This window comes from Pseudomonas sp. BP01, assembly GCF_022760795.1.
Lineage (GTDB): Bacteria > Pseudomonadota > Gammaproteobacteria > Pseudomonadales > Pseudomonadaceae > Aquipseudomonas > Aquipseudomonas putida_Q.
In genome coordinates this window covers 1-57,671 of the sequence record NZ_JAFBKA010000008.1, presented here as the reverse complement: position 1 = coordinate 57,671, position 57,671 = coordinate 1, and the positions used below count along the sequence as shown (strand labels likewise).

The following is a 57,671-nucleotide window of genomic DNA, read 5'->3' as shown; positions in this document are numbered from 1 at the left end:
GGTGAGGCGTTCGATGATCTCGCGCTGGACCTTTTCGTCCTCGATGCGGGTAACCACTTCGAGATTGTCCCAGACACCATCGACCGCGAGCTCAGGATCGAGGTCCTTGAGCACGTTGCGGATGTTCTTGGCGAGCTGGCGGATGAAGCGCTTGCGCACCGGCCGGCTCTTGATGGTGATTTCTGGGAAGACTTTGACGATAAGTTTCATTGGTTAACAGCGCGCGCAGGGCCTGCCGAAAATGTGGGGCGCGAATTATAGCGGAAACTGCTCAGGATTTGACCAACTTTTGATCAGAAGCTTTGAGATAAATGCAAGGCTGCGTTTTTGTGGCGCCTGTTCCGGCCCTTTCGCGGGTAAACCCGCTCCTACAGGGGTTTGCACAGTCCTCGAAATCCGTGCGGTCCCTGTGGGAGCGGGTTTACCCGCGAAGAGGCCCTCGAAAAAGGCACAAGACTCACCAGGCGCACCATAATAGTGCGCACCCACCAAAAACCGCATCGTAAGGGTGCACTTTTCCCCGCCAACCCCCGGCTAAATGCCCGCAAACGCCTGCTTTTATCCCACCCTCGCCATTTTCGGGCACTGGCATGCAATTTGCTCCCTTGTGAGGCAGGTAAGCTTGGCCGACTATCCGCGCCCGGCAACACCCTTTTTCCAGGGCAGCGGCCCACCGCGCTCTAGACCATCCGGAGGACAACATGTCGAAGTCGGTTCAACTCATCAAAGATCATGACGTCAAGTGGATTGATCTGCGTTTCACGGACACCAAAGGCATTCAACACCACGTGACCATGCCGTCGCGTGATGCGCTGGACGAAGACTTCTTCGAAGTGGGCAAGATGTTCGACGGCTCCTCCATCGCTGGCTGGAAAGGCATCGAAGCTTCCGACATGATCCTGATGCCGGTTGACGATACTGCCGTGCTGGACCCTTTCACCGAAGAACCTACCCTGATCATCACCTGCGACATCGTCGACCCGTCGAGCATGCAGGGCTACGATCGCGACCCACGTGCGATCGCCAAACGCGCCGAAGAGTACCTGAAGAGCACCGGCATCGGTGACACCGTATTCGCAGGCCCGGAGCCAGAGTTCTTCATCTTCGACGAAGTGAAGTTCCACTCGGACATCTCCGGTTCGATGTTCAAGATCTTCTCCGAGCAAGGCTCGTGGATGACCGGCGCTGACGTGGAAGGCGGCAACAAAGGCCACCGTCCAGGCGTGAAAGGCGGCTACTTCCCGGTTCCGCCGTTCGACCACGACCACGAAATCCGTACTGCCATGTGCAACGCGCTGGAAGAAATGGGCCAGACCGTTGAAGTTCACCACCACGAAGTGGCGACTGCCGGCCAGAACGAAATCGGCGTCAAGTTCAACACCTTGGTGAAAAAGGCTGACGAAGTACAGGCCCTGAAATACGTCGTGCACAACGTTGCCGACGCTTACGGCCGTACCGCCACCTTCATGCCGAAGCCACTGTACGGCGACAACGGCTCGGGCATGCACGTGCACATGTCGATCTGGAAAGACGGCAAGAACACCTTCTCGGGTGAAGGCTATGCCGGCCTGTCCGACACTGCCCTGTACTTCATCGGCGGTATCATCAAGCACGGTAAGGCCCTGAACGGCTTCACCAACCCGTCGACCAACTCCTACAAGCGTCTGGTCCCAGGCTTCGAAGCCCCGGTAATGCTGGCCTACTCGGCTCGCAACCGTTCCGCCTCGATCCGTATTCCTTACGTCGGCAGCCCGAAAGCCCGCCGTATCGAAGCACGCTTCCCGGACCCATCGGCCAACCCGTACCTGGCCTTCGCGGCCCTGCTGATGGCTGGCCTGGACGGCATCCAGAACAAGATCCACCCAGGCGATGCTGCCGACAAGAACCTGTACGACCTGCCACCAGAAGAGGCCAAGGACATTCCGCAAGTGTGCGGCAGCCTGAAAGAAGCCCTGGAAGAGCTGGACAAAGGCCGTGCGTTCCTGACCAAGGGCGGCGTGTTCTCCGACGACTTCATCGATGCCTTCATCGAGCTGAAGAGCGAAGAAGAGATCAAGGTCCGCACCTTCGTGCACCCGCTGGAATACGAGCTGTACTACAGCTGCTGATCTGATCGGCGCCTCGCGCCGGTGAAATGATCAAGACGGCCTCCCTCGGGAGGCCGTTTTCGTTAGCGCCCACGCAGAACCCTCGCCACCCACGCTATGCTCTATCTTGGTGCAAGATTGAGTGCAATGCCCCGATTTGCTCCCCAATCTGGTTCAAATTAAACGTTTCATCAAGACTTTCTGATCCGAATTTGCGCAGATCCAGGCCTTTATCGGCAAATCCCGCTTCTTTTCGGAGCTTTGGTTTGTTTCTTGCATTTTTCTGTGGAGAGACTGGCATCAGCAGATGCACCCCGAGCCCGGCCCTGGCCAAAGAAGTGCCAGGCAAGCGCCAAAAGAGGTCAACGACGCCTTATGACCATCAGCGATGCGCAGCACCGTCTGCTTCTGGACAACCTGACCACCGCCACGTTGCTGCTCAACGCCGAGCTGCGCCTGGAGTACATGAACCCGGCCGCGGAAATGCTACTGGCCGTCAGTGGTCAACGTAGCCATGGGCAGTTCATCAGCGAGCTGTTTACCGAATCGACCGAAGCGCTCAGCTCGTTGCGCCAGGCGGTCGAACAGGCGCACCCGTTCACCAAGCGCGAAGCGCAGCTCACCTCGCTGACCGGGCAGACCATCACCGTCGACTACGCGGTAACGCCCATCCTGAACCAGGGCCAGACCCTGCTGTTGCTGGAGGTGCACCCACGCGACCGGCTGCTGCGCATCACCAAGGAAGAGGCCCAGCTGAGCAAACAGGAAACCACCAAGATGCTGGTGCGCGGCCTGGCCCACGAAATCAAGAACCCCCTCGGCGGCATTCGCGGCGCGGCCCAGCTGCTGGCCCGCGAGTTACCCGAAGAAGGCCTGCGCGATTACACCAACGTGATCATCGAAGAGGCCGACCGCCTGCGTAACCTGGTCGACCGCATGCTCGGTTCGAACAAGCTGCCATCCCTGGCCATGACCAACATCCACGAAGTGCTGGAGCGGGTCTGCAGCCTGGTCGACGCCGAAAGCCAGGGCTGCATCACTTTGGTGCGCGATTACGACCCAAGCCTGCCGGACGTGCTGATCGACCGCGAGCAGATGATCCAGGCCGTGCTCAACATCGTGCGTAACGCCATGCAGGCGATCAGTTCGCAGAACGAGCTGCGCCTGGGCCGCATCACCCTGCGCAGCCGCGCCTTGCGCCAGTTCACCATCGGCCATGTTCGCCATCGCCTGGTCGCGCGGGTGGAGATCATCGATAACGGCCCGGGCATTCCGCCGGAACTGCAAGACACCCTCTTCTATCCCATGGTCAGCGGCCGCCCGGACGGTACCGGGCTGGGCCTGGCCATTACCCAGAACATCATCAGCCAGCACCAGGGCCTGATCGAGTGCGAAAGCCACGCAGGCCACACCGCCTTCTCGATCTACCTGCCCCTGGAACAAGGAGCCACCGCCTCATGAGCCGAAGTGAAACCGTATGGATCGTCGACGATGATCGCTCCATCCGCTGGGTCCTGGAAAAAGCCCTGCAACAAGAAGGCATGACCACCCAGAGCTTCGACAGCGCAGATGGCGTGATGGGCCGCCTGGCACGCCAGCAGCCGGATGTGATCATTTCCGATATCCGCATGCCGGGCGCCAGTGGCCTCGACCTGCTGGCACAGATCCGCGAACACCATCCGCGCCTGCCGGTCATCATCATGACCGCCCATTCCGACCTCGACAGCGCCGTGGCGTCGTACCAGGGCGGTGCCTTCGAGTACCTGCCCAAGCCGTTCGATGTGGACGAAGCCGTCTCGCTGGTAAAGCGCGCCAACCAGCACGCCCAGGAACAGCAAGGCCTGGATGTGCCACAGAACCTGGCGCGCACCCCGGAGATCATTGGTGAAGCCCCGGCGATGCAGGAGGTGTTCCGCGCCATTGGCCGCCTCAGCCATTCCAACATCACCGTACTGATCAACGGCGAGTCCGGCACCGGCAAAGAACTGGTCGCCCACGCCCTGCACCGTCACAGCCCGCGTGCAGCGTCGCCGTTCATTGCCCTGAACATGGCGGCCATCCCGAAGGATTTGATGGAGTCCGAGCTGTTCGGCCATGAGAAAGGTGCTTTCACCGGTGCTGCCAACCTGCGCCGGGGCCGCTTCGAACAGGCAGATGGCGGCACCTTGTTCCTCGACGAAATCGGTGACATGCCCGCCGACACCCAGACCCGCCTGCTGCGGGTACTGGCCGATGGCGAGTTCTACCGCGTTGGTGGCCATGTGCCAGTCAAGGTCGACGTGCGCATCATTGCTGCGACCCACCAGAACCTGGAGTCGCTGGTGCAGGCGGGCAAGTTCCGTGAGGACTTGTTCCACCGCCTGAACGTGATCCGCATCCACATTCCGCGGCTGGCTGACCGCCGCGAGGATATCCCTGCCCTCGCCCGCCACTTCCTCGCCCGCGCCGCGCAAGAGCTGGCAGTCGAGCCGAAGATCCTCAAGCCGGAAACCGAAGAGTTCATCCGCAACCTGCCATGGCCGGGCAACGTGCGGCAGATGGAAAACACCTGCCGCTGGATCACCGTGATGGCTTCCAGCCGCGAGGTGCTGATCGGCGACCTGCCGCCCGAGCTGCTGAACCTGCCACAGGATGCCGCACCGGTAACCAACTGGGAGCAGGCCCTGCGTCAGTGGGCCGACCAGGCGTTGGCGCGTGGGCAGTCGAACCTGCTGGACAGTGCGGTGCCGAGTTTTGAACGGATCATGATCGAGACGGCGCTCAAGCACACCGCCGGACGGCGCCGGGATGCGGCGCTGTTGCTGGGTTGGGGGCGTAACACCCTGACGCGCAAGATTAAGGAACTGGGGATGAATGTGGCGGGTGGGGATGACGAGGAAGGTGACGAGCACTGAGCTCCAAGGTAACCCGTAAGATCTTTGGGGCTGCAGCGCAGCCCATCGCGACGCAAGGCCGCTCCTACAGGAGAACGCGAACCCCTGTAGGAGCGGCCTTGTGTCGCGATGGGCCGCAAAGCGGCCCCAGCTATTTCAGCCCCGATGCACCGATCCTGTGCCCGATGCACCTCTGGAAGGCACAAATCCCCTCAAAACCCGGCCAAATCCCCCTCAAAGCCCAACATTCACGGGCTTTGCAAAATTGGCACGCCCCCTGCAATAGCTAATACATACCCAGTTTCGGGGGCCCTGGTACAGGCAGGCCGGGTGAACCCCTCTTTTATTCGCAGCACCGCCCGTTTTGGGGACCTCGGTACAGGCAGGCCGGGTCATCCCCCCTTTATACGCTGTAACCCCTTTTGGGGACCCTGGTACAGGCAGGCCGGGATATCCCCTCTTTTATTCGTGCAGTTTTACCTGCACCCGCCAACGCCCATCGTCCTCTGCACCGGCCCACTCGCCGTGCAGGGGACGCGCGGCAATCACCGTCAGCAACAACCCCTTATCACTCTTCTGCACCCGCCAACTGACCGGCTTGCCCTGCAGGCTCAATTGCCCTTGCTGGGCCTTGCCCTGGGCCTGGAACAGCAGCGCAACCGTGCCTTCCACATTCTCGCCATGCAGCTTGGGTTCTTCGTTGAACCACAGCGTCAGGCCATCTTGTACCACCTCCACCAGCTGCAGCTCACGCTCGTCGGGCGCGGTCAGGCGGCCGATCATCAGGCCTACCATCAGACCGACAATCGCCAATGACAGCATTACCCGTGGGAAGGCTTTCGAACGCACGTCCGGTTCAGGGGTAGAATGCCCGTCATCTTCACGCTTGGAGCCGTGCATGTTTCACGTCATCCTTTTTCAACCAGAAATTCCGCCGAATACCGGCAACATCATTCGCCTGTGCGCCAACAGCGGCTGCGACCTGCACCTGATCGAACCCATCAGCTTCGAACTGGATGACAAGCGCCTGCGGCGCGCGGGGCTGGATTACCATGAGTATGCCACGCTCAAGCGCCACGAGAGCCTGGCCGGATGCCTGGCAAGCCTGGGTAATCCAAGGCTGTTCGCCTTTACCACCAAGGGCTCGCACCCGTTCCACGAAGTGGCCTATCAGCCGGGCGACGCCTTCCTGTTCGGGCCAGAGAGCCGCGGGTTGCCGGCCGAGGTGCTGGACAGCCTGCCGGCCGAACAACGGCTGCGCCTGCCAATGCAGCCGGGGTGCCGTAGCCTGAACCTGTCCAATACCGTGGCGGTGACGGTGTATGAGGCCTGGCGGCAGAACGGGTTTGCCGGTAGCTGATGCATTGGCCGGAACAGGCAACAAAAAAGCGCCCCGAGAGGCGCTTTCTTGATACCGGCAGTGATTACTGCACAGTCGGCACTTCGCCCGCTTCCTGCATGCGCTGCATTTCTTGCGCATACAGGGCGTCGAAGTTGACCGGCGACAGCATCAGGGCCGGGAACGAACCGCGGGTCACCAGGCTGTCCAGGGTCTCGCGGGCGTACGGGAACAGGATGTTCGGGCAGAACGCACCCAGGGTGTGGCTCATCGAAGCCGCGTCCAGGTTGGCGATCAGGAAGATACCGGCCTGCTGCACTTCAGCAATGAAGGCCACTTCGTCACCGTTCTTTACGGTAACCGACAGGGTCAGCACCACTTCGTGGAAGTCACCTTCCAGGGCTTTCTGCTTGGTGTTCAGGTCCAGGGCTACACTCGGCTCCCAGGTCTGACGGAAGATCTGCGGGCTTTTCGGGGCCTCGAACGACAGGTCGCGCACATAGATGCGCTGCAGGGAGAACTGAGGGCTGTTGTCTTCTGCAGCAGCGCCGTTGGTCTGTTGGTCAGTCATGGCAGGTCCTTATCCTAATGTTTTTGAATGCAGTGCAAATCAGGCCGCCAGCAGCGCGTCGAGCTTGCCGGCGCGCTCCAGGGCATAGAGGTCATCGCATCCACCGACATGGGTGCTGCCGATCCAGATCTGCGGCACCGACGTACGGCCGGCCTTCTGGCTCATCTCGGCGCGAACCTGCGGCTTGCCGTCGACCTTGATTTCTTCGAAGGCCACGCCCTTGCTCTCGAGCAGGTACTTGGCGCGCATGCAGTAGGGGCAGTAGTCGCTGGAATAGACGATGACGGGCTTCATATCACTTCACCAGGGGCAGGTTATCGGCTTTCCAGCTGGAAACGCCACCGCTCAGTTTGGCGGCGGTGTAACCAGCCTTGAGCAGTTCGCGGCAGTGGGTGCCGGACTGCTGGCCCATCGCGTCGACGACGATCAGGGTCTTCTCTTTGTGCTTGTCCAGCTCGCTCATGCGGGCGGCCAGCTTGTCCTGCGGAATGTTGATGGCACCGACGATGTGGCCGGCGGCGTATTCCTTGGCAGTACGGATGTCGATGACCAGACCCTTGTCGGCGTTGACCAGGGCGGTCAGTTGGCCATTGCTCAGGCTCTGGCCGCCACGGCGGATTTCATTGAGCAGCAGCAGGACCAGCAGAACAACGAAGATCGCAACCAGGATGTAGTGATCTGTCGCGAATTGAATCAGGTGAGCAACCATCAGCGGTGTTCCAGGCGATTGAAAATGCCGGCCAGTATACACAGCCCCCCAGTACCACCAAAGCCCGACGGGCCGGCCGCAAAGGTACCTTCATGTTGCCGCATTGGCCGCGCTGGTCAGGGAACAGGACGAATATTCGCCGCAGGTGGCGTATTTGCCCTAAAATGCGTGTCTTTATCATCTTTGAACAACCGTGAGTTTGATTGATGACGAGTACGCCCAAACCCCTGGTCCTGATCATCCTGGATGGCTTCGGCCACAGCGATATCCCCGAACACAACGCCATCTTTGCCGCCAACACACCGGTCTATGATCGCCTGCGCGCCACCCGGCCGCATGGCCTCATTTCCGGCTCGGGCATGGATGTCGGCCTGCCGGACGGGCAGATGGGCAACTCCGAAGTCGGTCACATGAACCTGGGGGCCGGCCGCGTCGTCTACCAGGACTTCACCCGCGTCACCAAAGCGATCCGCGATGGCGAGTTCTTCGAAAACCCGGTGCTCACCGGCGCCGTGGACCAGGCAACCAGTGCCGGCAAGGCCGTGCACATCCTCGGCCTGCTGTCTGATGGTGGCGTGCACAGCCACCAGGACCACCTGGTGGCCATGGCCGAACTGGCTGCGCAGCGCGGCGCAGAAAAAATCTACCTGCACGCCTTCCTCGACGGCCGCGACACCCCGCCACGCAGCGCACAGTCGTCCATCGAACTGCTCGACGGCACTTTCGCCAAGCTGGGCAAGGGCCGCATCGCCACCCTGATCGGCCGCTACTTTGCCATGGACCGCGACAATCGCTGGGACCGCGTCAGCGCCGCCTACAACCTGATCGTCGACAGCGCCGCCGAGTACACCGCTGACACCGCCCAGGCCGGCCTGGAAGCGGCCTACGCCCGTGACGAGAGCGACGAGTTCGTCAAGGCCACGCGCATTGGGGAAGCGGTCAAGGTTGAAGACGGCGATGCCGTGATCTTCATGAACTTCCGCGCCGACCGCGCTCGCGAGCTGTCGCGTGCGTTCGTCGAAACCGAGTTCAACGAGTTCCCGCGTGCCCGCCTGCCAAAACTGGCGGCCTATATCGGCCTGACCCAGTACTCGGCCAAGATCCCGGCCCCGGCGGCCTTTGCACCTTCCAGCCTGAACAATGTGCTGGGCGAGTACCTGGCCAAGAACGGCAAGACCCAGCTGCGCATCGCCGAGACCGAGAAGTACGCCCACGTCACCTTCTTCTTCTCGGGCGGGCGTGAAGAGCCGTTCGAAGGCGAAGAACGCATCCTGATCCCGTCGCCGAAGGTTGCCACCTACGACCTGCAGCCGGAAATGAACGCACCGCAAGTGACCGATCGCATTGTCGAAGCTATCGAACAGCAGCGTTACGACGTGATCGTGGTCAACTACGCCAACGGCGACATGGTTGGCCACACAGGCGTGTTCGAGGCGGCGGTCAAGGCGGTCGAAGCGCTGGATACCTGCATAGGGCGCATTGTCGAAGCGCTGGAAAAGGTAGACGGCGAAGCGCTGATCACCGCCGACCACGGCAACGTCGAGCAGATGGAAGACGAATGCACTGGCCAGGCGCACACCGCGCACACCACCGAGCCGGTGCCGTTCATTTATGTGGGCAAACGCAACGTCAAGGTACGCGAGGGTGGTGTGCTGGCCGACGTGGCGCCGACCATGCTGAAGCTGCTGGGGCTGGAAAAGCCGGTGGAAATGACCGGTACGTCGATCCTGGTCGACGCCTGATTCGGTGTATCGGGGCCGCTTGGCGCCCCTTCGCGGGCACGCCCGCTCCCACAGAACCGGCTGCACTCGTTGCTTTTGTGGGAGCGGGCATGCCCGCGAAGGGCCGCCAAGCGGCCCCGATTGCACATGAATTCCAGACCAACGCCCCCCTGCACCCGCAGCGAGGCGTTTTTTTTGCCTGCCCGGGCGGGCATACTAGGCCAGTCTCCATCCTTGGTACGCCAAACCCCATGCTTCGCGCCCTGATCCTACTCGCCCTGTCTTGCCTGCTCAGCCCGGCCTTCGCCGATGAGCGTGTGCAGACCCAGCAGCAACTGGACGCCACCCGCCAGGATATTGCCGAGCTCAAGAAGACGCTGGGCAAGCTCCAGGAAGAAAAGGCCGGTGTGCAAAAGGACCTCAAAGCCACCGAGACCGACATCGGTAACCTCGAAAAGCAGGTGGAGGCTCTGCAGCAAGAACTAAAAAAGACCGAGGGCGATCTGGAGCGCCTTGATACCGAGAAAAAAAAACTCCAGAGCGCCCGCATTGAACAACAGCGACTGATCGCCATTCAGGCCCGTTCGGCCTACCAGAACAACGGCCGCGAGGAATACCTCAAGCTGCTGCTCAACCAGCAGAACCCCGAGAAGTTCGCGCGCACCCTCACCTACTACGATTACCTGAGCAAGGCGCGCCTGGAGCAATTGCGCACCTTCAACGAGACCTTGCGCCAGCTGGCCAACGTCGAGCAGGAAATAGCCGGCCAGCAGCAACAGCTGCTGGCCCAGCGCGCCGACCTGGACAGCCGCCGCCAGGCGCTGGAAGCCGAGCGCGGCAAGCGCCAGCAGGTGCTGGCCAAGCTCAACGGCGACATGAAAGACCGCGACCAGAAGCTGCAGGCCCGCGAGCAGGACCAGGCCGATCTGTCCAAAGTCCTCAAGACCATTGAGGAAACCCTGGCCCGGCAGGCCCGCGAAGCTGAAGAAGCGCGCAAGAAAGCCTTGCTGGCCCAGCAGGAAGCGGAAAAACGCCGCCAGCAGGAAGCCCTGGCCGCCGCCGCTGCCCGCGAACAGGCCCAAGAACCCGTGGAACCACCGAAAAAGGCCCGCACCACCCTCGGCCCGATGGTTTCCACCGACGGCGCAAGCTACGGCGGCGCATTTTCTTCAGCGCGGGGAAAACTTCCTTGGCCCGTGAATGGTCGATTGCTGGCACGCTTCGGTGATGCCCGCGGCAGCGACGCCCGTGCCAAGTGGGATGGGGTGATGATCAGCGCCAACCCGGGCACCCAGGTACGTGCGGTGCACGGCGGGCGCGTGGTATTCGCCGACTGGTTGCGCGGCGCCGGGCTTCTGGTCATTCTCGACCATGGCAACGGTTACCTGAGTCTGTACGGCCACAACCAGAGCCTGCTCAAGAGCGCCGGTGATATCGTCAAGGCCGGCGAAGCCATTTCCACCGTTGGCGACAGCGGTGGCCAGGACGCAGCAGGCTTGTATTTCGCCATCCGTCAGCAGGGCCGGCCTACCGACCCTTCGCAGTGGTGCCGAGGCTAGTCAAATTTATACGGCGTAGACTGAGTGCTGCGCCGATGCTCCCCAGGGAGCGCTTACAGGATCAGGAGTTCGTTCGACATGCTGCACTCGCCTCGTCTCACCCAGCTGGCCCTGTCCATCGCTCTGGCGGTCGGCGCGCCCCTGGCCACCGCCGCAGAGCCGGCCAAGGCCGCCGCCGTGCCAGCCACCGAGGTGACCGCCAAGGCGCCGCTGCCGCTGGAAGAGCTGCGCACCTTCGCCGAGGTGATGGACCGGATCAAGGCTGCCTACGTCGAACCGGTCGATGACAAGACCCTGCTGGAAAACGCCATCAAGGGCATGCTCAGCAACCTCGACCCGCACTCCGCCTACCTCGGCCCCGAGGACTTCCAGGAGCTGCAGGAAAGCACCAGCGGCGAGTTCGGCGGGCTGGGCATCGAGGTGGGCCAGGAAGACGGCTTCATCAAGGTGGTCTCGCCAATCGACGACACCCCGGCTTCGCGTGCCGGTGTGCAGGCGGGCGACCTGATCGTCAAGATCAACGGCGCCCCGACCCGTGGCCAGACCATGACCGAAGCGGTCGACAAGATGCGCGGCAAGATCGGCGAAAAGATCACCCTGACCTTGGTGCGCGACGGCGGCAACCCGTTCGACGTGACTCTGGCCCGCGCGGTCATCCAGGTCAAGAGCGTGAAGAGCCAGCTGCTGGAGAACGACTACGGCTACATCCGCATCACCCAGTTCCAGGTCAAGACCGGTGACGAAGTGGGCAAGGCGCTGGCCAAGCTGCGCAAGGACAACGGCAAAAAGTTGCGCGGGGTAGTGCTGGACCTGCGCAACAACCCGGGCGGCGTGTTGCAGTCGGCGGTGGAAGTGGCCGACCACTTCCTGACCAAGGGCCTGATCGTCTACACCAAGGGCCGCATCGCCAACTCCGAACTGCGCTTCTCCGCCGACCCGGCCGACGCCAGCGACGGCGTGCCATTGGTCGTGCTGATCAATGGCGGCAGCGCGTCGGCCTCGGAAATTGTCGCCGGCGCCCTGCAAGACCAGAAACGCGCGGTGCTGATGGGTACCGACAGCTTCGGCAAAGGTTCGGTACAGACCGTGCTGCCGCTGGCCAACGACCGCGCCCTGAAGCTGACCACTGCGCTGTATTTCACCCCCAACGGCCGCTCGATCCAGGCCCAGGGCATCGTCCCCGATATCGAAGTGCGCCCGGCCAAACTCACCGCCGAAGTCGACACCGACAATTTCAAGGAAGCCGACCTGCAGGGCCACCTGGGCAACGGCAACGGCGGCGCCGACCGCCCGACCGGCAGCAGCAAACGCAAGGAACGTCCGCAGGACGATGACTTCCAGCTGAGCCAGGCCCTGAGCCTGCTCAAAGGCCTGAACATCACCTCGGGCAAATGATCAACACGATGCGTTACCTGCTGTGTCTGTTGTTCTGCCTGATGGCCGGCGTCGCGCAAGCGGCGCCGACCGGCAAGGCCTACATGAGCATCATCATCGACGACCTGGGCCAGAGCACGGAGCGCGACAGCCGCACCCTGGCCCTGCCCGGCCCGGTCACCATGGCGATCATGCCCGATACGCCGCATGCCACCGACTTCGCCCGCCAGGCCCACAAGGCCGGCAAGACAGTGATCCTGCACATGCCCATGGACCCAGCCACCGGGCCCTATGCCTGGCACCCGGGCATCGCCATCGAGGAACTGGCCCGCCGGCTGGATGCGGCCTTGGCGAAGGTGCCCTACGCCGCCGGCATCAACAACCATATGGGTAGCCGCATGACGGCACAGCGTGAGCCCATGGCCTGGTTGATGGGTGAACTGCAGCAACGTCACCTGTTCTTCGTCGACAGCCGTACCAGCGCCGCCACCGTGGCCGCAGCCGAGGCCCAGCGCATCGGCCTGGCCCATGTTTCGCGGGATGTGTTCCTCGACGATGTGCGCACTACCGAGGCGATCACCGGGCAGTTGCAGCAAGGCATCGCCCTGGCGCGCAAGCAAGGGTCTGCGGTACTGATCGGGCATCCTTACCCACAAACCCTCGACGTGCTGGAACGGGCACTGCCACAGCTCAAGGCCCAGGGCATCGAACTGATCAGGCTCAGCCAGATGATCGCCGTGCGCAGCAACCAGGCGATGCCTAGGCATGGCAAGAATGGCCGTTACACCAATCGCTGAGAAGCTGGGGCTGCTTTGCAGCCCTTCGCGGGCACGCCCGCTCCCACAGGGATCGCGCCGGCTTCAGGCCCTGTGACAATCCTGTGGGAGCGGGCATGCCCGCGAAGGGCCGCAAAGCGGCCCCAATAAAAAACCCCGCTCAGTGAGCGGGGTTTTCTTTTGCATCAACAGCAATCAGCTATACACACGCCCCAGCAACTGGCGGTGGCTTTCGAACTGATCCAGCACATCACGCACGATCTGCTCCGGCGCAAAGCCCATCAGGTCATACTCCTGGCTGCCGTCGTGCAGGTACACCTCGGCGCGGTAGTAGCGCTGACGCACTTCCGGTTCGCCTTCAACCGGCGCCTCGCTCGGCGCGGCCATGTAGCCGTCCAGGCTCACTTCATAAACGAACGGGTTACCCTCGTCCATCATCACCCGCAGGCCCATCATGTTGCGCGACTGGCCAACGCGGGTTTCCACCTCGAAGCCCAGGGTCTGCAACTGCGCGGCCGCTTCTTTCAGCGCCGGGCTGACCTGCTTGTCCATGAAGCGCTGCACCACAGCCTGGGTCGGTTGCAGCTCCAGCTGGGTCAGGCGCTCGCTGAAACCGCGACGGCCACGGGCGGCCAGCTCGGCGCGTTCGCTTTCTACTGCAACGTCCTGCTTCATGGCCTTGTACAGGCCGAACATGAACAGCACCAGCACCACCGAGAACGGCAGGCCTGCCAGCACGACCATGGTCTGCATGGCTTCGAAGTTGCCGGCAAACAGCAGGCCGATGGTGACCAGGGTGATGACCACCGACCAGAACACCACCATCCAGTGCGGGGCGTCTTCGTCGACCTTGCCGCCTTTGCACGACAGGTTGGCCATCATCACCGCACCGGAGTCGGCCGGGGTAAGGAACAGCACAAAGCCGACAAATACCGCCACACCAATCACAATCTTGGCCGCCGGGAAGTATTCCAGCAGCTGGTAGATCGACATTGACGGCTGTTCCAGCGCGGTCTTGCCCAGCTCCACCGCCCCCTGGTTGATCACCAGGTCCAGTGCGGTGTTGCCGAAGATCGACAGCCAGGCCAAAGTGAAGCCCAGCGGGATCAACAGCACGCCGCTGACCAGCTGGCGCACGGTACGGCCCTTGGAGATACGGGCAATGAACATGCCGACGAACGGGCCCCAGGAGATCCACCAGGCCCAGTAGAACACGGTCCACAGGCCCAGCCAGCGCTCGGACTTGCCGGCTTCGCCTTCGTACACGTAAAGGTCGAAGGTTTTCAGCACGATGCCGTTGAGGTAGTCGCCAACGTTCTGCACAAAGCCGTTGAACAGGTGCAGGGTATTGCCCGCCAGCAGCACGAACAGCAGCAGGCCGCTGAACAGCAGGATGTTCAGGTTGGACAGGCGGCGAATGCCGTTTTCCACGCCCGAAACCGCCGCCACGGTGGCCACGCCGGCCATGACCAGGATCACCACCAGCAGGTTGGTCTGGCTGTGCTCCATGCCGAACAGGTATTCAAGGCCCGAGGACACCTGCATCGAGCCGATCCCCAGGTTGGTCACCAGGCCCAGCAGGGTCACGAACATGCCGAAGATGTCCACCGCGTTGCCGGCAGCACCCTTGACCCAACGCTCACCCACCAGCGGGTACAGCGCCGAGCGCAGTGCCAGCGGCTGGTTGTGACGGTAGGCGAAGTAACCCACGGCCAGGCCGACCAGGGCGTAGATCGCCCAGCCATGCAGGCCCCAGTGCAGGAAGGTCAGCTGCAGGCCCTGGCGCGCCGCTTCGAGGCTGGCCGGGGTCCCTTCCGGTGGGTTGAAGTAATGGTCCAGCGGCTCGGAAGCGCCAAAGTACAGCAGCGAAATGCCGATACCGGAAGAGAACAGCATGCCGGCCCAGGCGCCGTAGCTGAAGTCAGGCTGGTCGTCCTTGCCACCCAGCTTGAGCTTGCCGTAGTCGGAGAAGGCCAGGTAGACGACGAACAGCAGGTAACCGCAGATCACCAGCATGTAGTACCAGCCAAAGGTACGCGTCAGCCATTTCTGGGCCACGCCCAGCACCTGGCCGGCGGTATCGGGTACAGCGATCAGCAAGGCAGTCAGAACAAGGATCATCAGCGCGGAGGTGAAGAACACCACGTGGTTGACCCGTACCCTCTCGGCGGGGGGCTTGGTAAGTGAGGCAGAACTCATTGCACGAATGCTCCGGGCAGTACGGCTATGGAGGCTAATCAGTGTTTCCCGAGCAATTGGTGGAATATCCCCACTGCGTCAGGTGTTATAAAAGCACCCTGGAAACCGTGATCCCGAATCGATACGTTGCAAAAAAACAGACAGGTGGCCTGCTGAAAATGCCCACGCATCCGCAGAGGTGCGCGCATTCGTCACAGATCACCCCGCCCGCTCCAAGGGCCTGTCGCAGGGCCAGAGACCGTACGGCAGAATCTGCATTTCGCATCGCTCATGCCCGTCAACGCCTTGTATTCCGGGGGTTACACGATTTCCTGGGGTGTCAATCCGTGCCATTTCGACCGCCTTGTAAGCTGTCAATGGCACAAATTGTCGCAGAGCTTATTCTTTATTGATTGAACGTTCAATCAAAACAAAATAGACTGGCCTTCGCCGAGTCAGCCGCCCGTCGTCTGCTCGCAGGCCTGAGGAGATAGCAAGATGCCCAAGGTCGGTATGCAACCCATCCGCCGCCAGCAGTTGATCGAAGCCACGTTGCAGGCGGTCGATCAGGTCGGTCTGGGGGACGCCAGCATTGCGCTGATTGCCCGTTTGGCCGGTGTGTCGAACGGCATCATCAGTCACTACTTTCGGGACAAGAACGGCCTGATAGCAGCGACGATGGGTTACATCATGAGCATGCTCAACGAAGGCGTCAGAGCACGCCGTCAGGCCCTGACGGACGACAGCCCGCGCGCTCACCTGAAAGTGATCATCGAGGGCAACTTCGATGCCAGCCAGGTGAACGGCCCGGCAATGAAAACCTGGTTGGCCTTCTGGGCTTCCAGCATGCACCAGCCCGATTTGCACAGGTTGCAGCGGATCAACGACCACCGCTTGTATTCCAACCTGTGCTGCCAGTTCCGCCGCGCCCTGCCGCTCTATCATGCGCGTAAGGCAGCCCGCGGCCTGGCAGCCCTGATCGACGGCCTGTGGCTGCGTGGCGCCCTGTCGGGTGATGCATTCGACACCGACCAGGCGATACGGATTGCTTACGAATACATGGATCTACAACTGGCTAAACAGCACACCCTGGGCACAAACGACCAGGCCGCTGAACCAGCACGCACGGCCCTTGCCAACCCGGCAGGAGCGTGACGCGCAAGCCAAACCACACACTGCACTTGCGAGGACACTATGGCCCGTTTCGGAACGCAAAAACTCTACATTGATGGCGCTTACGTCGACGCTGGCAGCGACGCCACCTTCGAAGCCATCAACCCGGCCACTGGCGAAGTCCTCGCCCACGTACAGCGTGCTACCGAGGCCGACGTCGAGAAGGCTGTGGAAAGCGCCGAGCGCGGCCAGAAAGTCTGGGCTGCGATGACCGCCATGCAGCGTTCGCGCATCCTGCGCCGCGCCGTCGACATCCTGCGCGAGCGCAACGATGAGCTGGCTCAGCTGGAAACCCTGGACACCGGCAAGTCGTACTCCGAAACCCGCTACGTCGACATCGTCACCGGCGCCGACGTGCTGGAATACTATGCAGGCCTGGTACCGGCCATCGAAGGCGAGCAGATCCCGCTGCGCGAATCGTCCTTCGTCTACACCCGCCGCGAGCCGCTGGGCGTGACCGTGGGTATCGGCGCCTGGAACTACCCGATCCAGATCGCCCTGTGGAAATCCGCCCCGGCCCTGGCCGCCGGCAACGCGATGATCTTCAAGCCGTCGGAAGTCACCTCGCTGACCACCCTGAAACTGGCCGAGATCTACACCGAAGCCGGCCTGCCGAATGGCGTGTTCAACGTGCTGACCGGCAGCGGCCGCGAAGTCGGCACCTGGCTGACCGAGCACCCGCGCATCGAAAAAGTCTCCTTCACCGGCGGCACCACTACCGGCAAGAAAGTCATGGCCAGCGCCTCCAGCTCCTCGCTGAAGGAAGTCACCATGGAACTGGGCGGCAAGTCGCCACTGATCATCTGCGCCGACGCCGACCTGGACAAGGCCGCCGACATCGCCATGATGGCCAACTTCTACAGCTCGGGCCAGGTGTGCACCAACGGCACCCGCGTGTTTATCCCGGCTGAAATGAAAGCTGCTTTCGAAGCCAAGATCGCCGAGCGTGTTGCCCGCATCCGCGTTGGCAACCCGGAAGACGAAAACACCAACTTCGGCCCGCTGGTCAGCTTCGCCCACATGGAAAACGTGCTGGGCTACATCGCCAAGGGTAAAGAAGAAGGTGCCCGCGTACTGTGCGGCGGCGAGCGTCTGACCGAAGGTGACTTCGCCAAGGGCGCCTTCGTGGCCCCGACCGTGTTCACCGACTGCACCGACGACATGACCATCGTCAAGGAAGAGATCTTCGGCCCGGTCATGAGCATCCTGTCCTACGAGACCGAAGAAGAAGTGATCCGTCGTGCCAACGACACCGAGTACGGCCTGGCCGCTGGTGTGTGCACCAACGACATCACCCGCGCCCACCGCATCATCCACAAGCTGGAAGCCGGTATCTGCTGGATCAATGCCTGGGGTGAATCGCCGGCCGAAATGCCGGTCGGTGGCTACAAGCAGTCGGGCGTCGGCCGTGAGAACGGCGTCAGCTCGCTGGCTCAATACACTCGCATCAAGTCGGTCCAGGTAGAGCTGGGCGGCTACAACTCGGTTTTCTAAGCCCTGTCTAGCCACGCCCGTGCCGCTGTGCACGGGCGTTCCCGCTCCCTGATCACCGCCAACACGAGGGTACTTTCATGTCCCAAGAATTCGATTACATCATCGTCGGTGCCGGTTCGGCCGGTAACACCCTGGCCACCCGCCTGACCGAAGACGCCGGCGTCACCGTCCTGCTGCTGGAAGCCGGTGGCCCTGACTACCGCTTCGACTTCCGCACCCAGATGCCAGCCGCCCTGGCCTTCCCGCTGCAGGGCCGCCGCTACAACTGGGCCTACGAGACCGACCCGGAGCCGCACATGGACGGCCGCCGCATGGAATGTGGCCGCGGCAAGGGCCTGGGTGGCTCGTCGCTGATCAACGGCATGTGCTACATCCGCGGCAACGCCATGGACTTCGACGGCTGGGCAGAAATGCCAGGCCTGGAAGACTGGACCTACCTGGATTGCCTGCCGTACTTCCGTAAAGCCGAAACCCGCGACATCGGCCCGAACGATTACCACGGTGGTGAAGGCCCGGTCAGCGTTGCCACGCCAAAGGCCGGCAACAACCCGCTGTTCCACGCCATGGTCGAAGCCGGCGTGCAGGCTGGTTACCCGCGCACCGAAGACCTCAACGGCTACCAGCAGGAAGGCTTCGGCCCGATGGACCGTTCGGTCACCAAGAACGGCCGCCGCTCCAGCACCGCCCGTGGCTACCTGGACCAGGCCAAGAAGCGCCCGAACCTGACCATCGTCACCCATGCCCTGAGCGACCGTATCCTGTTCGACGGCAAGCGCGCCGTTGGCGTGACCTACCTGGTTGGCGACAGCGAAGAGCGTGTTGAAGCCCGTGCCCGCAAGGAAGTGATCGTAAGCTCCGGCGCCATCGCGTCGCCGCAGCTGCTGCAGCGCTCCGGCGTCGGCCCGCGTCACCTGCTGGAAAGCCTCGACATCCCGGTTGTACACGACCTGCCAGGTGTTGGTGAAAACCTGCAGGACCACCTTGAGCTGTACCTGCAGTACGCCTGCACCCAGCCGGTATCGCTGTACCCATCGCTGCTGTGGTGGAACCAGCCGGCCATCGGTGCCGAGTGGCTGTTCAACGGCACCGGCATCGGCGCCAGCAACCAGTTCGAGGCTGGCGGTTTCATCCGTACCCGCCCTGAATTCAAGTGGCCGAACATTCAGTACCACTTCCTGCCGGTGGCCATTAACTACAACGGCTCCAACGGCGTTAAGGAACACGGCTTCCAGGCGCACATGGGTTCCATGCGTTCGCCTGCCCGTGGCCGCATCCAGGCCAAGTCGAAAGACCCGCGCCAGCACCCGAGCATCCTGTTCAACTACATGTCCACCGAGCAGGACTGGCAGGAATTCCGTGACGGCATTCGCCTGACCCGCGAGATCATGGCCCAGCCGGCGCTGGACCCGTACCGTGGCCGCGAGATCAGCCCGGGCGCCGACGTGCAAACCGACGAGCAGCTGGACAAGTTCATCCGCGAGCACGCCGAAACCGCCTTCCACCCGTCCTGCTCGTGCAAGATGGGCACCGACGACATGGCAGTGGTTGACGGCGAAGGCCGCGTGCATGGCATGAAAGGCCTGCGTGTGGTCGATGCCTCGATCATGCCGCTGATCATCACCGGCAACCTCAACGCCACCACGATCATGATTGCCGAGAAGATCTCGGACAAGATCCGTGGCCGCAAGCCGCTGCCGCGCAGCACTGCCAAGTACTATGTGGCAGGTGATGCGCCGGTGAAAGGCAAGCCGATGCGTGAAGTGAAGCAGGCGTAACCCTTCACCGGCCTCTTCGCGGGCACGCCCAGGCAACACCAGAAAAGGCACCCATCGCGGTGCCTTTTCTACATCTGCAGAAACGCTTTACATGCTGCCAATTCATCAGGTTAGAATCGATTGGCACGCGACCTGCTAGCAGCATGCTATCTAGTCCTATTTCCCCGCGCTGTCCCGGAGTACCTGCCTTTGGATGCAAGCACCATCAACAGCCTGTTCTTGATCGGCGCATTGCTGGTGGGCGCAAGTATCCTGGTCAGTTCCCTGTCATCGCGCCTGGGCATCCCTATTCTGGTCATCATCCTCGCCGTCGGCATGGTCGCCGGTGTCGATGGTGGCGGCATCATCTTCAACAACTACCCGACCGCCTACCTGGTGGGCAACCTGGCATTGGCCGTGATCCTGCTGGACGGTGGCCTGCGCACGCGGGTAGCAAGCTTCCGCGTGGCGCTATGGCCGGCGCTGTCGCTGGCCACGGTCGGGGTGATGATCACCACCGCCCTCACCGGCCTGGTCGCCGCCTGGCTGTTCAACCTGAGCCTGATCCAGGGCCTGCTGATCGGCGCCATCGTCGGCTCCACCGATGCCGCTGCAGTGTTCTCGCTGCTGGGCGGCAAAGGCCTGAACGAGCGGGTTACCGCCACCCTGGAGATCGAATCAGGCAGCAACGACCCGATGGCGGTGTTCCTCACGGTCACCCTGATCGACATGATCGCCAGCGGCCAGACCGGTCTGCACTGGGGCCTGCTGGGCCACCTGTTGCGCGAGTTCGGCATTGGCGGGCTGCTGGGCCTGGGTGGCGGCTGGGTGATGCTGCAGCTGGTCAACCGCATCAACCTGGCCGGTGGCCTGTACCCGATCCTGGTGGTTGCCGGCGGCCTGGTGGTGTTCTCGCTGACCAACGCCCTGCACGGTAGCGGCTTCCTTGCCGTGTACCTGTGCGGCCTGGTGCTGGGCAACAAGCCTATCCGCAGCCGCCACGGCATCCTGCACATGCTTGACGGCATGGCCTGGCTGGCCCAGATCGGCATGTTCCTGGTGTTGGGGCTGCTGGTTACCCCCCACGACCTGCTGCCTATCGCCTTGCCGGCGCTAGGCCTGGCATTGTGGATGATTCTGGTGGCGCGGCCGCTGTCGGTGGTCGCTGCACTGCTGCCGTTCAAGGCCTTCCATGGCCGCGAAAAGGGCTTTATCTCCTGGGTAGGCCTGCGCGGCGCGGTGCCGATCATTCTGGCGGTGTTCCCGCTGATGGCCGGGCTGCCGGACGCCCAGCTGTTCTTCAACCTGGCGTTCTTCATCGTGCTGGTGTCACTGCTGGTGCAAGGCACCAGCCTGCCGTGGATGGCCAAACTGCTGAAAGTGACCGTGCCGCCAGACCCGGCGCCGATCTCCCGCTCAGCCCTGGAAGTGCACATCACCAGCGAGTGGGAAATGTTCGTCTACCGCCTGGGCGCCGAAAAATGGTGCATCGGTGCCGCCCTGCGCGAGCTGAAAATGCCCGAAGGCACGCGGATTGCCGCCCTGTTCCGTGGCGAGCAACTGCTGCACCCATCGGGCAGTACCGTGCTGGAAGTGGGCGATATGCTTTGCGTGATCGGCCACGAGCACAACCTGCCCGCCCTGGGCAAGCTGTTCAGCCAAGCGCCACAGCGTGGCCTGGACCTGCGTTTCTTTGGCGACTTCGTGCTCGAAGGTGATGCCGAACTGGGTGCCGTGGCTGCGCTTTACGGCCTGAAACTCGATGGCCTGGACGCGAAAATGCCGTTGGCGCAGTTCATCCGACAGAAGGTCGGAGGCGCTCCAGTAGTAGGTGACCAGGTCGATTGGCATGGCACGATCTGGACCGTGGCAACCATGGACGGGAACAAGATCCAGAAAGTGGGCGTCAGATTCCCCGAAGGAACGCGACCCGGACCAGGATTGTTCCTCTAAACTTCGTTTCTGCCGGATCCACAAGTAGTTTGCCTATGTCCCTGCGCGTGTACCTTCGCACAGCCCTGCTCGGGCTGTGCCTGTCCCTTTCCTTTGCGGCCACCGCAGCAGAGGCCCCGACCACCGCCAGCATCCAGAACAGCCTCGACAAGATCGCCGAGCGCAAACTGCCCGAGGCTGACCAGAAAGCCCTGCAGCAAGTGCTCGAACAGACGTTGAGCCTGCTTGCCAGCAAGGAAGACAACGAAAAGAAGCTCGCCGCCCTCAAGCAGCAGCTGACCAGTGCCCCCAAGGAAACCAGTGACAGCCAGAAGGAGCTGGCCAGGCTCAAGGAAAGCAAGGCGCAGCCCGTCGCCCAACGCTACGCTGCACTCTCGGTGCCCCAGCTCGAGCAAATGCTCAGCGAACGCAACACCCAGCAGGGCGAGCTACAGAAGGCGCTGTCCGAAGCCAACAGCCTGATCATCAATTCGCAAACCCGCCCGGAACGCGCCCAGGCCGAAATCAGCAACAGCCAGGCCCGCGCCCAGCAGATCAACAACATCCTTAAAACCGGCAAAGACGGCGGCAAGTCGATCAACGCCGACCAGCGCAACCAGCTCAATGCCGAACTCGCCTCGCTCAACGCGCTGACCCTGTTGCGCCGCCAGGAACTGGCCGGCAACAGCCTGCTGCAAGACCTGGGCAATGCTCGTCATGATTTGCTGATCGAGCGCGCCGCGCGCCTGGAGCAGGAAATCCAGGACCTGCAGACTCTGATCAACGGCAAGCGCCTGGCCCAGTCCCAGGAAGCGGTCACCCAGCAGTCGATCGAGGCCCAGAAGGCCGGTGGCAGCAGCCTGCTGGCCACCGAAAGCGCGATCAACCTCAAGCTCTCCGACTACCTGCTGAAAAGCACCGACCGCCTCAACGAGCTGACCCAGCAGAACCTGCGCACCAAGCAGCAGCTGGACAGCCTGACCCAGGCCGACCAGGCGCTGGACGAGCAGATCAACGTGCTCAAGGGTAGCCTGCTGCTGTCGAAGATCCTCTACAAGCAGAAGCAGACCCTGCCGCACCTGAAAGTTGATCGCGACCTGGCCGACCAGATCGCCGACACCCGCCTGTACCAGTTCGAGGTCAACCAGCAACGCGAACAGATGAGCAGCCCGGTCACCTACGTCGACAAGCTGCTCGCCGCCCAGGCGCAGGAAGACGTGAACCCGCAGCTGCGCAAGGCCTTGCTGGACGTGGCGATCACCCGCAGTGACCTGCTGGAGCGGCTGAACCGCGAACTGTCGGCACTGCTCAACGAATCGATCACATTGCAGCTCAACCAGAAGCAGCTGCTGGGCACCGCACAGAACCTGCGTACCACCCTCGACGAGCAGATGTTCTGGATCCCCAGCAACAAGCCCTTGGACTGGGACTGGCTGAGCTATGTACCCGAGCGCCTGGCCGACCAGGTCGCCAACCTGCCGTGGGGCTCGGGCCTGAAAGAGCTGACCGACGGCCTGAGCCAGCGCCCGCTGCTGTTCCTGCCGCTGTTGCTGGTGATCGGCGCGCTGTTGTGGCGGCGCAAGTACCTGTACCAACGGCTGGGCAAGGTGCACCAGGACATCGGCCACTTCCGCCGTGACAGCCAATGGCACACGCCCCAGGCGATCCTTATCAACATCCTCCTGGCGATGCCGGTCAGCCTCGGCCTGGCGCTGTGCAGCTACGCCCTGCAGATCGACGCCCGCGGGCAAAACGCCAACCTGGGCGCCGCACTCTGGCAACTGGCCCAGGCCTGGCTGGTGTTCTACACCGCCTACCGCATCCTCGCCCCCGGTGGCGTGGCCGAAATCCACTTCCGCTGGCACAAGCCGCAGGTCGAGTTCCTGCGTGGCTGGGTACGCCGCCTGGGTACCGTGGTGCTGGCGCTGGTCGGCGTGGTGGCGGTGGCCGAGCACCAGCCTTCGGCGCTGGCCGACGACGTGCTGGGTATCGGCGTGGTGCTGACCTGCTATGCACTGATGGCCTGGCTGCTCAGCCGCCTGCTGCTCAGCAGCCCCGCACACCGCGACACCTCGCTGTTCCGCAGGGCCGTCGGCGTAGCGTTCACCGCCCTACCCATCGCCCTGTTCGTCGCCGTGTGTTTCGGCTACTACTACACCGCGCTGAAGCTCACCGACCGACTCATCTACACCCTGTACCTGCTGCTGTTCTGGCTGGTGATCGAGGCTGCGTTCGTGCGCGGCCTGTCGGTGGCGGCACGGCGCCTGGCTTACCAGCGCGCGCTCAGCAAACGGGCTGCGGCCAAGGAAGGGCTGGATGGCGAAGTCATCACCGAAGAGCCGACGCTGGACATCGAGCAGGTCAACCAGCAGTCGCTGCGCCTGATCCGCCTGGCCCTGCTCGGCGGCTTCATCGCCGGCCTGTACTGGGTGTGGGCAGACCTGATCTCGGTGTTTGCCTACCTCAACAACTTCGTCCTGTACGAATACACCAGCGGCACCGGCGCCGCCGCCAGCATGGTGCCGATAAGCCTTGGCGACCTGCTGGGCGCGCTGGTGATCGTCGGCATCACCTTCGCCCTGGCGGGCAACTTGCCGGGCCTGCTGGAAGTGCTGGTGCTGTCACGCCTGAACCTGGCGCAAGGCAGCGCCTACGCCACCACCACGCTGCTGTCGTACACCATTGTCGGCATCGGTATCGTCAGTACCCTGTCGACCCTGGGGGTAAGCTGGGACAAGCTGCAATGGCTGGTGGCCGCGTTGTCGGTGGGCCTGGGCTTCGGCATGCAGGAAATCTTCGCCAACTTCATCTCCGGCATCATGATCCTGTTCGAGCGCCCGGTACGGATTGGCGACACCATCACCATCGGCAACCTGTCCGGCACGGTGAGCAAGATTCGCATCCGCGCTACCACCATCACCGACTTCGACCGCAAGGACATCATCGTCCCCAACAAGACCTTCATCACCGGCCAGCTGATCAACTGGTCGTTGACCGACACGGTTACCCGGGTGACGCTGAAGCTGGGCATCGACTACGGCTCGGACCTGGACCTGGTACGCGACCTGCTGCTCAAGGGCGCACACGAAAACCCGCGCGTGCTCAAGGACCCGGAGCCGATCGTGTACTTCCTCAACTTTGGTGAAAGCTCGCTGGACCACGAGTTGCGCATGCACGTGCGCGACCTGGGCGACCGCAACCCGACGCTGGACGAGATCAACCGCTACATCAACCGCGAATTCAAGGCCCACGACATCAAGATCTCGGTACGCCAGGTGGAGGTGTTCCTGATGGACCAGAAGGGCGGCAAGCAGCAGCTGATTCCGCTGGAGCAACCTAAACCGGATGGCACTGCACAGGCCTGAGTGGGTTCGAATGCTTTATTCTGTGCTGAATCTCAGGAGCAGCCCGTGAAAGCCCTCGACCAACTCACCTTCGACAACCGCTTCGCCCGCCTGGGCGATGCGTTCTCCACCCAGGTGCTGCCCGAGCCCATTGCAGACCCGCGCCTGGTGGTAGCCAGCGAGTCGGCCATGGCCTTGCTCGACCTCGACCCCGCCCAGGCCGACCTGCCGGTTTTCGCCGAGCTGTTCAGCGGCCATAAGCTGTGGGAAGAAGCCGACCCACGGGCGATGGTCTATTCCGGCCACCAGTTCGGCTCGTACAACCCACGCCTGGGCGATGGCCGCGGCCTGCTGCTGGCCGAAGTGCTCAACGACAAAGGCGAGCACTGGGACCTGCACCTCAAGGGCGCCGGCCAGACCCCGTATTCACGCATGGGCGACGGCCGCGCGGTGCTGCGCTCGTCGATCCGCGAATTCCTTGCCTCCGAAGCCCTGCACGCCCTCGGCATACCCAGCAGCCGGGCGCTGTGTGTGATCGGCTCCAGCACCGCGGTGTGGCGCGAAACCCGGGAAAGCGCGGCCATGCTTACCCGCGTGGCGCAGAGCCACGTGCGTTTCGGCCATTTCGAGTATTTCTACTACACCAAACAGCCCAAGCAGCAGCGTGTGCTGATCGACCATGTGCTGGAGCAACACTACCCCGAATGCCGTGACGACGAACAACCGTACCTGGCCATGTTCCGCACCATCGTCGAGCGCAACGCCGAACTGATCGCCCGCTGGCAGGCCTATGGCTTCTGCCACGGGGTGATGAACACCGACAACATGTCGATCCTGGGCATTACCTTCGACTTCGGCCCGTACGCCTTCCTCGACGACTTCGACGCCAACTTCATCTGCAACCACTCCGACGACCGTGGCCGCTACAGCTACGCCAACCAGGTGCCCATCGCCCACTGGAACCTCAGCGCGCTGGCCCAGGCACTGACCACCGTGATCGAGGTTGAGCCGTTGAAGGAAGCGTTGGGGCTGTTCCTGCCGCTGTACCAGGCCCACTACCTGGACCTGATGCGCCGGCGTCTAGGCCTGACCACTGCCGAGGACGACGACATGGCACTGGTCGAGCGCCTGCTGCAGTGCATGCAGCGTGGTGGCGTGGACTACAGCCTGTTCTTCCGCAAACTGGGTGAACAACCGGTGGCCGAGGCGCTGAAGGTGGTGCGCGACGACTTCATCGACCTGGCCGGCTTCGATGCCTGGGGTACAGACTACCTGGCCCGCTGTGAACGTGAACCCGGCAATGCCGAAGGCCGCCGTGAACGGATGCATGCGGTGAACCCGCTGTATGTGCTGCGCAACTACCTGGCGCAGAAAGCCATCGAAGCGGCTGAAGCGGGGGATTACAGTGAAGTGCGGCAATTGCACCAGGTACTGACCAGCCCCTTCGAGGAACAGCCCGGGATGCAGGCCTACGCCGAGCGGCCGCCGGAATGGGGCAAGCACCTGGAAATCAGCTGCTCTTCCTGATTGATGATTGCTCTACCGGCCCTATCGCCGGCAAGCCAGCTCCCACAGGTAACGCGCCAGACTTGAGGCAAGCGGTACCCCTGTGGGAGCTGGCTTGCCGGCGATAGGGCCCGAACAAACAACACAAGGAATTGATATGTCCGACCCACTGGTAATCCCCTGCCCCCACTGCAACGGCCTCAACCGCCTGCCCGCCGAGCGTCTGGGCGATGCCCCGAAATGCGGCCGCTGCAAACAGGAGGTGCTGTTGAGCACCCCCTTCGAGCTCACCGAAGCCAGCTACGCCAGCCAGATCAAAGGCGACCTGCCGCTGCTGGTCGACATCTGGGCCGAGTGGTGCGGCCCGTGCAAATCCTTCGCCCCCACCTTCGAACAGGCTGCCCGCCAACTTGCCGGCCGCTGCCGCCTGGCCAAGCTCGACAGCGAAGCCAACCGCAACCTCGCCGGGCAACTGGGCATCCGCTCGATCCCCAGCCTGCTGCTGTTCAAGAACGGGCGCGAAGTCAGCCGCCAGGCCGGAGCGTTTCCACTCCAGTCGTTGCTGGAGTGGGTGCGTAGCCAAGGGGTCTAATTCTCAGGCATTTGCCAGTAGCGACTCATAGGGAATACGAAGGCCATCATGCAGGCGCTTGATCATCGAAAGGCTTAGCCCACGCTTCCCATTCAATACTTCCGATACTCGGCCGCTTGGGCCGATATATGGCTCAAGATCACGTGGGGTAAGGCCCTGCTGATCCATGCAGAACTTGATGGCCTCGATGGGATTGGCGGGATGAATGGGATAGTGCTTGTTTTCGTAGACTTCAATCAGTGTCACAAGCACCTCCATTTCATCAGCTTCTGGCGTGCCCGCTTCTGCCTGGAAAATGGCCTCGAGCCGCTGGAACGCGGCTCGAAGGTCGTCATCATTGCGGATCGGCTTAATATTCACAGACTGTCTCCACGTCAATCTCGTCGTAGCGCTTGTGCGTACCTACGAACTTCACCCAGGCAATACCGGCTCGATACTGCATCTCGACCACAAGCCGATACTTGTTCCCCCCGATGTTGAAAACCACGCGGTTCTTGCCGCAGATGCTGGCGTTGCCAATCTGATCTTTTACATCCTGTGGCGTTCGCCAGATAGCTTTGAGCGCCATATCGTGCCAGCTTTCCAAGGCCGCTTTGGCATCTTCATGCCCAGGCAATTCCCAGAACTTCACCAAGCTGCTTTTGGCAATGACGCGCATCCAAGCAAATCTCCCGTTTTGGGAGATTATGCTTGGGACTTGGATACAGTGCAAGCGTCAGGCAGGCGCTATTCGCTGCGCTCAAGCAAATCGTGCAACTCGACAAACTGCTGGGTCAGCTTGTGCCGCGGTTCCAGGTGAATCAGCGGCAGGCTGGCGTGGTGCGATTCGCGCATCTTCACCGAGCTGCCCAGGTACACCGGAAGCACCGGCAGGCCTTCGGCCAGAAGTTCGTCGAGCATCTGCTGCGGCAGGCTGGCACGCGACTGGAACTGGTTGACGACGATGCCTTCGACCATCAGGTCTTCGTTGTGGTCTTCCTTGAGGTCTTCGATCTCGGCCAGCAGGCCGTACAGGGCCTGGCGCGAAAAGCTGTCGCAGTCGAAGGGGATGAGCACGCGATCAGCGGCGATCAACGCAGAAACTGCATAAAAATTCAGCGCTGGCGGGGTGTCGATGTAGATACGCTCGTAGTCCTCGTCCAGCTCGTCGAGCAACTTACGCAGCTTGTTGATCTTGTGCTTGGCCTCAAGCTTGGGCTGCAGGTCGGCCAACTCGGCAGTGGCCGTGACCACGTGCAAGTTGTCGAACGGGGTTTCGTAGATGTCGACCTTGTTCTTCTTGCTGAACGGCCCGCTGGACAGGCTTTGCTTGAAGAAGTCGGCGATACCCATGGGGATGTCCTCGCCGGTCAGGCCGGTGAGGTACTGGGTCGAATTCGCCTGGGCATCCAGGTCGATCAACAGGGTCCGGTAGCCTTCATTGGCACTGACCGCCGCCAGGTTGCAGGCGATGCTCGACTTGCCCACGCCACCTTTCTGATTGAACACCACCCGCCGCATGAGAGACCTCCGTGTATCAACGAATGCCCGAGTATGTGGCGCCACTGCGGCAATGGCCAGCGCCATTTGACCCGTATTACCCCTGGCCGACCACCTGCCCCGTCAACAGCTCGGCAAACGCCTTGGCCATCACCGAATTGCCGCGCTCGCGCTGCACCAGCCACACCGCCGACATCGCCCCTTCGTCCAGCAGCGTGCGGTATACCACCCCTTCGATGCGCATGCGCTGGAACGACGCCGGCAACACCGACACCCCCAACCCCGCCGACACCAGGCCGATGATGGTCATTGCCTCTCCAGCCTCCTGGGCAAAGTGCGGGCTGAAGCCTGCCTGACGCGCCAGGCTGAGCAACTGCGCATGCAGGCCGCTGCCATAACTGCGCGGGAAGAATACGAACGGCTCGTGGGCCAGCGCCGCCATGTGCACCCCTTGTTCAGTGCCTTCAGCCAGCGGGTGCGAGGCGTTGATCACCGCCACCAGCGGCTCGCGGAACAGCTCGGTGGCCAACAAGCCTTCCGGCAACGGCATCGGTCGCATCAGCCCCACTTCGATGGACTCGTCGAACACCCCTTCGGCGACATCGCGGCTGCTCATTTCCTTGAGGTTCAGGTGCACCGCCGGGAACCGCTGACGAAAGGCATGGATGGCCTTGGGGATCTTCGAGGTGAATGGCGCAGACGAGGTAAAGCCGATCTTCATTTCGCCCAGTTCACCCAGCTGTGCCCGCCGGGCCACATCTGCGGCCTTCTCCACCTGCGCCAGCACCTGGCGGGCCTCTTCAAGGAACAGCCGCCCCGCCTCGCTCAGCTCGACCCTACGATTGGTGCGCTCGAACAACCGCGCCCCCAGTTCCTGCTCCAGGGCCTGGATCTGCTGGCTCAGGGGCGGCTGGGAAATGCCCAGCTGCTGGGCGGCACGGCCAAAGTGCAGCTCTTCGGCCACGGCGATGAAGTAACGCAGATGGCGCAGTTCCATGATCGACTCCCAACAGGTCGCAAAACGTCTTAAATAGGTCGAACAATATATTGGATCTAATCATTAGCCAGCTATATGCTTTTTTCATTGCGCCAGAGGTACCCGCCCGTGAAAATTGCTGCAGCCCCCCTTCCCGCCGAGCCAGAACCTGCCCTACTGAACGAAATGTGGATCGAAAAAGGCACCCCCGCCTTCATGAAGACCGTGCTGGCCCTGTTCAGCGGCGGCTTCGCCACCTTCGCCCTGCTGTACTGCGTGCAGCCGATGATGCCGCTGCTATCGAAAGAATTTGCCATCAACGCGGCGCAGAGCAGCCTGGTGCTGTCGGTTTCCACCGCCATGCTGGCGTTCGGCCTGTTGATCACCGGCCCCATTTCTGACCGCATCGGGCGCAAGCCGGTGATGGTCTTTGCCCTGGTGTGCGCCGCCCTCTCCACCCTCGCCAGCGCGGTGATGCCAAGCTGGGAACTGGTACTGGCCACCCGCGCCCTGGTTGGCTTGTCACTGAGCGGCTTGGCTGCTGTGGCCATGACCTACCTGAGCGAAGAAATCCACCCTCAGCACATCGGCCTGGCCATGGGCCTGTACATCGGCGGCAACGCCATTGGCGGCATGAGCGGACGGCTGATCACCGGCGTGCTGATCGACTTCGTCAGCTGGCACACCACCATGCTGACCATCGGTGGCCTGGCCCTGGTCGCCGCCCTGGTGTTCTGGAAGGTGCTGCCCGAATCGCGCAACTTCCGCCCGCAGATGATGAGCCCACGCAGCCTGCTGGACGGCTTTGTCATGCACTTCAAGGATGCCGGCCTGCCTTGGCTGTTCCTCGAGGCCTTCCTGCTGATGGGCGCCTTCGTCACCCTGTTCAACTACATCGGCTACCGCTTGCTGGCCGAGCCTTACCACATGAACCAGGCGCTGGTCGGCCTGCTGTCGGTGGTCTACCTGTCTGGCATCTACAGCTCGGCGCAAGTCGGCGCGCTGGCGGACAAGCTGGGCCGGCGCAAGGTGTTCTGGGCCAGTATCGTGGTAATGGCGGGTGGCTTGCTGATGACCCTGGCCAGCCCGCTGGCGATGGTGATCGTGGGCATGCTGGTGTTCACCTTCGGGTTCTTTGGCGCGCACTCGGTGGCCAGCAGCTGGATCGGCCGCCGGGCGCTGAAGGCCAAAGGGCAGGCTTCGTCGCTGTACCTGTTCAGCTATTACGCAGGCTCCAGCGTGGCCGGTACGGCGGGCGGGGTGTTCTGGCACCAGTGGGGCTGGAACGGTATCGGGCTGTTCATTGGCAGCTTGCTGGCGGTGGCATTGCTGGTGGCGCTGCACCTGAGCAAGTTACCACCCAAGACAGCCTGAGCATGGGGCTGCTTTGCAGCCCAATCGCCGGCAAGCCAGCTCCCACAGGAACCGACAAGGCTCATGACCTGTGGAGTACCTGTGGGAGCTGGCTTGCCGGCGATTTGGCCCTCAGATCAGTTGATGATCTCGACAATATCCACATCCACTTCGCGGCTCATCAGGTGCTTTTCCACCTCACCGGTCAGCTTGACCTTGGTCTTGTCGTTGAACGGCGTCGGTGGCAGGTCTTCGTCGTCGATTTCAACAGTGATGGTGCCGGTGTTGTCCTTGAACTCGTACTTGTCGTCGTTGTTGATCTTCTTGGTCACATACCCCTGCAGCACCACAGGCGTGTCATCGGCAGCGTCGTTGGCAGCTGCCACGGTGGTGACAGACTGGGCGCCAGGGCCGGTATAGCTGGCGGCCAGTGCAGCGGTGCTGAACAGAGGGGCGAGGATCAGGGCGAAATAACGTGCTTTCATGAGGATCGGGTCCTGTTTCGGTTTCGATGGGACCACATTAGCGACGTTCGCTGAATCAAAACTTAATGCAACAAAAAGCCCGGCACAGGGCCGGGCTTTGCGTTCAGCGATCAGATTACTGATGGTACTGCGCCGACAGCTCATGCACGGCGTTGATGAACACACCGGCATGCTCCGGGTCGACTTCCGGGGTAATGCCATGGCCAAGGTTGAATACGTGGCCGGTGCCGTGGCCATAGCTGGCCAGAATACGCGCCACTTCCTGGCGGATAGCCTCGGGCTTGGCGTAGAGCACGGTCGGGTCCATGTTGCCTTGCAGCGCCACTTTGTCACCCACACGGCGGCGCGCATCGCCGATCTCGCAGGTCCAGTCCAGGCCCAGGGCGTCTGCGCCGGCGTCGGCGATGCTTTCCAGCCACAGGCCGCCGTTCTTGGTGAACAGGATCACCGGCACCTTGTGCCCTTCGTGCTCGCGGATCAGGCCGCTGACGATCTTGCGCATGTAGGCCAGGGAGAATTCCTGGTAAGCCGCCGCCGACAGGTTGCCGCCCCAGGTGTCGAAGATCTGCACGGCCTGGGCGCCGGCCAGGATCTGGCCGTTCAGGTAGCTGGTGACCGACTGGGCCAGCTTGTCCAGCAGCAGGTGCAGGGCCTGCGGGTTGTCGTAGGCCATGGCCTTGGTCTTGCGGAAGTCCTTCGACGAGCCGCCTTCGACCATGTAGGTGGCCAAGGTCCACGGGCTGCCGGAGAAGCCGATCAGCGGCACGCGGCCATTGAGCTCCCGGCGAATGGTGCTGACCGCGTCCATCACATAGCCCAAGTCTTTCTGCGGGTCGGGGATCGGCAGCGCTTCGATGTCAGCCGGGGTGCTGATGACCTTCTTGAAACGCGGGCCTTCGCCGGTTTCGAAGTACAGGCCCAGGCCCATGGCGTCAGGGATGGTGAGGATGTCCGAGAACAGGATCGCCGCGTCCAGCGGGTAGCGCTCCAGCGGCTGCAGGGTGACCTCGCAGGCAAACTGCGGGTTCATGCACAGGCTCATGAAGTCACCGGCCTTGGCGCGGCTGGCGCGGTACTCCGGCAGGTAGCGGCCAGCCTGGCGCATCATCCACACCGGGGTGACGTCTACGGGTTGCTTGAGCAGAGCACGCAGGAAACGGTCGTTCTTCAGGGCAGTCATGTCGGCATCCGGAAAAATAGTGCGGGCATTTTCTCAGACGCCAGCGCAAAAGGCACGGCCATGGCCATGCGTTTTGTCTATTGGATGCTACAGATCAAGCGTTTTTGTATACAAAAGCTTCGCGGGCATGCCCGCTCCCACCGGTTCTACGCTTAACCCTGTGGGAGCGGGCATGCCCGCGAATAGGCCGAAAATCAGACTTCGAGATAGTCCAGGATACCTTCGGCAGCCGTACGCCCTTCGAAGATAGCCGTCACCACCAGGTCCGAACCGCGCACCATGTCGCCACCGGCAAACACTTTCGGGTTGCTGGTCTGGTGCTTGAACTTGCCTTTCTCCGGAGCCACCACACGGCCTTGGCTGTCCAGCTGGATATCATGCTGCTCGAACCACGGCGCGGGGCTTGGGCGGAAGCCGAAGGCGATCACCACGGCATCGGCCGGCAGGATTTCTTCGGAACCCGGGATCGGCTCAGGGCTGCGGCGGCCACGGGCATCCGGCTCGCCGAGACGGGTCTCGACCACCTTCACACCTTCAACCTTGTCCTCGCCGACAATGGCGATAGGCTGGCGGTTGTAGAGGAATTTCACGCCCTCTTCCTTGGCGTTCTTCACCTCTTTGCGCGAACCCGGCATGTTGGCTTCGTCACGGCGATAGGCGCAGGTCACCGCTTTGGCGCCCTGGCGGATCGAGGTGCGGTTGCAGTCCATCGCGGTGTCACCACCGCCCAGTACCACTACCTTCTTGCCCTGCATGTCGACGAAGTCTTCCGGCGACTTCTCGAAGCCCAGGTTGCGGTTGACGTTGGCGATCAGGAAATCCAGTGCGTCATGCACGCCCGGCAGGTCTTCGCCCGGGAAGCCGCCCTTCATGTAGGTGTAGGTACCCATGCCCATGAACACTGCGTCGTACTCGGCGAGCAGCTGTTCCATGGTCACGTCCTTGCCCACCTCGGTGTTCAGGCGGAACTCGATGCCCATGCCGGTGAACACTTCGCGGCGGTTGCTGAGCACGGTCTTTTCCAGCTTGAACTCAGGGATGCCAAAGGTCAGCAGGCCACCGATTTCCGGGTTCTTGTCGTACACCACCGGGGTTACGCCAGCGCGCACCAGCACGTCGGCGCAGCCCAGGCCAGCCGGGCCGGCGCCGATGATGGCGACGCGCTTGCCGGTTGGCTTGACCTTGGACATGTCCGGGCGCCAGCCCATGGCGAAAGCGGTGTCGGTGATGTACTTCTCCACCGAACCGATGGTCACCGCGCCGAAGCCGTCGTTCAGGGTGCAGGCACCTTCACACAGACGGTCTTGCGGGCACACGCGGCCGCACACTTCCGGCAGGGTGTTGGTCTGGTGCGACAGTTCGGCCGCCGCCAGGATGTTGCCTTCGGACACCAGCTTCAACCAGTTGGGGATGAAGTTGTGCACCGGGCACTTCCATTCGCAATACGGGTTACCGCAGCCCAGGCAGCGGTGCGCCTGGTCTACAGACTGCTGCGGCTTGAACGGTTCGTAGATTTCCACGAACTCCTTCTTGCGCTGGCGCAGCAGCTTTTTCTTCGGGTCCTTGCGGCCCACTTCGATGAACTGGAAGTCGTTGTTCAGACGTTCAGCCATTTTTCAAAACCTCTTTACAGCAGCTGCAAGCTACAAGCTGCAAGCCGCAAGACGATCACTTAAGCCGGGCAAACCTCGTACTGCCTTTACGTGCAGCTTGAGGCTTGCCACTTGCAGCTGTTTTTACTGCGGGTTGGCACGTGTGCTGGACAACAGTTGCTTCAGGTTGGCTGCCTTCGGCTTCACCAGCCAGAAGCGCCGCACGTAGTCGTCCAGGTTCTCCGAGAGCTCACGCCCCCACTCACTGCCGGTTTCTTCCACATACTCGCCAAGAACGCGCGCCAGATGGCTGCGGTAAGCCTCCATCGCTTCACCACTGATACGCTGGATTTCCACCAGCTCGTGGTTGAGCTTGTCGACGAAGCTATTGTCCATGTCGAGCACGTAGGCGAAGCCGCCAGTCATGCCAGAACCGAAGTTGTAACCGGTCTTGCCCAGGACGCAGACAAAGCCGCCGGTCATGTACTCACAGCAGTGATCGCCAGTGCCCTCGACAACAGCGTGGGCGCCGGAGTTTCGCACAGCGAAGCGCTCGCCCGCAGTGCCCGCGGCAAACAGCTTGCCGCCAGTGGCACCGTACAGGCAGGTGTTGCCGACGATGGCGCTGTGCTGGGTTTCGAACGGGCTGCCGGCGGGCGGCACGATGGTGACCTTGCCACCAGTCATGCCCTTGCCCACGTAGTCGTTGGCATCGCCTTGCAGGTGCAGGTTCAGGCCACCGGCGTTCCACACGCCGAAGCTCTGGCCCGCAGTACCCTTGAAGCGGAAGGTGATCGGGTTGGCGGCCATGCCCTGGTTGCCGTACAGCTTGGCGATTTCGCCAGAGATACGGGCGCCGATGGAGCGGTCGCAGTTGCAGATATCGAGGCTGAACTCGCCACCGGCCTGATCGCGAATCGCCGGCAGGGCCATGTCCACCATCTTCTCGGCCAGCTCGCCTTTGTCGAACGGCGGGTTCTTGTCGACTTCGCAGAATTGCGGCTTGTCTGCCGGAATGTGCGAGCTGCCCAGCAGCGGCGACAGGTCCAGGTACTGCTGGCGCTCGGTATCGCCTGGCAGCATTTCGAGCAGGTCGGTACGGCCGATCAGCTCGCCCAGGCTGCGCACACCCAGCTTGGCCAGCCACTCACGGGTTTCTTCGGCGACGAAGGTGAAGAAGTTGATCACCATGTCGACGGTGCCGATGTAGTGGTCCTTGCGCAGCTTGTCGTTCTGGGTGGCCACGCCGGTGGCGCAGTTGTTCAGGTGGCAGATGCGCAGGTACTTGCAGCCCAGGGCGATCATTGGCGCGGTACCGAAGCCGAAGCTTTCGGCGCCGAGGATGGCCGCCTTGATCACGTCCAGGCCGGTTTTCAGGCCGCCGTCGGTCTGTACCCGTACCTTGCCGCGCAGGTCGTTGCCGCGCAGGGTCTGGTGGGTTTCGGCCAGGCCCAGTTCCCACGGGGCGCCGGCGTACTTGATCGAGGTCAGCGGCGAAGCACCGGTACCACCGTCATAACCGGAGATGGTGATCAGGTCGGCATAGGCCTTGGCCACGCCAGCGGCGATGGTGCCCACGCCGGCTTCTGCCACCAGCTTCACGGACACCAGGGCCTGCGGGTTGACCTGCTTGAGGTCGTAGATCAGCTGGGCCAGGTCTTCGATCGAATAGATGTCGTGGTGCGGCGGCGGCGAGATCAGGGTCACGCCCGGTACCGCATAACGCAGCTTGGCGATCAGGCCGTTGACCTTGCCGCCCGGCAGCTGGCCGCCCTCACCAGGCTTGGCGCCCTGGGCAACCTTGATCTGCAGCACTTCGGCATTGACCAGGTATTCCGGGGTCACACCAAAGCGGCCGGTGGCCACCTGCTTGATCTTCGAGCTCTTGATGGTGCCGTAGCGCGACGGGTCTTCACCGCCTTCACCCGAGTTGGAACGCGCGCCCAGGCGGTTCATGGCCTCGGCCAGCGCTTCGTGGGCTTCCGGCGACAGTGCGCCCAGCGAGATACCGGCGGAGTCGAAACGCTTGAGGATGGCCTCCAGCGGCTCGATCTGCTCCAGCGCCAGTGGCTGATCGGCCACTTTCACCTTCAGCAGGTCGCGGATCATCGACACCGGACGCTGGTCGACCAGCGTGGTGTATTCCTTGAACTTGGCGTAGTCGCCCTGCTGCACGGCGGCTTGCAGGGTGTTGACCACGTCCGGGTTGTAGGCGTGGTATTCGCCACCGTGGACGAACTTCAGCAGGCCACCTTGCTGGATCGGCTTACGCGCGCTCCAGGCTTCGGCCGCCAACAGCTTCTGGTCGCTTTCCAGGTCTACGAAGCGCGCGCCCTTGATGCGGCTGGACACGCCCTTGAAGCTCAGGCCGACCACTTCCTCGGCCAGGCCGATGGCTTCGAACAGCTGCGCACCGCGGTACGAGGCGATGGTGGAGATACCCATCTTCGACAGGATCTTCAGCAGGCCCTTGGAGATGCCCTTGCGGTAGTACTTGAACACTTCGTCCAGGTCGCCCAGCACTTCGCCGGTACGAATCAGGTCAGCCAGTACTTCATACGCCAGGTACGGGTAGACAGCCGAGGCACCAAAGCCCAGCAGCACGGCGAAGTGATGCGGGTCACGGGCAGTAGCGGTTTCTACCAGGATGTTGCTGTCGCAACGCAGGCCCTGTTCGGTCAGGCGGTGGTGCACCGCGCCAACGGCCAGCGATGCGTGCACCGGCAGCTTGCCCGGAGCGATGTAGCGGTCGCTCAGCACCAGTTGGGTCTTGCCAGCGCGCACGGCTTCTTCAGCCTGGTCGGCGATGTTGCGAATGGCCGCTTCCAGGCCGACACTCTGCTCATAGTTGAGGTCGATCAGCTGACGGTCGAAACCTTCACGCTCCAGGTTCATCAGCGAACGCCACTTGGCGGGCGAAATGACCGGGGAGCTGAGGATGACCCGCGAAGCGTGCTCCGGGGACTCCTGGAAGATGTTGCGCTCGGCGCCCAGGCAGATCTCCAGCGACATCACGATGGCTTCGCGCAGCGGGTCGATCGGTGGGTTGGTCACCTGGGCGAACTGTTGGCGGAAGAAGTCGAACGGCGAACGCACACGCTGCGACAGCACGGCCATCGGCGTGTCGTCACCCATCGAACCAACGGCTTCCTGGCCCTGCTCACCCAGCGGGCGCAGCACCTGGTCACGCTCTTCGAAGGTGACCTGGAACATCTTCATGTATTGCTTGAGCTGGTCAGCGTCGTAACTGGCCGCGCCCTGGTCGTCGGTCAGCGTCGCCTGGATACGGGTGGCGTGCTGACGCAGCCAGCGCTTGTACGGGTGGCGCGACTTCAGGCGGTTGTCGATGGCGTCGGTGTCGAGGATCTGTCCGGTTTCAGTGTCCACGGCAAGGATCTGGCCCGGGCCGACACGGCCCTTGGCCAGCACTTCCTCAGGCTGGTAACCCCATACGCCGATTTCCGAGGCGATGGTGATGTAGCCATTGGTGGTGGTCACCCAGCGCGCCGGGCGTAGGCCGTTGCGGTCGAGCAGGCACACCGCGTGGCGGCCTTCGGTCATCACGATACCGGCCGGGCCATCCCACGGCTCCATGTGCATGGAGTTGTATTCGTAGAAGGCACGCAGGTCGGCGTCCATGGTCTCAACGTTCTGCCAGGCTGGCGGTACCAGCATGCGCACGCCGCGGAACAGGTCGATGCCACCGGTAACCATCAGCTCCAGCATGTTGTCCATGCTCGACGAGTCGGAACCGACGCGGTTGACCAGCGGGCCGAGCTCTTCGAGGTCAGGGATCTGGTCATTGGCGAACTTGGTGCGACGGGCCATGGCCCAGTTGCGGTTGCCGGTGATGGTGTTGATCTCGCCGTTGTGGGCGAGGAAGCGGAACGGCTGCGCCAGCGGCCATTTCGGCAGGGTGTTGGTGGAGAAGCGCTGGTGGAACACGCAGATCGCGGTTTGCAGGCGCTCGTCACCCAGGTCTGGATAAAACGCCGCGAGATCGCGGGGCATCATCAGGCCTTTGTAGATGATGGTCTTGTGCGAGAAGCTGCAGATGTAGTGGTCGCTATCGTGGGCGTTGGCCACCGACGAACGGCGACGGGCACTGAACAGCTTGATGGCGAATTCCTGGTCACTCAGGCCTTCACCACCGATGAACACCTGTTCAATCTGCGGCAGGCGCTCCAGGGCCAGGCGGCCGAGTACGCTGGTATCGATCGGTACCTTGCGCCAGCCGACCAGTTTCAGGCCAGCGGCGAGGATCTCGCGGTCCATGTTGGCGCGGGCAGCTTCAGCTTTCACCGGGTCCTGGTTGAAGAACACCATGCCGACGGCGTACTGCTTGGGCAGCTCGACGGCAAAGTGTTCCTGGGCCACGGCTCGCAGGAATTGATCGGGCTTCTGCATGAGCAGACCGCAACCGTCACCGGTCTTGCCGTCGGCGTTGATACCGCCGCGGTGGGTCATGCAAGTCAGCGCCTGCATGGCGGTTTGCAGAAGGTGGTGGCTCGGTTCGCCCGTCATATGGGCGATCAGGCCAAAACCACAGTTGTCCTTGAATTCTTCGGGATGGTACAGACCTGTTTTCATAGACACATTCTCACCAGGTTCACCTCTCAACGGAGGTAAATCTCTTTTTTAACAACCACTTACCATCCACGCCGATCAAACGCCAGCTTTTTTGCGGTGGCCATGGAAAACCATTGTTGCACAGCGACAGCGATGCCCACAAATTTTCATGTCTCACCATTGAAAATTTATGTCGCAATTTTGAATGTTTTTGCGCCATGCGCCGTGATAGCGGCTTGGCATGAGTCTGAAGCGTTTCAGCCATGACTGCAACTAGGGGCTTGTGGCCGGCAGTCTGGGACAGAAAAGCCTGCCGCGTTGAAACGCAGCAGGCTAGTCGAAAGTCAGTAATCGCTCAGCAACTGGGCGGCGGGGTGATGCCGCCCGGAAGGTATCAGCGGGCCGTGGCCAGCTCTTGTTGGACGCTGCCGACGGTTCGTGGCCAAGGTTTACCAGCCTGGACCTTCGCTGGCAAGTTCTTGATTGCCGCAACCGCTGCATCGCGGTTGGCGAAGCTGCCGTAGGTGACTACGTACAGCGGCTTGCCCTGCAGGTTTTTCTTGAAGTAGCGATAGTCGCCACCCTGGGCTTTCACGAACGCCTGGGCCGAAGCCTCGGAGCTGGTACCCAGGATTTGCACCACGTAATTGCCCGGTTTCTGCCCGGAGTACCAGCCGCTGTTGCCGCTGCCAGTGGCGGCGGGTTTCTCGGCAGGTTTGGCGGCAGGCTTGGCCACGGCGACCTGGGTTGGCGCAGGTGCAGGCTTGGCAGGTGCAACCGGCTTCGCAGGCTGGGTTGCAACAGGCTTCGGTGCAGGCGCAACCGGCTGCACCGGCGCAGTGGCCACAGGCTGTGCAGGCGCAGGCGCCGGGCCAGCCGGCACACCTTGCGGCGGCGCAATGGTGGTCACAGTCGGCGGCGGGTTGCCAGGCTGCAGGGCGGTGTCGCCCGCCGGGCTGCCTTCTTCACCCTCACCCATGCCAGCGGCCTGGGCCAGCGGCTCGCGCATTACAGGCTGGGACTGGCCAACCAGTGGCAGCGGCATCGGCTGGGACGAGCCGGAGAATTCGATGGCAGCCCCAGGCTTGCCTTCGCCAAGCGGCAGCTGAGCCTGGGCGGCCGGCGCTTCGGCGGGGGCCTTGTCGCCTTTCTTGGGCATCAACACCGCAGCCGCAACGGCGACCACGACCACAGCGGACAGCGCGAGCACATGTTTTTTAGGCATCTTGAACCCCATGGATGGTCGCTTGGCCGTCGAACGGCTGGCGATCATGGCTTCGATCAAAGTGTCACGGGCGACCTGGTTGATGTTGCCAGGCCAGCCGTCGGAGTGTTCATGGATATCGACGATCTGTTCACGGCTGAACACCTCGATGCCCCGGCCAGCCCCTTCCAGGCGCTGCTCCAGGTACTCGCGGGTTTCTTCTTCACTGTAGGGGGCAAGCTCGATGATGTGGAAGCGTTCTTCCTCGACATTGAGCTCGTCCAGCCCGGCAATCAGTGAAGGCTCACCGAACAGGAACACGTGCGGGCGCCCTTCCGGTACCCCCGCCGCCAACTCCAGCAACGCTTGGAGTGCCGACTCGTCGAGTTGTTCCGCATCGTCCACCAGCAAATACACTTCCTGCCCGGTCAGTGCCAGCTGCACCACCTTGGACAGGATCGCCTGAACCTCGGGCTGGGCCACGCCCAGATCCTGCGCGACCTGGGCGAGCATGCTGGAGGCATCGCTGGCACTGCGGGCAGATACCACCACGCTCTGCACAGCCTGCTTGTTGGTGCTGGCCACCAGGGCCTGGCGCAGCAGCGACTTGCCGCTGCCCAACGGGCCGCTGACCACCAGCATCAGCTGACTGTAGCGCGCCAGATGGTGCAGCTGGCCAAGCACGGGCTTGCGCTGGGCAGGGAAGAACTTGAAGCCGGGCACACGGGGCGCGAACGGATCGTGGCTCAACTGGTAATGGTCGAGAAAGGCCTCATCGGCATGCAAACTGGTCATTGCGCTGTCACAACCTCAAAGCTGGGCCACGATCGCGCGGTAATCCGCCGACAGCGTGGCCTGTAGAATCTCTTTCGGATAGTCGTCGGTCACAACGGCCTCGCCCATCTGGCGCAACAGCACCAGACGCAGGCGACCGTCGATCACTTTCTTGTCGACCGCCATGTGCTCCATGAAATGCGCCGGGGTCATTTCCTGTGGTGGCACCACCGGCAAACCTGCGTCCTGCAACAGGCGGATTCCGCGATCACGCTCGGCCTGGTCGATCCAGCCAAGGCGCATGGACATTTCCAGGGCCATCACCGTGCCCGCCGACACGGCTTCGCCGTGCAGCCACACGCCGTAGCCCATGTGGGTCTCGATGGCATGCCCGAAGGTATGCCCCAGGTTCAGGGTGGCCCGTACGCCGGACTCGCGCTCGTCGGCACCGACCACTGCGGCCTTGGCCGCGCACGAGCGGCGGATGGCCTCGGTCAGGGCTGCCGAGTCGAGGGCGCGCAGGGCTTGCATATTGTCTTCAAGCCAGCCCAGGAACGGCTTGTCGCAGATCAGGCCGTACTTGATCACTTCGGCCAGGCCCGCCGACAGCTCGCGCGCTGGCAGGGTCTTGAGGCTGGTGGTGTCGATCAGCACCGCATTGGGCTGATAGAAGGCACCCACCATGTTCTTGCCCAGCGGGTGGTTGATACCGGTCTTGCCGCCCACCGACGAGTCGACCTGGGAAAGCAGGGTGGTCGGCACCTGGATGAAGTCGACACCGCGCTGGTAGCAGGCGGCAGCGAAGCCGGCCATGTCACCGATCACGCCGCCGCCCAGGGCAACCACGGTCGTGCGACGATCATGGCGGGCTGTGAGCAGGCCATCGAAGATCAGCTGCAGGGTTTCCCAGTTCTTGTGGGCTTCGCCATCGGGCAATACCACCGGCAGCACCGAGTAGGCACCCAGGGTCTTGCTCAGGCGTTCGAGATACAGGGGCGCGACGGTCTCGTTGGAAACGATGGCGACCTGCCGGCCGGCAATGTGCGGCGCCAGCAGCTCGGGCTGGTCCAGCAGGCCTTCGCCAATGTAGATCGGGTAGCTGCGCTCGCCCAGGTCGACCTTAAGTGTCTGCATGTATCCCCACAATGTACTTGAGCGCGGCGCCGTTCGGGCAACCTGCGCGCTAACGTTGAACCTCGCCTCGGCGCTGGTGGCCGAGAATAGTCCCGGGCTAACGGGGCGGCAACTGCTGCAAGCGGTCGAGAATATCGATCACCACCATGCGTGGCGGCCGCTCGTCGGTTTCCACTACCACATCGGCGATCTCGCGGTAGAGCGGGTCGCGGGCTTCCAGCAAGGCGCGCAGGGTCGCCTCGGGGTTGGCGGTGCGCAGCAGCGGGCGATTGCGATCACGCGCAGTCCGGCCAACCTGCTGCTCCACCGAAGCATGCAGGTAGATAACCCGCCCACCCCGGCGCAATGCCTGGCGGTTGGCTTCACGCATCACCGCGCCACCGCCGGTCGCCAGGACAACGCCGTCGAGTTCGCACAGTTCGGCGATCATCGCCTGTTCGCGCTCACGGAAACCCGGCTCGCCTTCCTTGTCGAAAATCCACGGGATGTTGGCGCCGCATCGCAGTTCGATTTCCTTGTCGGAATCTTTGAACAGCAGGCGCAGCTCTTTGGCCAATAGGCGTCCTATGGTGCTTTTACCAGCGCCCATGGGCCCCACAAGTATCAAATTTCGCACAGAATCAACGACTCACAGCAATCGCCTGGTCACTCATGATACGCGGAGTCAGGAAGACCAGCAGCTCGGATTTTTTCTCTTGTAATGCATCGCGTCGAAACAGCCGCCCAACATACGGCAGATCGCCCAAAAATGGCACCTTGTCGACCACATTGTTTTGCGAAGTCGAGTACACGCCACCGATCACGATCGTTTCACCGTCCGCCACACGAACCTTGGCGTTGACCTCGTTCTTGCGGATCGGCGGGACGTTGTTCAAGGCATTGACGTAATCCGGCTCATCCTTGGTCACCCTGACCGCCATGATCACCTTGTTGTCCGGGGTAATTTGCGGGGTCACCTCCAGCGACAGCGAGGCTTCGCGAAAGGCGACCGAGGTGGCGCCGCTCTTACTGGTTTCCTGGTAAGGCACCTCGGTGCCTTTGAGGATCCTGGCCGTTTCCTTGTCGGCCGTGACCACCTTGGGCTGCGAGATGATTTCGCCGTTGCCGCTTTTTTCCATGGCACTGAGCTCCAGGTCGAGCAGCACGTCGCCGCGCAGAAGGCCCAGGCCGACGCTGCTGCCCGCCCGCTCTACCCCCAGGTCGATGAACAGTTCCTTGCCCGGCCGCAGGTTTTCACCGTACAGCGGCCCGCCCCAGCGCACCCCCAGGCTTTTTTCGTAATCGACGTTGGCCTCGACGATACGCGCCTCGATCGCCACCTGGCGCACCGGCACATCCAGCTGCGCAACCAGTTGCCGCAATTCAGCCAGGCGCTCGGCGGGCTGGTGCGCCACCAAGGTGTTGGTGCGCTCATCGACACCCAGGCTGCCACGAACGGCGAGGGTACTGTCATCCGCCAGGCTGGTCATCAACAGCTCAACCAGATCGGCAGCGTTGGCATGGTGGATCGGTATCAATTCACGGCGTAACGGCTGCAACTGCACCTCCGGCAACAGGCCCAGATGAGCATCGAACGACTGCGCGGCAAACGCTGCCGCAGGCGCCACCAGCAGCACATTGCCCTCCTGCTGCCGAGCAAGGCCCTTGCTGCGCAGCACCAGGTCAAGGGCCTGGTCCCAGGGCACGTCCTGCAACCGCAAGGTCACGCTGCCCTGCACGTCATCGCTGGCAACCAGGTTGACGCCCGCATAGTCGGCCAGCACCTGCAGCACCGAGCGCACTTCTACATCCTGGAAGTTCAATGACAGGGGCTCACCCTGATAAGGGGCCGCCGACGCCAGCGGGATCGGCAGCAGGGCTGCCAACACCCATTTCATCACGTTCTTCATACGGGTTCGGGGCCTCCTTGCCCAGGCGCTTTGCAAGGGTGATGAACGCCGTGCGCTCGTGCCATACCCCCGCCATGAATAGCCGTTCACGCACTTCGACCTGGTCTTGATCAATCCGCGCCACCACACCGTGGTTACGCCCCAAACGCTCACCTGCCCGCACGCGGTAGAGCCTGCCAGCCGCCATCAGCAGCGCCTCATGCACCGCCCCTCGCGACAGGCTGCCGACCATTTCCAGTTGTGCCAGCGGCACGCTGGCCAGCCCGGAGCCAGCCATTCGTGTCGTCCCTGGCGCAAAGGGGTCGACCACAGGGACTGGCGTGGCGGCCTTGGCCGGCATACGCGCGAGCGCATCGGGTGCCGGTACGGGCGCGGGGGCCTGAAAGGCATCGGCCCGCAGTTGCAGACGCAAAAGCCCGGGCTGCCCCTCGACTGCGGCCAGTGTCATGTCACCGCTGCGCAGCAGGCGTGCCTGGCCCAGCCAGTCGCCCAGCCACTGCCGCAAGTCCACGTAACGCCCCACCATCCGCACCTGCAACGGTATTTTTTGATAGCCTGCCTGCTGCTCGGCTTCCTGCACGTCGAACCGCTCGACCAGTAAGCCATGCGCATGCCCCGAAGCCGCCAGGCGGTCAAGCAGGTCACTCATGCCCTCCCCGGCGGCCAAGTGCCAGTGAGCCTCCAGCAACCGCCGCTCGGCAAAAGCCAAAGACGCCTGCAATAACTCCAGCTCGACCAGCTGTGCGGTACTGACTGCTTGCTGCTCGTTCAATGTGGCCTGCCTGGCCGCTTCGTGCGCCTGCTGCTGCAACGCCGCTGGCAGGCGAAACGCGCAACCCAGGCCGAACACCAGCCCGGCGACCAGCACTGGGGCGATAAGCCTGATGCTTCTGGAGCGCTCGGCTATCGCGCGCCAGGCAAGGACCGGCGCTGCATTCACGACCAGAACGCCGAAACGCGCGCAACCAGCAGAAACTCATCGCCACCCGGCAGGCTCCTGACCCGCTTGAGCGCCAGATCCACCAAAACACCCGACCGCTCCAGATCGCGCATGAACTGCGCAACCACGGCGCCAGACGTAGCCAGCCCGGTCATTTGCAAGTGGCCGTTTTCCAGGCTGAGGTCGAGTAGCTGGACGCCAAACGGCAGCGCGCCTTCGAGGCCAGCGAACACATCGCCCAGAACACCCTGCTGGGCGCGCAAGCCCTCCAGCGCAGCCGAACGGGCGATAAGTGCATCATGCTGGGCACGCACATCAGCCAGCGGCTGCAGTTGCTCGGCCAGCACCTCAAGGGCGGCCTGTTGCTGGGCATTGGCCAGCGCCTGCTGCTGCCCGCGCTGTCGGGCCATCTGGTCGACCAGCGTCACGGCGCACAGCGCTAGCAGTGCGCCGGCAATCAGCTGGGTGCGAAAGCGCCGCAGCGCCGCCTCGCGCTGCCGTTCACGCCAGGGCAGCAGGTTAAGCCGCATCATGGGCGCAACCCTCCAAGTGCCAGCGCGCACGCCAGGAGCATCGTGCCATCCACGTGTTCCAGCCCCTCCAGGCCAGGTAAATGCCGGCACGGCGTATTCAACTGGCGGCCAAGGTCTTGCAACCAGCCCGGCTCTACCGGTGAACCACTGGTAATCCACAGGCCTGCAGGCAAATGCTCATCCGCAAGCAGCGCTTGCAGGCGCTCCGAGAGCTGGCCCGTGGCCTTCAGCCCCTGCGTTTGCAGTTCACGACGCTGGTAGGGCCGGCCGGGCTGCCAGTCATAAAGCACTGCGCTGCGCGCTTCGACACGCAGTAGTGCCGAACCCTCAAGGCAGCCCTCGGGCAACATGCGGCACAAGGCAATGTTGTCGACCTCGATGGCCTCCAGTTGCAACCCGGCCTGCTCGACGATGGCATCAAGTGACGCCAACGCACTTTGCCGACACGCGGCCACCAGCACCTCGGCGCACCCCGGTTGCGTGCGGGATGCCCCCAAAACCTGAAAATCCAGGGCCAGGTCCTCCAATGGGAACGGAAACAGCCGCTCGGCATCGGCCAGCAATTGCGTCTCCAGTTCAACCCCGACCTGCTCCACCGGCAAATGACACCGCTTGCAGATGACCTGGCTAGCCGGTAACGCCAACGCTACCCGACGCTGCCTGAGGCCACTGCGCAGGTAGGCACGACGCAAGGCTGCCACCGCGGCGGCGGGCTCTGCGGCCCAATCGCTGCCAGCCGCGGATTCAAATGGCTCTTGTGCCGATGCAAGCACCCGGCAGCGCCGACTGCGCCGCTGAAGTTGCACAACACGAACAGCGTCAGGGGCGATTTCCACCCCCACGAGTGAACTGGCGTCCTTGCCAAAGCGTCCTAACATCGCGGCTTCCTTGCTGCCTGGTGCAGCGGCCTGTCGCAACCCCGCGTCAACACTGGGCCCGGCCTGCCCATCGAGGCGACGGGCAGCCTGGCCGGTAACCCGGAGAGGCGAAAAAATGCTTATAATGCCCAGCGTTTTCTGGTCCGCCGGACCTGCGTGCAACCCACTCCCAACCTGGACACCGAAAAGCCTTGATACGTCTGCTGAAGTTCTTCTGGTGGTCTTCCGTCGCAGTCATTTGCGCGCTCGTACTCGGTGTGAGCGGTGCGTTTCTGTATCTTAGCCCCAGCCTGCCCTCGGTCGAGTCCCTCAGAAGCATCCAGTTGCAGATCCCCCTCAGGGTGTACAGCAGCGACGGCAAGCTGATTGCCGAATTCGGCGAGATGCGTCGCTCGCCGATCCGCTTCGCGGAAATTCCGCCACAGTTCATTCAGGCGCTTCTGTCAGCCGAGGACGACAATTTCCTCAATCACTACGGTGTCGACCCCAGCAGCCTGATGCGCGCAGCGACCCAGTTGGTGAAAACCGGGCATATCCAGACCGGCGGCAGCACCATCACCATGCAGGTGGCGAAGAACTTCTTCCTCACCAGCGAACGCAGTTTCTCGCGCAAGACCAACGAGATTCTGCTGGCCCTGCAGATCGAACGTGAGCTGACCAAGGACGAAATCCTCGAGCTGTACGTGAACAAGATCTACCTGGGCAACCGCGCCTACGGCATCGATGCCGCCGCGCAGGTGTACTACGGCAAATCGATCCGCGATGTGAGCCTGGCGCAGATGGCGATGATCGCCGGCCTGCCCAAGGCACCGTCACGCTTCAACCCGCTGGCCAACCCGGTGCGCGCCAAGGAGCGCCGCGACTGGATCCTGGGCCGCATGTACAAGCTGGGCAAGATCGACCAGGCCAGCTACCAGGCTGCCCTGGCCGAGCCGCTCAATGCCAGTTACCACGTGCCGACGCCTGAGGTGAATGCGCCTTACATCGCCGAAATGGCCCGTGCCGAAATGGTCGGCCGCTACGGCAGCGAGGCCTATACCGAAGGCTTCCGCGTCACCACCACGGTGCCCAGCGACATGCAGGAAATGGCCAACACAGCCATCCTCAAAGGCCTGTCCGATTACGACGAACGCCACGGCTACCGTGGCCCGGAAGCACGCTTCCCTGGACGCACCCAGGCAGCCTGGCTGCAGGAACTGGGCAAGCAGCGCACCCTGGGTGGCCTGGAGCCAGCCATCGTCACCCATGTCGACAAAGCCGGCCTACAGGTACTGACCCGGGACGGCCAGCAAGCCGAAGTTGCCTGGGACACCATGAAGTGGGCGCGCCCGTTCATCAACAGTAACGCCCAGGGCCGCGCTCCACAGTCGCCGGCCGACGTGGCACAGGTCGGTGACCTGGTGCGCCTGCAGCGCCTGGAAGACGGCAAGTTCAAGTTCAGCCAGGTGCCCGGCGCGCAAAGTGCCCTGGTCACCCTCGACCCTTACAACGGCGCCATTCGTGCGCTGGTTGGCGGCTTCTCGTTCGAGCAAAGCAACTACAACCGCGCCATGCAGGCCAAGCGTCAGCCGGGCTCCAGCTTCAAGCCGTTCATCTACAGCGCTGCACTGGACAGCGGCTACACCGCCTCCACCCTGGTCAACGATGCGCCGATCGTGTTCGTCGACGAGTCCGTGGACAAAGTGTGGCGGCCGAAGAACGACACCAATACCTTCCTCGGCCCGATCCGCATGCGCGAAGCGCTGTACAAGTCGCGCAACCTGGTGTCGATCCGCTTGCTGCAGGCCATGGGTGTAGACCGCACCATCGACTACATCGCCAAGTTCGGCTTCAACAAGCAGGACCTGCCGCGCAACCTGTCGCTGGCCCTGGGCACCGCCACCCTGACCCCGATGGAAATCGCCACAGGCTGGAGCACCTTTGCCAACGGCGGCTACAAGGTCACCCCGTACCTGATCGACCGCATCGAAAGCCGCAGCGGCGAAACACTGTTCACCGCCAACCCGGCCCGCGTACCCCAGGGCGCCGAGGACCAGGCTGGCCTGGCTGCACCCGAACAGCCGATCAGCACTGCGGCCATGCCAGGTGAGGCGCCATCCGCCTTCAACCAGGTGGCCGCTGCTCCGCAAACACCGGCTGTGGCTGAACAGATCATCGACGGGCGCACCACCTACATCCTCACCAGCATGCTGCAGGACGTGATCAAGCGCGGTACTGGCCGACGGGCGCTGGCCCTGGGCCGCACCGACCTGGCGGGCAAGACCGGTACCACCAACGAGTCCAAGGACGCCTGGTTCTCCGGCTACAACGCCGATTACGTGACCACGGTATGGGTTGGTTTCGACCAGCCGGAAACCCTCGGCCGCCGCGAGTACGGCGGCACGGCGGCGCTGCCGATCTGGATGAGCTTCATGGGCGCGGCGCTCAAGGACAAGCCGGCGCATGCGCCAGCAGAACCGGAAGGCATCCTCAGCCTGCGCGTCGACCCGATCAGCGGCCGCGCTGCCTCCCCGAGCACGCCCAATGCCTTCTTCGAGCTGTTCAAGGCCGAAGATTCGCCACCCTCGGTGGATGAACTGGGTAATGGCGCCGCACCGGGCAGCCCGCTGCCGGCCGATGAAGCAGCGCCGATGGACCTGTTCTGATACCCGCCCGACCAACGCGGTCCCTGTAGGAGCGGCCTTGCGTCGCGAAAAGGGCCGCGCACAGCGGCCCCTGCAATTTCTGCTTGATGCATAGATCTGGGGGCGCTTCGCACCCCTTTCGCGACACAAGGCCGCTCCTACAGGGACCACGTTAATCGGGACAACGGCCAACAAAAAGCCCCGGCTCATGCGAGCCGGGGCTTTTTTGTGTCTACAGCGGCAATCAGCCGTTGAACACTTCATCCACGCTGGTCAGCGGGTAGTGCTTCGGATACGGCAGGGTAGCCACGCCGGATTCGATAGCGGCCTTGGCCACAGCGTCGGAAACGACAGTGATCAGGCGTGCGTCCAGCGGCTTCGGAATGATGTACTCACGACCGAACTCCAGGCCTTCGACACCGTAGGCTTCGCACACTTCTTTCGGCACTGGCAGCTTGGCCAGGTCTTTCAGGGCGATGGCGGCGGCGATCTTCATTTCTTCGTTGATACGCTTGGCACGAACGTCCAGGGCACCACGGAAGATGAACGGGAAGCCCAGTACGTTGTTGACCTGGTTCGGGTAGTCAGAACGACCGGTGGCCATGATCACGTCGCTGCGGGTGGCGTGGGCCAGCTCTGGCGCGATTTCCGGGTCCGGGTTCGAGCAGGCGAACACGATCGGGTTGGCAGCCATCGACTTCAGGCCTTCCGGGCTCAGCAGGTTCGGGCCGGACAGGCCAACGAACACATCGGCACCGTCGAGGGCGTCAGCCAGGGTGCGCTTGTCGGTAGCGTGGGCGAACTGGGCCTTGTACTGGTTCAGGTCGTCACGGCCAGCGTGGATGACACCGCTGCGGTCGATCATGTAGATGTTTTCGACCTTGCCACCCATGCTCACCAGCAACTTCATGCAGGAGATGGCGGCAGCGCCGGCACCCAGGCAGACGATCTTGGCGTCTTCGAGTTTTTTGCCAGCGATTTCCAGGGCGTTGATCATGCCGGCCGCGGTTACGATTGCGGTGCCGTGCTGGTCATCGTGGAACACTGGAATGTCGCACTGCTCGATCAGGGTACGCTCGATTTCGAAGCACTCAGGTGCCTTGATGTCTTCGAGGTTGATGCCACCGAAGGTGATCGAGATACGGCGGACGGTGTCGATGAACGCTTGCGGGCTTTCCGATTCGACTTCGATGTCGAACACGTCAATACCAGCGAAACGCTTGAACAGAACACCCTTGCCCTCCATGACCGGCTTGGAAGCCAGTGGGCCGAGGTCACCCAGACCGAGGATGGCGGTGCCATCGGAAATCACCGCAACCAGGTTGCCTTTGCCGGTGTATTTGTAAGCCAGCTCTGGATCACGGCCGATTTCACGCACGGGCTCAGCAACACCTGGGCTGTAGGCCAGGGCGAGGTCACGGGCGGTGGCAGTGGGCTTGGAGAGTTCGACGCTCAGTTTCCCCGGACGAGGTTGAGCGTGGTATTCGAGAGCGGCGGTTTTCAGGTCTGACATGGTGGGCATTCCGCTATTTACTGTTCTGACGGACCGCCGAGGATACGCAAAGAGCCGGGGAGTCACAAGACTGGTCGGTCACTTGTGTCAAGGCCTTTAGCCTACGACTTTACGCTATAACCCACGGGGGCATACGGCTCACAGTGTGTACAATCTAATAGCGAAATGTCTACATCTTTTAGCCTGAAAAACGCTCCAACATGCTCGGATCGGTCAATGGCAACACCCAGCGTCGCTGCCCAGGCTTCAAGCCGCCCTTGCGGGAACGGTCCAGCACCCAGCCTCGCGCCTCGACCTGGCGTCCCTTGAGGTTATCGAAGAAGCTGGCGGGGAAGTTGCGTTGCAGACGAGCGGGAACCTGCAGCACCACAGCGTCGTCCAAGGTGAGCCAGACCCCGCCACGGTTGCGCTCGATACCCGTGATGCCGCCACCGATCACAGCGAAACCCGACTGCCTGACATCACCTGCTGGCACCACGGGCGAGCGCCGCCACACACCAACGCCGCCCTTGCGCGCCGCTTGCTCGGCAACCTGCTGGCAGCCGCTGAGGCTTACATTGGGGGCGATAGCCACGCGGTAGCCTAGCCCCTCGCTGAGCAGCCGAGCTTCCAGATTGTCTCCACCAAGGCCGTAGATATGCGCCAGGGTGCGGCCGTATTTGTCTTTTCCCTCAACGCCTGGCACCAGCCCGACGCGCCCGTCACTGGCGTTGACCAGCGCTTGAAGGCGCCGCCTGGCGGCCTCGGCATAGGGTTCGCTAGTACGCCCCTTGCGGCCGATTTCCGGGGCATTGATACCGATCAGGCGCACGCTGCGGCCATCGACCAGGCGCAAGGTGTCGCCATCGACCACTTGGCGCACCAGCACTTGCTGGGGCTGCTGCGGCAGCGGGCAGAACGCCAGGGCAGGGAAATGCCAGATGACGCCCATGAAAAAAGCGCCCACAAGGGGCGCTTTTTTGAGCAGCAATGCGAAACCCGAGGGGTTCGCCATGTGCATGATTACTTCTTGGCACCGAACATGCCGAAGCGATCGGCGAACTTCTGTACGCGACCACCGGTGTCCAGGACTTTCTGCTTACCGGTGTAGAACGGGTGGCACAGGTTGCAAACGTCGATCGACAGGGTGTTGCCCAGGGTCGAACGGCTTTCGAACTTGTTGCCGCAGCTGCAGGTGACTGCAACTACTTCATAGTTCGGGTGGATACCTTCTTTCATGGTCGCTTCCTCGAGCTGCGTGCCGCCATCCAACACCAATTGTTGAATACCGCACGTAATTAGGCGGCAAATAATACCAGAGCGCTGCGCTAGTGCAAGTTGTCGCTTGCACCGACCGTCGTCTGCTAGGCTCGCCAGTCTTTGATACGCCCTCCGAGACCTTCCGCGTGCCCGACGTCATCCTGCGCCTTGCCCTGCCCTCCCCGCTGCGTCGCCTGTTCGACTACAAGGCACCCGCGAGCATGGCCCGCCAGGCCTTGAGCCCAGGCATGCGCATACGCGTGCCCTTCGGCCGCCGCGAAATGATCGGCGTGCTGGTGGAGGTATGCGCAGAGAGCGAGGTGCCCGCCGACAAGCTCAAGCCTGCCAGCGCCCTGCTCGACCCGGTGTCACCGGTGCCGCCATCGCTGTTCAAGCTGTGCCTGTGGACCGCCCAGTACTACCAGCACAGCCTGGGCGACACCCTGAGCTGGGCCCTGCCGACGCTGTTGCGCCAGGGCGAACCTGCCGAGATGCGCCAGGAGCGCTTCTGGCACGTCGCCCCCGGCGCCCGCCTGGAAGACCCGCGCATCGCCCGCGCGCCGCGCCAGCGCGACGCCCTCAAGACCCTGGCCCAGCACCCGCACGGCGTGGCCCACAGCCTGCTGGCCAAGCTCAACCTGAACAAGGACAGCCTCGACCTGCTGCTGGCCAAGGAACTGGTACAGATTGAAGTTCGCCGGCACCTGCCGGCGCTACGCCACGAACACTGGCTGGCGCAGCCGGAATTGCCGCTGAACGAGGAGCAACGCGACGCCTTTGACGCGGTGCGCGAAGGTTTTGGGGGCTTTGGTGCGTTCCTGCTGGCCGGCGTCACCGGCAGCGGCAAGACCGAGGTCTACCTGCAGCTGATTCGTGAAACCCTCGAAGCCGGGAAGCAGGCGCTGGTGCTGATTCCGGAGATCAACCTGGGCCCGCAGACCCTGGCGCGCTTCGAGCAACGCTTCAACGCCCGCATCGCCCTGTTGCATTCGGCAGTGAGCGACCGTGAGCGCCTGGACGCCTGGCTGGCTGCCCGGGACGGCGAGGCCGACATCATCATCGGCACCCGCTCGGCATTGTTCACGCCGATGAAAAACCCCGGCCTGATCATCATCGACGAAGAGCACGACGGCTCCTATAAACAGCAGGAAGGGCTGCGCTACCACGCCCGCGACCTGGCACTGGTGCGCGCCCACCAGGAGAACATCCCGATCCTGCTAGGTTCTGCCACGCCGTCGCTGGAGACCCTGCACAACGCCCTTACCGGCCGCTACCGCCTGCTGCGCATGAACCAGCGCGCTGGTGGAGCCCGCCCGCCGCGCATGCTGCGCCTGGATGTAAAGAGCCTGCCACTGGACAGCGGCATCAGCGGCCCGCTGCAACAAGCCATCCGCCAGACCCTGGAGGCAGGCCAGCAAGTGCTGGTATTCCTCAACCGTCGCGGCTTCGCCCCGACCCTGCTGTGCCACGACTGTGGCTGGCTGTCCGAGTGCCCACGCTGTGATGCTCGCATGACCGTGCACCAGCGCTCGGCCGTGCTGCGCTGCCACCATTGCGGCTATGACGAACGCCTGCCGCACCAGTGCCCGAAGTGCAACCACGTTGACCTGCGCCCGGTCGGCGCGGGTACCGAGCGCGCCGAAGAGCGCCTGAAAGTGCTGTTTCCGGACTACCCGATCCTGCGGGTGGACCGCGACAGCACGGCGCGCAAGGACGCCATGCACAACCTGTTCAGTACCATTCAACGGGGCCAGCCGAGCATCCTTGTCGGTACGCAGATGCTTGCCAAAGGGCACCACTTCCCGCGGGTGACCCTGGTGGCCATCCTCGATGCCGATGGCGGGCTGTTCTCGGGCGATTTCCGCGCCGGCGAGCGCATGGCGCAGCTGATCGTACAGGTGGCCGGGCGGGCCGGGCGGGCCGAAGAGCCAGGCAAGGTGATCATCCAGACCCACCTGGCCGACCACCCGCTGCTGGTGCAGCTTACCGAGCAGGGCTACTTCGCCTTTGCCGAACAGGCCCTGGATGAACGCCGCGCCGCCGGGCTGCCGCCTTACTCCCACCTGGCCTTGCTGCGTGCCGAAGCACACAAGCCCGGGCAAGCTGAAAGTTTTCTCGACGAAGCCTGCGCCGCCGCCGAGCGCCTGGTGGCCGAACAGCGCCTGCCGGGCATCGAACTGCTGGGCCCGGTGCCGGCGCCCATGGAGCGCCGCGCCGGGCGCTTCCGCGCGCAACTGTTGATACAGGCCAATACCCGGGCGCCTTTGCATCGACTGATCAGTGCCTGGTTGCTAGTGTTGGAGCAGATGCCCAGCGGGCGCCAGGTACGCTGGTCGCTGGACGTCGACCCGGTCGACCTGTACTGACGTCTGGCGCTGCTTTGCAGCCCCAAAGGTTGGCAACCCGCTCCCGGCAACGGATAATGCCCAGTTTTTCCACCTGCGCATCCAGGCGCTCACCGCGCTTGCGGTCGAAAAGAGATCCCCATGAAAGACACCATTCGCCAGCTGGTCCAGCAAGCCCTCACCCAACTCGTCACCGACGGTGTGCTGCCTGAAGGGCTGTCGCCGGCGATCCAGGTGGAAAACGCCCGGGACAAGACCCACGGCGACTTCGCCAGCAACATCGCCATGATGCTGGCCAAGCAGGCTGGCATGAAGCCACGCGACCTGGCAGAAAAACTGATCGCCGCCCTGCCGGCCAGCGCCGACATCAGCAAGGTGGAAATCGCCGGCCCCGGCTTCCTCAACTTCTTCCAGAACACCGAAGCCCTGGCCAACCGCCTGGATGCTGCCCTGGCCGATGACCATCTGGGCGTGCGCAAGGCCGGCCCGCGCGAAAAGGTCGTCATCGACATGTCGGCGCCGAACCTGGCCAAAGAGATGCACGTCGGCCACCTGCGCTCGACCATCATCGGTGACAGCGTCGCACGCGTGCTGGAATTCTTGGGTGACAACGTCATCCGCCAGAACCACGTCGGCGACTGGGGTACCCAGTTCGGCATGCTGATGGCCTACCTGCAGGAAAACCCGATCACCAGTGACGAGCTGTCAGACCTGGAAAACTTCTACCGGGCGGCGAAGAAACGCTTCGACGAATCCGAAGAGTTCGCCACGCGCGCCCGTGGCCTGGTGGTCAAGCTGCAGGCCGGCGACCCTGAGTGCCTGGCCCTGTGGACCCGCTTCAAGGACATCTCGCTGTCGCACTGCCAGAAGACCTACGAGCTGCTCAACGTCAAACTGACCATGGCCGATGTGATGGGCGAAAGCGCCTACAACGACGACCTGGCCAACGTGGTAGCTGACCTCAAGGCCAAGGGCCTGCTGGTCGAGGACCAAGGCGCCCAGTGCGTATTCCTCGAGGAATTCAAAAACAGCGAAGGCGAACCCCTGCCGGTGATCGTGCAAAAAGCCGACGGCGGCTACCTGTACGCCACCACCGACCTGGCCGCCGTGCGCTACCGCAGCAACGTGCTCAACGCTGACCGCGCCCTGTACTTCGTCGACCAGCGCCAGGCCCTGCACTTCAACCAGGTATTCGAAGTGGCACGCCGTGCAGGTTTTGTCGGCCACCCGATGCAGATGGAGCACATGGGCTTCGGCACCATGAACGGCGCCGACGGCCGCCCGTTCAAGACCCGCGACGGCGGCACCGTCAAGCTGATCGACCTGCTCACCGAGGCCAAGGAGCGCGCCTACGCGCTGGTCAAGGAAAAGAACCCGACCCTGGCCGACGAAGACCTGCGACACATCGGCGAAGTGGTGGGCATTGGCGCGGTGAAATACGCCGACCTGTCCAAGCACCGCACCAGCGACTACAGCTTCAACTTCGAGCTGATGCTCAACTTCGAAGGCAACACCGCCCCGTACCTGCTGTACGCCTACACCCGCGTAGCCGGCGTATTCCGCAAGCTGGGCAAAAGCTTTGACGAAGTCGACGGCAAGATCGTGTTGCAGGCCGCCCATGAGCAGGACCTGGCTGCCCGCCTGGCGCAGTTTGGCGAAACCCTCAATAGCGTCGCCGAAAAAGGCACGCCGCACGTGCTGTGCAGCTACCTGTACGACCTGGCCGGCCTGTTCTCCAGCTTCTACGAGAACTGCCCGATCCTCGCCGCCGAAACCCCGGAGCAACAGCAGAGCCGCCTGCGCCTGACCGCCCTGACCGGCCGCACCCTCAAACAAGGTCTGGAACTGCTCGGCCTGGAAACCCTGGAGCGCATGTAAGTTGGCTGCCAAGAAAAAACCCGCCCCCAAACGCGGCGCCAGCCGCCAGACGGCGCCGGCCAAACAGCCGATCCCTGGTTGGGTATGGATGGCCGTCGGCCTCACCGTCGGCGCGTTCATCGTGTTCCTGATGAAACTCGAGCCGGGGGGCGATGACATCAAGCGCGCCAAGCCCGAGCAGCAGAAGCCGGAGAAAGTGGCCGAAGCCAGCAAGCCTGCGCAGGCCACCCCACAGCAGCCGGTGAAGCCGAAGTACGACTTCTATACCCTGCTGCCGGAGTCCGAGGTGATCGTGCCGCCGGAGGCCGTGCCCGAGAAGACGCCGCCGGTACCCGCCCAGCCGGTGACCCCGGTGACGCCGGCAGAAGCTGCAAAAATCGACACCGCGCGTGCCCAGGCGGCGTTGCTGGGCCAGACCCCGCCACCGCCGCCGCCGGTGATCAAGCCGGCAGCGACCACCCAGTACTTCCTGCAGGCTGGCTCGTTCCGTAAGCAGGCCGATGCCGACAAGGTCCGCGCGCAGATCATCCTGCTGGGCCAGTCGGTGAAGGTGGAGTCGGGTACGGTCAAGGACGAGACCTGGTACCGCGTACTGGTCGGGCCGTTCAGCAACCGTGAGCAACTGACCGGGGCGCAGAAGCAACTGGCCGGGGCTGGGTTCAGCAACCTGCTGCTGCAACAACGGCAGACCCGGCAGTAACCCAGCAACAAAAAAGGCCTTGCCGCTTCGGTGCGACAAGGCCTTTTTCATTACCCGCGAAGCATATCAACGCAAGGCGTTGCGCTCGGACACCTGGCTGTTCAACGTCCAGAAGTCATACAGCACCCCCACCAGGAACAAGCCGCCGGTAAAGAAGTAGATGATCGCGGTGATCCACTTGCCCTGATACAGCCGATGCAGGCCAAACACCCCAAGGAAGGTCAGCAGAACCCAGGCGATGTTGTAGTCGATACGGCCGGACTGGAACCTCAGATCGGCTTCACGGTCCATGGACGGGATCAGAAACAGGTCGATCAGCCAACCGATGCCCAGCAGGCCGAAGGTAAAGAACCAGAGGGTCCCGGTAATCGGCTTGCCGTAATAGAAACGATGCGACCCGGTGAAGCCAAAAATCCACAGCAGGTAGCCAATGGTCTTGCTGTGCGTGTCGTGAAAGGGCGCCCCCTGTTGATAACTGTTCATGCATAGCCCTCGAGGGTTATCCGAAAATTTTCTAAAAAAAAATGTGACTTTCTCGTCTCAGGCCGACGTACGGCAGCATGGCAATCGACCAACGGATCAAATATTGATCAAAAAGCTGTTATAAAGTTGCGCGCCCAACACATAACTATTCATAAGAGCTTCATCTATGCCGCCTTTATTCAAGACATGGCTGACCCTCTGTCTATTATTGCCCCTGGCCGCCCACGCCACCAATCGTGAGCAACGTCTTCCCAATGGCTTCACCGGCTATACCACCAATGCCTCGGTGAAACACGCGCCGGTCAAGCAGACCGCTCTGCGCGCGCGCCCAGCCAATGCCGCCAGCAACCGCGGCTTGCCAGTCGCTGCCATGTCGCCGAAGCAGAGCAGCGATGTGCTTAGCCGTGCGGTGAATGTGCTCGGTACCCCTTATGTTTGGGGTGGCAGCAGCCCGAAAAAAGGCTTTGACTGCAGCGGGCTGGTGAAATACGCCTTCAACGATGTCGCAGACGTCGACCTGCCGCGTACCTCCAATGCCATGGCCCAGGGCCACGGCGTCAAGGTAGCCAAGGGGGACCTGAAGCCTGGTGACCTGATCTTCTTCAACATCAAGAGCCGCCGGGTAAACCATGTTGCCATCTACCTGGGCAACGACCGCTTCATCCACGCACCACGGCGTGGCAAGCGGGTGAGCATCGACAACCTGAGCAAGCCCTACTGGCAGAAACACTACGTAGTGGCCAAGCGGGTACTGCCGAAGGAACAGCAGCAACTGAACCTGGCCAAACGCTAATCCCGGCTCAGCCTGTACCGGCCCTATCGCCGGCAAGCCAGCTCCCACAGGGATCGCGCAAGCTTTGGACTGTGAGCAAGGCAATAGCTCCCTCAGGTAGGGCACAGCCCTGATGGGCAGTGATGTAC

General features: G+C 62.7%; 47 protein-coding genes (1 of these 47 running past the window's edge). 21 read left to right on the top strand and 26 right to left on the bottom strand.

Features of this window, described 5'->3' with window-relative positions:
- Window positions 1-210 carry the beginning of a tRNA uracil 4-sulfurtransferase ThiI gene (thiI, locus tag JOY50_RS09465; protein WP_132845224.1) on the bottom strand. The gene continues 1,245 nt to the left of window position 1, outside the view, so the window shows 210 of its 1,455 coding nt (coding positions 1-210); it begins with the start codon at window positions 208-210; the stop codon falls past the left edge of the window.
- Between the two features lie 491 nt (window positions 211-701).
- Here thiI and glnA point away from each other — a divergent pair, with 491 nt between their 5' ends.
- From glnA to ntrC, 3 genes are all read left to right on the top strand, one after another.
- Window positions 702-2,108: a type I glutamate--ammonia ligase gene (gene glnA, locus JOY50_RS09460; RefSeq protein WP_016489592.1), complete on the top strand. Its 1,407-nt coding sequence runs from the start codon at window positions 702-704 to the stop codon at window positions 2,106-2,108.
- 354 nt (window positions 2,109-2,462) lie between these two features.
- Window positions 2,463-3,548 carry a nitrogen regulation protein NR(II) gene (gene glnL / locus JOY50_RS09455; protein ID WP_016489593.1) on the top strand — a complete coding sequence of 362 codons (1,086 nt, stop codon included), beginning with the start codon at window positions 2,463-2,465 and terminating at the stop codon, window positions 3,546-3,548.
- Window positions 3,545-4,981, top strand: a complete 1,437-nt coding sequence (gene ntrC, locus JOY50_RS09450; RefSeq protein ID WP_016489594.1) for a nitrogen regulation protein NR(I) — start codon at window positions 3,545-3,547, stop codon at window positions 4,979-4,981. Before glnL ends, ntrC begins: the two co-directional genes overlap by 4 nt.
- Before the next feature lie 441 nt (window positions 4,982-5,422).
- Here the strand turns inward: ntrC and JOY50_RS09445 are convergent, their stop codons facing one another.
- Window positions 5,423-5,860 (bottom strand): hypothetical protein, encoded by a 438-nt coding sequence (locus JOY50_RS09445; protein ID WP_132845231.1) that lies wholly within the window; start codon window positions 5,858-5,860, stop codon window positions 5,423-5,425.
- Here JOY50_RS09445 and trmL point away from each other — a divergent pair.
- On the top strand, window positions 5,859-6,320 hold the full coding sequence (gene trmL, locus JOY50_RS09440; protein ID WP_138736320.1) for a tRNA (uridine(34)/cytosine(34)/5-carboxymethylaminomethyluridine(34)-2'-O)-methyltransferase TrmL: 462 nt from the start codon (window positions 5,859-5,861) through the stop codon (window positions 6,318-6,320). The genes JOY50_RS09445 and trmL overlap by 2 nt on opposite strands.
- Window positions 6,321-6,384: 64 nt before the next feature.
- On the opposite strand, the gene secB is transcribed toward trmL, so the two are convergent.
- From secB to JOY50_RS09425, 3 genes are read right to left on the bottom strand one after another with little or no spacing between them, the layout of a single operon-like run.
- Window positions 6,385-6,870 carry a protein-export chaperone SecB gene (gene secB / locus JOY50_RS09435; RefSeq protein WP_016489596.1) on the bottom strand — a complete coding sequence of 162 codons (486 nt, stop codon included), beginning with the start codon at window positions 6,868-6,870 and terminating at the stop codon, window positions 6,385-6,387.
- Window positions 6,871-6,909: 39 nt separating this feature from the next.
- Complete coding sequence (gene grxC / locus JOY50_RS09430; protein WP_003249204.1) at window positions 6,910-7,164, bottom strand: glutaredoxin 3; 255 nt, start codon at window positions 7,162-7,164, stop codon at window positions 6,910-6,912.
- 1 nt (window position 7,165) lies between these two features.
- The gene (locus JOY50_RS09425) at window positions 7,166-7,579 is read right to left on the bottom strand and encodes a rhodanese-like domain-containing protein (protein WP_016502017.1); all 414 of its coding nucleotides are present in this window, start codon (window positions 7,577-7,579) and stop codon (window positions 7,166-7,168) included.
- A 206-nt stretch (window positions 7,580-7,785) separates the two neighbouring features.
- Here JOY50_RS09425 and gpmI point away from each other — a divergent pair, with 206 nt between their 5' ends.
- The 4 genes from gpmI (at window position 7,786) to JOY50_RS09405 (ending at window position 13,030) form a co-directional block, all read left to right on the top strand.
- Complete coding sequence (gene gpmI, locus JOY50_RS09420) at window positions 7,786-9,321, top strand: 2,3-bisphosphoglycerate-independent phosphoglycerate mutase (protein WP_243055132.1); 1,536 nt, start codon at window positions 7,786-7,788, stop codon at window positions 9,319-9,321.
- A gap of 230 nt (window positions 9,322-9,551) precedes the next feature.
- Window positions 9,552-10,859 carry a murein hydrolase activator EnvC gene (locus JOY50_RS09415; RefSeq protein ID WP_132844998.1) on the top strand — a complete coding sequence of 436 codons (1,308 nt, stop codon included), beginning with the start codon at window positions 9,552-9,554 and terminating at the stop codon, window positions 10,857-10,859.
- Window positions 10,860-10,937: 78 nt separating this feature from the next.
- The gene (locus JOY50_RS09410; RefSeq protein ID WP_019473135.1) at window positions 10,938-12,254 is read left to right on the top strand and encodes a S41 family peptidase; all 1,317 of its coding nucleotides are present in this window, start codon (window positions 10,938-10,940) and stop codon (window positions 12,252-12,254) included.
- An 8-nt stretch (window positions 12,255-12,262) separates the two neighbouring features.
- Window positions 12,263-13,030, top strand: coding sequence for a divergent polysaccharide deacetylase family protein (locus JOY50_RS09405; protein ID WP_243055131.1), 768 nt, complete (start codon window positions 12,263-12,265; stop codon window positions 13,028-13,030).
- A 174-nt stretch (window positions 13,031-13,204) separates the two neighbouring features.
- Here the strand turns inward: JOY50_RS09405 and JOY50_RS09400 are convergent, their stop codons facing one another.
- Complete coding sequence (locus tag JOY50_RS09400) at window positions 13,205-15,151, bottom strand: BCCT family transporter (protein WP_229609090.1); 1,947 nt, start codon at window positions 15,149-15,151, stop codon at window positions 13,205-13,207.
- Between the two features lie 534 nt (window positions 15,152-15,685).
- Here JOY50_RS09400 and betI point away from each other — a divergent pair.
- From betI to trxC, 7 genes are all read left to right on the top strand, one after another.
- The gene (gene betI, locus JOY50_RS09395; RefSeq protein WP_019473137.1) at window positions 15,686-16,342 is read left to right on the top strand and encodes a transcriptional regulator BetI; all 657 of its coding nucleotides are present in this window, start codon (window positions 15,686-15,688) and stop codon (window positions 16,340-16,342) included.
- A 39-nt stretch (window positions 16,343-16,381) separates the two neighbouring features.
- The gene (betB, locus tag JOY50_RS09390) at window positions 16,382-17,854 is read left to right on the top strand and encodes a betaine-aldehyde dehydrogenase (protein WP_016502024.1); all 1,473 of its coding nucleotides are present in this window, start codon (window positions 16,382-16,384) and stop codon (window positions 17,852-17,854) included.
- 77 nt (window positions 17,855-17,931) lie between these two features.
- Entirely contained in the window at window positions 17,932-19,629 is a 1,698-nt protein-coding gene (gene betA, locus JOY50_RS09385) for a choline dehydrogenase (RefSeq protein WP_028614102.1), read from the top strand.
- Window positions 19,630-19,818: 189 nt separating this feature from the next.
- Entirely contained in the window at window positions 19,819-21,561 is a 1,743-nt protein-coding gene (locus tag JOY50_RS09380; RefSeq protein ID WP_019473139.1) for a potassium/proton antiporter, read from the top strand.
- Window positions 21,562-21,596: 35 nt separating this feature from the next.
- Entirely contained in the window at window positions 21,597-24,905 is a 3,309-nt protein-coding gene (mscK, locus tag JOY50_RS09375) for a mechanosensitive channel MscK (protein WP_138736323.1), read from the top strand.
- Between the two features lie 45 nt (window positions 24,906-24,950).
- Entirely contained in the window at window positions 24,951-26,411 is a 1,461-nt protein-coding gene (gene selO, locus JOY50_RS09370; RefSeq protein WP_243055130.1) for a protein adenylyltransferase SelO, read from the top strand.
- A 136-nt stretch (window positions 26,412-26,547) separates the two neighbouring features.
- Window positions 26,548-26,982: a thioredoxin TrxC gene (trxC, locus tag JOY50_RS09365; protein ID WP_243055129.1), complete on the top strand. Its 435-nt coding sequence runs from the start codon at window positions 26,548-26,550 to the stop codon at window positions 26,980-26,982.
- Between the two features lie 3 nt (window positions 26,983-26,985).
- Here trxC and JOY50_RS09360 read toward each other — a convergent pair whose 3' ends face one another.
- From JOY50_RS09360 to JOY50_RS09345, 4 genes are all read right to left on the bottom strand, one after another.
- The gene (locus JOY50_RS09360) at window positions 26,986-27,342 is read right to left on the bottom strand and encodes a type II toxin-antitoxin system HigA family antitoxin (RefSeq protein ID WP_016502031.1); all 357 of its coding nucleotides are present in this window, start codon (window positions 27,340-27,342) and stop codon (window positions 26,986-26,988) included.
- Complete coding sequence (locus tag JOY50_RS09355) at window positions 27,332-27,640, bottom strand: type II toxin-antitoxin system HigB family toxin (protein ID WP_016502032.1); 309 nt, start codon at window positions 27,638-27,640, stop codon at window positions 27,332-27,334. The genes JOY50_RS09360 and JOY50_RS09355 overlap by 11 nt, the downstream gene beginning before the upstream one ends.
- A 68-nt stretch (window positions 27,641-27,708) precedes the next feature.
- Window positions 27,709-28,482: a ParA family protein gene (locus tag JOY50_RS09350; RefSeq protein WP_016502033.1), complete on the bottom strand. Its 774-nt coding sequence runs from the start codon at window positions 28,480-28,482 to the stop codon at window positions 27,709-27,711.
- A 76-nt stretch (window positions 28,483-28,558) separates the two neighbouring features.
- Window positions 28,559-29,458 (bottom strand): LysR family transcriptional regulator, encoded by a 900-nt coding sequence (locus JOY50_RS09345; RefSeq protein ID WP_132844982.1) that lies wholly within the window; start codon window positions 29,456-29,458, stop codon window positions 28,559-28,561.
- A 75-nt stretch (window positions 29,459-29,533) separates the two neighbouring features.
- On the opposite strand from JOY50_RS09345, the gene JOY50_RS09340 reads away from it, so the two are divergent.
- Window positions 29,534-30,811 (top strand): MFS transporter, encoded by a 1,278-nt coding sequence (locus JOY50_RS09340; RefSeq protein ID WP_405045977.1) that lies wholly within the window; start codon window positions 29,534-29,536, stop codon window positions 30,809-30,811.
- 116 nt (window positions 30,812-30,927) lie between these two features.
- Here JOY50_RS09340 and JOY50_RS09335 read toward each other — a convergent pair whose 3' ends face one another.
- From JOY50_RS09335 to pilM, 12 genes are all read right to left on the bottom strand, one after another.
- Window positions 30,928-31,275, bottom strand: coding sequence for a YgiW/YdeI family stress tolerance OB fold protein (locus tag JOY50_RS09335; RefSeq protein ID WP_063423309.1), 348 nt, complete (start codon window positions 31,273-31,275; stop codon window positions 30,928-30,930).
- Window positions 31,276-31,390: 115 nt separating this feature from the next.
- Window positions 31,391-32,455, bottom strand: coding sequence for a uroporphyrinogen decarboxylase (gene hemE, locus JOY50_RS09330; RefSeq protein WP_243055128.1), 1,065 nt, complete (start codon window positions 32,453-32,455; stop codon window positions 31,391-31,393).
- A 194-nt stretch (window positions 32,456-32,649) separates the two neighbouring features.
- A complete protein-coding gene (locus JOY50_RS09325; protein WP_243055127.1) occupies window positions 32,650-34,068 on the bottom strand; it encodes an FAD-dependent oxidoreductase in 1,419 nt (472 codons plus the stop codon).
- A gap of 123 nt (window positions 34,069-34,191) precedes the next feature.
- The gene (gltB, locus tag JOY50_RS09320) at window positions 34,192-38,637 is read right to left on the bottom strand and encodes a glutamate synthase large subunit (protein ID WP_019472104.1); all 4,446 of its coding nucleotides are present in this window, start codon (window positions 38,635-38,637) and stop codon (window positions 34,192-34,194) included.
- A 19-nt stretch (window positions 38,638-38,656) separates the two neighbouring features.
- Window positions 38,657-38,881 carry a hypothetical protein gene (locus JOY50_RS09315; RefSeq protein WP_132844974.1) on the bottom strand — a complete coding sequence of 75 codons (225 nt, stop codon included), beginning with the start codon at window positions 38,879-38,881 and terminating at the stop codon, window positions 38,657-38,659.
- Between the two features lie 129 nt (window positions 38,882-39,010).
- On the bottom strand, window positions 39,011-40,615 hold the full coding sequence (locus tag JOY50_RS09310) for an SPOR domain-containing protein (RefSeq protein WP_132844972.1): 1,605 nt from the start codon (window positions 40,613-40,615) through the stop codon (window positions 39,011-39,013).
- Window positions 40,616-40,630: 15 nt separating this feature from the next.
- Complete coding sequence (gene aroB / locus JOY50_RS09305; RefSeq protein ID WP_026034531.1) at window positions 40,631-41,728, bottom strand: 3-dehydroquinate synthase; 1,098 nt, start codon at window positions 41,726-41,728, stop codon at window positions 40,631-40,633.
- A 97-nt stretch (window positions 41,729-41,825) separates the two neighbouring features.
- On the bottom strand, window positions 41,826-42,344 hold the full coding sequence (gene aroK / locus JOY50_RS09300; RefSeq protein WP_132844970.1) for a shikimate kinase AroK: 519 nt from the start codon (window positions 42,342-42,344) through the stop codon (window positions 41,826-41,828).
- A gap of 4 nt (window positions 42,345-42,348) precedes the next feature.
- A complete protein-coding gene (locus JOY50_RS09295; protein WP_132844968.1) occupies window positions 42,349-43,617 on the bottom strand; it encodes a type IV pilus secretin PilQ in 1,269 nt (422 codons plus the stop codon).
- Window positions 43,541-44,557, bottom strand: a complete 1,017-nt coding sequence (locus tag JOY50_RS09290) for a pilus assembly protein PilP (protein WP_243055126.1) — start codon at window positions 44,555-44,557, stop codon at window positions 43,541-43,543. Before JOY50_RS09290 ends, JOY50_RS09295 begins: the two co-directional genes overlap by 77 nt.
- Window positions 44,554-45,090 carry a PilN domain-containing protein gene (locus tag JOY50_RS09285; protein ID WP_132844963.1) on the bottom strand — a complete coding sequence of 179 codons (537 nt, stop codon included), beginning with the start codon at window positions 45,088-45,090 and terminating at the stop codon, window positions 44,554-44,556. The genes JOY50_RS09290 and JOY50_RS09285 overlap by 4 nt, the downstream gene beginning before the upstream one ends.
- Window positions 45,087-45,968 carry a type IV pilus biogenesis protein PilM gene (pilM, locus tag JOY50_RS09280; RefSeq protein ID WP_132844961.1) on the bottom strand — a complete coding sequence of 294 codons (882 nt, stop codon included), beginning with the start codon at window positions 45,966-45,968 and terminating at the stop codon, window positions 45,087-45,089. Before pilM ends, JOY50_RS09285 begins: the two co-directional genes overlap by 4 nt.
- A gap of 194 nt (window positions 45,969-46,162) precedes the next feature.
- Between pilM and JOY50_RS09275 the strand changes: the two genes are divergently transcribed.
- Window positions 46,163-48,613, top strand: a complete 2,451-nt coding sequence (locus JOY50_RS09275) for a penicillin-binding protein 1A (protein ID WP_405045978.1) — start codon at window positions 46,163-46,165, stop codon at window positions 48,611-48,613.
- A 223-nt stretch (window positions 48,614-48,836) separates the two neighbouring features.
- Here the strand turns inward: JOY50_RS09275 and JOY50_RS09270 are convergent, their stop codons facing one another.
- The 3 genes from JOY50_RS09270 to rpmE form a co-directional block, all read right to left on the bottom strand.
- Entirely contained in the window at window positions 48,837-50,105 is a 1,269-nt protein-coding gene (locus JOY50_RS09270; protein WP_132844957.1) for a malic enzyme-like NAD(P)-binding protein, read from the bottom strand.
- A gap of 178 nt (window positions 50,106-50,283) precedes the next feature.
- Window positions 50,284-51,105 carry a thermonuclease family protein gene (locus JOY50_RS09265; protein WP_132844955.1) on the bottom strand — a complete coding sequence of 274 codons (822 nt, stop codon included), beginning with the start codon at window positions 51,103-51,105 and terminating at the stop codon, window positions 50,284-50,286.
- Between the two features lie 2 nt (window positions 51,106-51,107).
- A complete protein-coding gene (rpmE, locus tag JOY50_RS09260; protein WP_016489630.1) occupies window positions 51,108-51,323 on the bottom strand; it encodes a 50S ribosomal protein L31 in 216 nt (71 codons plus the stop codon).
- A gap of 167 nt (window positions 51,324-51,490) precedes the next feature.
- On the opposite strand from rpmE, the gene JOY50_RS09255 reads away from it, so the two are divergent.
- The 3 genes from JOY50_RS09255 to JOY50_RS09245 all read left to right on the top strand — a co-directional run bounded on the left by JOY50_RS09255 (window position 51,491) and on the right by JOY50_RS09245 (window position 56,267).
- A complete protein-coding gene (locus JOY50_RS09255) occupies window positions 51,491-53,710 on the top strand; it encodes a primosomal protein N' (protein WP_132845014.1) in 2,220 nt (739 codons plus the stop codon).
- Window positions 53,711-53,830: 120 nt separating this feature from the next.
- Complete coding sequence (argS, locus tag JOY50_RS09250) at window positions 53,831-55,567, top strand: arginine--tRNA ligase (RefSeq protein WP_138737814.1); 1,737 nt, start codon at window positions 53,831-53,833, stop codon at window positions 55,565-55,567.
- A gap of 1 nt (window position 55,568) precedes the next feature.
- Window positions 55,569-56,267, top strand: a complete 699-nt coding sequence (locus JOY50_RS09245; protein ID WP_132844951.1) for an SPOR domain-containing protein — start codon at window positions 55,569-55,571, stop codon at window positions 56,265-56,267.
- A 66-nt stretch (window positions 56,268-56,333) separates the two neighbouring features.
- On the opposite strand, the gene JOY50_RS09240 is transcribed toward JOY50_RS09245, so the two are convergent.
- Window positions 56,334-56,750, bottom strand: coding sequence for a TM2 domain-containing protein (locus JOY50_RS09240; protein ID WP_016489634.1), 417 nt, complete (start codon window positions 56,748-56,750; stop codon window positions 56,334-56,336).
- 166 nt (window positions 56,751-56,916) lie between these two features.
- On the opposite strand from JOY50_RS09240, the gene JOY50_RS09235 reads away from it, so the two are divergent.
- A complete protein-coding gene (locus JOY50_RS09235; protein WP_132844948.1) occupies window positions 56,917-57,543 on the top strand; it encodes a C40 family peptidase in 627 nt (208 codons plus the stop codon).
- Window positions 57,544-57,671 lie beyond the last annotated feature (128 nt).

Excerpts from the sequence above, each read along its gene's own strand:
- glnA (WP_016489592.1), top strand. The coding sequence starts at position 702 with ATGTCGAAGTCGGTTCAACTCATCAAAGATCATGACGTCAAGTGGATT.
- glnL (WP_016489593.1), top strand. The coding sequence starts at position 2,463 with ATGACCATCAGCGATGCGCAGCACCGTCTGCTTCTGGACAACCTGACC.
- ntrC (WP_016489594.1), top strand. The coding sequence starts at position 3,545 with ATGAGCCGAAGTGAAACCGTATGGATCGTCGACGATGATCGCTCCATC.
- trmL (WP_138736320.1), top strand. The coding sequence starts at position 5,859 with ATGTTTCACGTCATCCTTTTTCAACCAGAAATTCCGCCGAATACCGGC.
- JOY50_RS09445 (WP_132845231.1), bottom strand. The coding sequence starts at position 5,860 with ATGCACGGCTCCAAGCGTGAAGATGACGGGCATTCTACCCCTGAACCG.
- secB (WP_016489596.1), bottom strand. The coding sequence starts at position 6,870 with ATGACTGACCAACAGACCAACGGCGCTGCTGCAGAAGACAACAGCCCT.
- grxC (WP_003249204.1), bottom strand. The coding sequence starts at position 7,164 with ATGAAGCCCGTCATCGTCTATTCCAGCGACTACTGCCCCTACTGCATG.
- JOY50_RS09425 (WP_016502017.1), bottom strand. The coding sequence starts at position 7,579 with ATGGTTGCTCACCTGATTCAATTCGCGACAGATCACTACATCCTGGTT.
- gpmI (WP_243055132.1), top strand. The coding sequence starts at position 7,786 with ATGACGAGTACGCCCAAACCCCTGGTCCTGATCATCCTGGATGGCTTC.
- JOY50_RS09415 (WP_132844998.1), top strand. The coding sequence starts at position 9,552 with ATGCTTCGCGCCCTGATCCTACTCGCCCTGTCTTGCCTGCTCAGCCCG.
- JOY50_RS09410 (WP_019473135.1), top strand. The coding sequence starts at position 10,938 with ATGCTGCACTCGCCTCGTCTCACCCAGCTGGCCCTGTCCATCGCTCTG.
- JOY50_RS09405 (WP_243055131.1), top strand. The coding sequence starts at position 12,263 with ATGCGTTACCTGCTGTGTCTGTTGTTCTGCCTGATGGCCGGCGTCGCG.
- betI (WP_019473137.1), top strand. The coding sequence starts at position 15,686 with ATGCCCAAGGTCGGTATGCAACCCATCCGCCGCCAGCAGTTGATCGAA.
- betB (WP_016502024.1), top strand. The coding sequence starts at position 16,382 with ATGGCCCGTTTCGGAACGCAAAAACTCTACATTGATGGCGCTTACGTC.
- betA (WP_028614102.1), top strand. The coding sequence starts at position 17,932 with ATGTCCCAAGAATTCGATTACATCATCGTCGGTGCCGGTTCGGCCGGT.
- mscK (WP_138736323.1), top strand. The coding sequence starts at position 21,597 with ATGTCCCTGCGCGTGTACCTTCGCACAGCCCTGCTCGGGCTGTGCCTG.
- trxC (WP_243055129.1), top strand. The coding sequence starts at position 26,548 with ATGTCCGACCCACTGGTAATCCCCTGCCCCCACTGCAACGGCCTCAAC.
- JOY50_RS09355 (WP_016502032.1), bottom strand. The coding sequence starts at position 27,640 with ATGCGCGTCATTGCCAAAAGCAGCTTGGTGAAGTTCTGGGAATTGCCT.
- JOY50_RS09350 (WP_016502033.1), bottom strand. The coding sequence starts at position 28,482 with ATGCGGCGGGTGGTGTTCAATCAGAAAGGTGGCGTGGGCAAGTCGAGC.
- JOY50_RS09345 (WP_132844982.1), bottom strand. The coding sequence starts at position 29,458 with ATGGAACTGCGCCATCTGCGTTACTTCATCGCCGTGGCCGAAGAGCTG.
- JOY50_RS09340 (WP_405045977.1), top strand. The coding sequence starts at position 29,534 with ATGCTTTTTTCATTGCGCCAGAGGTACCCGCCCGTGAAAATTGCTGCA.
- JOY50_RS09335 (WP_063423309.1), bottom strand. The coding sequence starts at position 31,275 with ATGAAAGCACGTTATTTCGCCCTGATCCTCGCCCCTCTGTTCAGCACC.
- hemE (WP_243055128.1), bottom strand. The coding sequence starts at position 32,455 with ATGACTGCCCTGAAGAACGACCGTTTCCTGCGTGCTCTGCTCAAGCAA.
- JOY50_RS09325 (WP_243055127.1), bottom strand. The coding sequence starts at position 34,068 with ATGGCTGAACGTCTGAACAACGACTTCCAGTTCATCGAAGTGGGCCGC.
- gltB (WP_019472104.1), bottom strand. The coding sequence starts at position 38,637 with ATGAAAACAGGTCTGTACCATCCCGAAGAATTCAAGGACAACTGTGGT.
- JOY50_RS09315 (WP_132844974.1), bottom strand. The coding sequence starts at position 38,881 with ATGGCTGAAACGCTTCAGACTCATGCCAAGCCGCTATCACGGCGCATG.
- JOY50_RS09310 (WP_132844972.1), bottom strand. The coding sequence starts at position 40,615 with ATGACCAGTTTGCATGCCGATGAGGCCTTTCTCGACCATTACCAGTTG.
- aroB (WP_026034531.1), bottom strand. The coding sequence starts at position 41,728 with ATGCAGACACTTAAGGTCGACCTGGGCGAGCGCAGCTACCCGATCTAC.
- JOY50_RS09295 (WP_132844968.1), bottom strand. The coding sequence starts at position 43,617 with ATGAAGAACGTGATGAAATGGGTGTTGGCAGCCCTGCTGCCGATCCCG.
- JOY50_RS09285 (WP_132844963.1), bottom strand. The coding sequence starts at position 45,090 with ATGATGCGGCTTAACCTGCTGCCCTGGCGTGAACGGCAGCGCGAGGCG.
- pilM (WP_132844961.1), bottom strand. The coding sequence starts at position 45,968 with ATGTTAGGACGCTTTGGCAAGGACGCCAGTTCACTCGTGGGGGTGGAA.
- JOY50_RS09270 (WP_132844957.1), bottom strand. The coding sequence starts at position 50,105 with ATGTCAGACCTGAAAACCGCCGCTCTCGAATACCACGCTCAACCTCGT.
- JOY50_RS09265 (WP_132844955.1), bottom strand. The coding sequence starts at position 51,105 with ATGCACATGGCGAACCCCTCGGGTTTCGCATTGCTGCTCAAAAAAGCG.
- rpmE (WP_016489630.1), bottom strand. The coding sequence starts at position 51,323 with ATGAAAGAAGGTATCCACCCGAACTATGAAGTAGTTGCAGTCACCTGC.
- argS (WP_138737814.1), top strand. The coding sequence starts at position 53,831 with ATGAAAGACACCATTCGCCAGCTGGTCCAGCAAGCCCTCACCCAACTC.
- JOY50_RS09240 (WP_016489634.1), bottom strand. The coding sequence starts at position 56,750 with ATGAACAGTTATCAACAGGGGGCGCCCTTTCACGACACGCACAGCAAG.
- JOY50_RS09235 (WP_132844948.1), top strand. The coding sequence starts at position 56,917 with ATGCCGCCTTTATTCAAGACATGGCTGACCCTCTGTCTATTATTGCCC.